The sequence below is a fragment of the Crossiella sp. NPDC003009 genome (assembly GCF_053591555.1).
The window spans coordinates 57,672-103,452 of sequence record NZ_JBSFUA010000032.1 but is presented as its reverse complement, the minus strand read 5'-3'; the positions used below and the strand labels follow the sequence as shown (position 1 = coordinate 103,452).

Here is a 45,781-nt window from a genome sequence, read left to right as displayed (position 1 = left end):
TGACCCGGGAGCGGATCCGCCAGATCGAGTCCAAGACCATGTCCAAGCTCCGGCACCCCTCGCGGTCCCAGGTGCTGCGCGACTACCTGGACTGAGTCCGGGCGAGAGTCGATGGGGCCCGTTCCGCGACCGCGGGGCGGGCCCCTGGCCTTCGGTCAGGACGGCGCGATCGTCCACTTCCCGGACGAGGTCACCTGCACCAGTGCCGAACCGGTGAACGGCACCGTGCCCTCGTAACCACCGATCTCGTTGATCAGCAGTTCCAGCCTCGCGGTGATCATCGAGGCATGGTGGACGGCGAAGTTGCCCTCACCGGTGTTCGTCACCTTCGCCACCTCGGACGTCCCACCGACGAGCAGCACGTCGTCGCCCCGGCCGCTGACCGCCTCCCCCGCCGGCACCACCCGGCCAAGCCCGATCCCGCCCACGGTGAGCTTCCAGGCACCCCTCGCCTTGACCGTCAGCGTGGTGGTCCGGCTGTTCTCCCTGATGTCGATCCAGCGCTTGCCGCTGTACGCGCCGATCTCGTTCACCAGCAGCGACTCGGCGCCGTCGGACTTCAGCACGGTGTTCCCGGTGCACTTCGGACACTCGAAGACCACCACTCCGATAGCCCTGCGCCGGTCGAGCTTGATCACGCTGTCGCCCCTGCCCTGGTGCACCTTGGGCTCCTCCGGCGGTGGCGGCGGAGTGGTCGGCTCAACCGTCGTCGGCGGCGGAGTCGGGGTGGCGGCGGACGTGCCGGCGGCGGTCGCGGCGGCCGGAGCCGCGCTCGACGCCGCGGCCGGGCTCTCCGCTTGCTGCCGGTCAGTGCCGCGGTTGGCCATCCCGATGATCAGCACCACCGCGGCGCCGACCACCCAAGGCCACTTCCGGCGTCCGCGCCGGGTCGGTTCCGGCGGTGTCACGGGCTCGAATGGTTGGCTCACGGTGCTCTCCTTCGCCTGCCCCGACCTCTGTGTCAGGTGCGTACGACGAACACCGGTTCTTGTTAGCCCTTTCGGCCTACCGTCATCTCCCCGAGCCGCAACCGTGGCCTGCCCGGCACAAGTGAGGAGGCCGCCGATCCCGCCCCACGGGATCGGCGGCCTTCGCCGTGCCGGTCTCAGTTCCCGGTTGCTCAGTCCTTGAACGAGCCGTCGGCACGGCGGCGGTGGTTGGCCAGGATGTGGCCGCACTGCGGGCAGTGGCGGCGCAGGAAGTGCTTGAGCAGGTAGAGCAGGCCGAGGGTGAGCAGGTAGGCGGCGGTGATGAACAGCCGCTTCACCAGCCAGACCAGGCCAGGGTCGGTGCAGGTGCGACAGTCACGGCAGGACACGGGCGCTCCTCGGCGGGGCTGGGTTGTTGCTTCCAGGCTGCCGATCGGCGGGCTCGGGTGGCTCGGGAGCGGGACCCGAGGCGTCCCGGATTTGTCCCCTAGGGAATGACTTGGGCGAACGGCGCAAGACGTACCCCCACTCGGCGGTGCACGAATGGTGACCGCTACCGTACTCCGCGTGACAAAGCGGAAGACGCAGACTCGGCGGAGTGACCGCCCCCTCGGTAGTTCGGTGTGGCTGCGGCCCGCGCGCCCCGGTGAGGGCCGCCAGGTCGAGCGGCTTCTGGTCTCGGATCCGGTGACCGGGAAGGCGCTGCGGGCCTCGGTGGACGCCGACCGCGCGGACGGCACCGACGGCTCGCACGGGCTGGTGCTGGTGGCGGCCGACCGGCGGCACGAGGAGAAGCTGGTCGGGATGGCCGCGGCGGGGGTGCCGCGCGCGCTGATCGGCGGGCTGGGGCTGCCCGCGGAGGCCAACCGGCTGCTGGTGCGCTCGATCATCGCGGTGAACGGGGTGGCGGTGCTGCAGGAGACCGTGCAGCACGGGCTGGTCGGGCGGCTGCTGTCCGGGATGGCCAAGCACTACCGGACCGCCGGGTTCCAGTGGGTGTTCGGGCAGTGCCGGATGGGCAACGCCGCCTGGCTGACCCACCTGCGCGGGCTCGGTTTCACCGTGGGCGCGGCGGGGGTGGACATCCGGCTGAACTCGGCGCTGTGGCCGCACAACTCGACCATCCGCACCCAGTCCGACCTGCACGCCTTCTACCAGCCGCTGACCGAGGAGCCCTCGGTGCGGATGGCCATGATGCCGGTGCCCAACGGCATCGCGCGCCAGCCCCTCACGGTCTGAGCGGCTCGCAGCCTGCCTTTCAGGCCAGGAAGCGGGTCAGGGCCTCAGCGAGCTCCGCCGGGGCCTCCTCGCTCATGTGGTGGCCGCTGTCGATGCCGTGGCCGCGCACGTCCCGCGCCCACTCGCGCCAGACGCCGAGCACGTCGCCGTCGTAGAGCGCGGGCAGGTCGTCCCGCTCCGCCCACAGCACCAGGGTCGGCGCGGTGATCCGGCGGCCGGCGGCGCGGTCGGCCTCGTCGTGCGCGCGGTCGATGCCCAGGCCGGCCCGGTAGTCCTCGCACATCGCGTGCACGGTCGCCGGGTCGTGGATGGCGCGCTGGTAGTCGGGCCAGGCCTCGCCGAGCTGGTCCCGGCCGTGCGCCGGGCCGTAGCGGCCGCCGTACCAGGCGTCCGGGTCGGCGTTGATCACCCGTTCCGGCAGCTCCGGCTGGGCCAGGAAGAACCAGTGCCACCAGGCCGCGGCGAACCGGGCGTCACAGCGGGCCAGTGCCGCGCCGATCGGCACCGCGTCCAGCACCGCCAGCGCGGAGACCGCTTCGGGGTGGTCCAGGGCCAGCCTGGTGGCCACGTACGCGCCCCGGTCGTGCCCGGCCACGGCGAAGCGGTCGTGGCCCAGCAGGCGCATCAGGCCCACCTGATCGAGGGCTTGAGCTCGCTTGCTGTACGGCTCGTGGTCCGGGGTGCTGGGCGGTTTGTCCGACTCGCCGTAGCCGCGCAGGTCCGGGCAGACCACGGTGAACCGCTCGGCCAGCAGCGGCGCGACCCGGTACCAGGTGGCGTGCGTCCGGGGATGGCCGTGCAGCAACAACAGCGGCGGGCCCGAACCGCCGTGCCGGACGCGCAACGACACGCCGCCGACCTGGAGCCGCTCCAACTCGAAACCGTCGAACATGCCGCGCACATACCCGAGAGAAATACAACAAAACAGACACACAACGGACTTCGAACCGCATCAGGGCAGGCGTTGCCCACTGGTTGCCCTAGCGCTGACCAGCACAGTTACCCACAGCGACGAGCACACCACCGCAGTTTCACAAGGTCAGCCCTAGCCTGGGCGCGAGTTGTCCCGATGTCACGGTTATTGAGGACCAACGGCGGCAACTTGATAAGGCATCTGGATGTCGATGAGCGATCTTCACAACGGGCCATGGACACTCGTAGTGTTCAACCCTGCGACAACCGGGTAGTTCGGACGTGACCGGCATCGCCACGAGGTCGGGAACACTGACGAACCGCCGGACGTCTGCATAGAGTGGAACCAGCGCGACACCGCGGCAGCAGCCACCGCCTCGGAGTTTCGCTGGCAACAACGGGCACCGGATGAGCCGGTGCCGGGACGGAGGGAGATTCACATGCCTGGAACACTCACCCGCCCCGAGCTGACCGCTGCCGACCGTTGCGACCGTTGCGGGGCCGCTGCTCGAGTTCGTGCCGTTCTGCAGTCCGGGGGCGAGCTCCTGTTCTGCGGTCACCACGCCAGGGAACACGAGACGAAGCTGAAGGAGCTGGCGGCGAACATCCAGGAAGGATGATCGGCGCACAGTCCCTGATCCGACGAGCCCCACGGGCGGAGATCCTTTGACCGGGATCTCCGCCCGTGACACATCTCGGAACTTTTTCAGCTCTCAGCGAACACGCAACGGGCCAACGGCGGCCGACAGCAGGGTTGCCGATGAACGAGCAGGTGTTGACGGACGGCGGTGCGCGGGACTGGCACCGGACCAGCGGAGGCCGCTGGTTCAGCCGTTGGCGAACACCTGCTCGAAGGCTAGTTCGGCCGCGCCGACGAGTGCGGCGTCCGCGCCCAGCGTGGACGTCACCATGCGCAGTCGTCCCGCGGCCCGTCCGACCAGGCTGCGCCGGGACACCGTCTCGGCCACCTCGGTCACCAGCACGGGCGGCAGCACGGCCAGCAGTCCACCCAGCACCACCAGCTCGGGCGCGACCACGTTCACCACGTTGGTCAGACCGAGGGTGAGCCAGCCGGCGAACCCCTCGAGCCGGTGCCTGGCGTCCTCGGGCCGCTCGGCCAGTGAGGCCAGCTCCGCCACGATCTCCGCGCGCGCGGTGCCCGCGGAGAGGTTCAGCGCGCGGCACAGCGCGTCCTCGCCGATCTCGGTCTCCCAGCAGCCCCGGCAGCCGCAGTAGCAGGACCGGCCCTGCGGGTTGACCACCATGTGCCCCAGCTCGCCGACGTAGCCGCCGGTGCCGCGCAGCGGCGCGCCGCCGACGATCACCCCGCCGCCGACGCCGACCTCCGCGGACAGGAACACCATGTCCGCGGCGCCCCTGGCCGCGCCGCGCACGTGCTCGGCCAGCCCGCCCAGATCGGCGTCGTTGCCCACCTGGACGGGCAGCCGCAGCTCCGCCGAGAGCATCCGGCCGAAGGGCACCGCGCTCCAGTGCAGGTTGGGCGCCTCGTGCACCAGGCCGTCCGACCGGCGCACCACGCCCGGCACGGAGACCCCGATGCGCACCGGCGGCCTGCCCAGCTCGGCGGCCAGCTCCCGGCAGGCGGCGGCCACCCTGGCCAGCACCTTCTCCGGCGTGCCACTGCCTCTGGCCTGGGCCCAGTGCCGGCCGCCGAGCACGGTGCCGCCGATGCCGACCGCGGCCACCGTGACCTGCTCCACGCCCACGTCCACCGCGAGCACCGGCACCGCCCGCGCCTGCGGCAGCACCAGCAGTGAGGGCCTGCCCGCGCCCTGGCGCTGGGTGGGCACCTGCTCGGTGACCAGGCCCAGCGCGGTCAGCTCGTCCACCAGCGCCTTGATCGTGCTGCGGTTGAGCCCGAGCTCAGTGGCCAGTTCGGCGCGGGTGCTCGGGCCGTCCACGTGCAGCCTGCGGAGCAGCGCGGCCCGGTTGTGCCTGCGGACCTCGTCCGGTCTGGTGCCCGCGGTGGGCGCGCTGCTCAACGTCACTCCCCTGCTCGACGCACGCGGGGGACGTCATCGGCCCCCGCCGAACCCGGTCCGATCAGCGTCGGCTCAGCGCACGCCCGCTGGCGCCCGCCGCCGGGACAGCGCGTCCACGCTGGCCGCCAGCAGCAGCACCAGACCGGTGACGATCGAGACCACCGCGGCGGGCTCGCCGAGCAGCCGCAGGCCGTTCTCGATGGTCGCGATCACCGCGCCACCCACGACCGCGTCGCGCACCCGGCCCTTGCCGCCGAACAGCGAGGTGCCACCGATGACCGCGGCGCCGACCGCGAACAGCAGGGTGTTGCCGCCACCGGCCTGCGGGTCGACCGAGCCGACCTTCGACGAGTAGATGATCGCACCGATCGCCGCGACGGTGGAGGCGATCACGAAGACCGACATCCTGACCTTGCGCACGTCGATGCCGGCCCGGCGGGCGGCCTCGGCGTTGCCGCCGACGGCGTAGACGTGCCTGCCGTAGCGAGTGCGGTCGAGCACAAAGGTTCCCAGGACCAGCAGGAACAGCACGATCGGGACCACGTACGGCACGCCGGAGATGGTGATCGAGTCGTTCAGGCTGCGGTTGAGGGTGAGCAGGTAGGTGCCGATCGCGCCGAAGACGACCACCGCGCCGACCTTGACCAGCACCAGCGAGGTGGGCTGGGCCACCAGCTTGCGCTTGAGCCTGCCGAAATGCCTGGTCAGCACGACCGCGGCGTAGCCACCGGCGACGAGCACCAGCAGCAGCCAGCTCAGCCCGGTGGACAGGTTGCCGTTGGCCACCTCGAACAGCACGCCGTCGCCGACGCCGAGGGTGCCGCCCTCGCCGATGTACTGCAGCACCACGCCCTGCCAGGCCAGGAACAGCGCCAGGGTCACCACGAAGGACGGGATGCCCACCCTGGCGACCAGGAAGCCGGTGAGGCAGCCGATCGCGGTGCCGAAGCAGATCGCGAGCAGGATCTCCACCCACGGGTTGGCCGGCACGCCGAGGACCATGATCCCGGCGGCCACCACCGCGGGGACCGCGGCCACCCACAGCCTGGTCAGCACCGCCATCACCGCGGCCAGCAGCAGCCCGGCGATGGTGATCAGGAAGACCGCCAGGCCCATCTTGCCGAGCAGGTTGCCGCCGGTGGACAGGTGCAGCGCGAAGATCGCCGCGGTGACCCCGGAGGCGGTGCCCGCGGAGAGGTCGATCTCGCCGAGCAGCAGCACGAACACCAGGCCCATGCCGATGACCACGGTGCCCGCGCCCTGGGCGAGCAGGTTGGAAAGGTTCCCCAGCGTCAGGAAGTCACTGGACTGGGTGGCGAAGAAGACGAAGAGCACGGCGAGGCCGCCGAGCGCGGGCAGCACGCCGAGCTGGCCCCCGCGCAGCCGGGCGCCGTAGTCGCCGACGGCCTGGCCGAAGCTGCGCTGGGTGTTGTCGATGCCGAAGTCGGCGACGGCGGTCGAGGTCGAGCCTGGCTCGGCCTGGGTCTCGGTCATCCGGAGTTCCTTGCAGGTCAAAAGGTGCGCGGGAAGGAGTCGGTGGCGGACTGGCCAGATCGCTAGATCGTGGCGGCTTCCGGCTTGGCGATGCCGAGGTCGCCGGTGCGACCGGAGGTGATCAGCTCCACGGCTTGGGCGTGGCTGAGGCTCTTGGTCGGCACCTGCGCGGCCAGCCGGCCCAGGTAGAGCGCGGCCACGGTGTCGGAGACCTCGAACACGTCGTTCATGTTGTGGCTGATCAGCACCACGCCGAGCCCGTTGTCGGCGAGCCTGCGCACCAGGTCAAGGACCTGGCGGGTCTGGGCGACGCCGAGCGCGGCGGTCGGCTCGTCGAGCAGCACCACCTTGCTGTCCCACAGCACGGACTTGGCGATCGCCACCGTCTGCCGCTGGCCGCCGGAGAGCGAGGCCACCGGGGTGCGCACCGACTTCACCGTGCGCACGGACAGGTCGGCGAGCACCTTGCGGGCCGCCTGCTCCATGGCCGCGTCGTCCAGGGTGAGCCCGTTGGTCTTCTCCCGGCCGAGGAACATGTTGTCCACGATGTCGAGGTTGTCGCACAGCGCGAGGTCCTGGTACACGACCTCGATGCCCAGCGCGGCAGCGTCCCTCGGGCTGCCGATGGTCACCGGCTCGCCGTTGAACAGGATCTCGCCTGACTCGGTCGGGTGGATCCCCGCGATGCACTTGACCAGCGTGGACTTGCCCGCGCCGTTGTCGCCGACCAGCGCGGTGACCTCGCCGGCCTTGACCGCCAGGTCCACGTCGTGCAGCACGTGCACCGGGCCGAAGCTCTTGTTCACGCCGCGCAGTTCGAGAATGTTGCTCACTGCTGGAACTCCAGATTCCGAGAATGTGCTTGGAAGGCATGAGCCGACGGCAGGGCGGGTCGGGGGGCACCGCCCTGCCGTTGGCGATCAGGTGCCGGAACTATCCGACGGTGATTCCCGCTTCCTTGCACTTCGCGACAAGATCGTCCTTGCAGAACTCGGACGCCTTGACGAAGCCGGAGTCCACCACGACCTTGACGTTGGCCTTGGTGATGGTCTGCGCGGACAGCAGCACCGACTTCACGTCGCGCTTGCCCTCCGGGTCCTTCTCCACGCCCGTGGCCAGGGCGTCGGCGGAAGCCTTGTCGTTCTTGGCCAGCGCGATCGCGATCTTGGCCGCGTTCGAGGCCTCCTCGGCGATCGGCTTGAACACGGTCATGCACTGGTCGCCGCGCAGGATGTTGGCCAGCGCGGCCGGGTCGGCGTCCTGGCCGGTGACCGGGACCTTGCCGTTGAGGCCGTTCTTCTTCAGCACGGTGATCACCGCGGAGGCCAGGCCGTCGTTGGCGGCGAGCACGCCGTCAACCTTGCCGCCGTTGCGGGTCAGCTCCTGCTCGAAGATGGTGTTGCCCAGCTGGTTGTCCCACTTCTGGACCCACTGGTCGCCGCCGAGCTTGGCCTTGCCGGACTCGTACGCCGGCTTGAGCACCTTCTCCGCGCCGTTCTTGAACAGCGTGGCGTTGTAGTCCTCGGGACCGCCGTTGATCTGCACGATGGTCGGGTTCGGCTTGTCCTTGAGGCAGTCCAGCAGACCCTGCCCCTGCAGCTCGCCGACCTTGGTGTTGTCGAAGGAGACGTAGTAGTCCGCGGACCCGTTCAGGGTGAGCCGGTCGTAGTCGATGGTCGGGATGCCCGCGGCCTTGGCCTTCTTCTGCACCGCGGCGCCGCCCTCGTTGCTCAGGCGGGCGATCATCAGGACCTTCACGCCCTGGCTGATGAACGAGTCGGCGATGGTGGAGAACTTGCCGGGGTCGTTCTCGGCGTTCTGGATCAGCGGGGTGACCCCCGCCTCCTTGAGGGCCTTCTCCAGCAGGGGCCGGTCGAAGCCCTCCCACCGGGCCGAGGACTTGGTGTCGGGGAGGATCACTCCGACCTTGGGGCCGCTGCCTTCGGACCCACTCGCGCCGGTGGTGCTACCGCCACCACCGGCACTGTTCGCGCCACACGCCGAGAGCGCCAGGGCAAGCCCCGAGCCGACGGCGATCAGGCCAAGCGTCTTGCTCCGCATCCGCCCGTTCCTCCTACTGCCGTGGCCGTGACACTCCGCGACGAGCGTCACAGCCCGGAAATGTTGTGGGTCACAACGTATGCCCCGGGTAGGCGAGACGGAAGGCTTCTGAATCCTTACAGAAGGCCAGAAGAGACACGATGGTGGCACGGCGAGGTAACCGCCCCGTAACCCTGGTGAGAGCGCATTCACACAGCTAGCAGGCCCTCGCGCCGAGTGTTGGCCGATATCGGACAAGCTATTGGCCGAAGTCGTACGCCCGGTTGGCCGCAGGGGTAGCCCGGATGGCGCAGTGGAACCCTCTGGCGAGCGTCCCGCGAAGGCCGGTCGGCCCACTGCGGGGTCACCAGGTTCGGAGGGTGACGATGCGTTCTTCGAGCTCTTCGATGCTGGCCATGGGGGTGGGCGGGCCACCGCACTGGCGGCGGAGCTCGTTGTGGATCACGCCGTGCGGCTTGCCCGTGCGGTGGTGGATCATCGCGACCAGGGTGTTCAGCTCTTTGCGCAGGCTGTGGATGCGTTCGGCGACCGAGACCGAGCGCGGCGGCGGGGGTGCCGCCACCGGCTGGCTGTTCTTGCGTTTGGTCGCGTTGGCCAGCTGCTGCTCCTGGCGCTGGCGGAGCAGGGTGCGCACCTGGTCGGGTTCGAGCAGGCCGGGCAGGCCGAGGTAGTCCTGCTCCTCCTCGGTGCCGGCCATCGCGGCGGTGCCGAAGGACGAGCCGTCGTAGATCACCTGGTCCAGCTCGGCGGAGGCGCCCAGCGAGGTGAAGGCCTTCTCGTCCTCGCCCAGCTCGTCCTGCTGCTGGTTGGCCTGCTGGAGCAGCTCGTCGTCCCAGCCGTCCTTCTCCCGGTGCGGCTTGCCCAGCACGTGGTCGCGCTGCGCCTCCAGCTCGCTGGCCAGGCCGAGCAGCACCGGCACGCTGGGCAGGAACACGCTCGCGGTCTCCCCCGGCCGCCGCGCCCGCACGAACCGGCCGATGGCCTGGGCGAAGAACAGCGGGGTGGAGTGGCTGGTGGCGTAGACGCCGACGGCCAGCCGGGGCACGTCCACGCCCTCGGAGACCATTCGCACCGCGACCAGCCAGCGGTCCTGGGACTCGGAGAACTCGCTGATCCGGCCGGAGGCCTTGGGGTCGTCGGAGAGGACCAGGGTCGGTTCCTGGCCGGTGACCTGGGTCAGGATGTTCGCGTACGCCTTGGCGGTGACGTGGTCGGTGGCGATGACCAGGCCACCGGCGTCGGGCACCACGGTGCGCTTCTGGCTGAGCCGGATGTCGGCGGCCTTGAGCACCGCGGGCATCCACTCGCCGTTGGGGTCCAGCGCGGTGCGCCAGGCCCGCGCGGTCTGCTCCTGGGTCAGCGGCTCGCCGAGCCGGGCGCTGAACTCCTCGCCCGCGTTGTTCCGCCAGCTCGCCTCGCCCGAGTAGGCCAGGAAGATCACCGGCCGGACCACGCCGTCGCGCAGCGCGTCGGCGTAGCCGTAGGAGTGATCGGCCTTGCTGCGCTGCAGGCCTTCGCCGTCCCGCTCGTAGGTGATGAACGGGATCGGCGAGTCGTCGCTGCGGAACGGCGTTCCGGTCAACGACAGCCGCCGCACCGCGGGGGTGAAGGCCTCGCGGACCGCGTCGCCCCAGGACTTGGCGTCGCCGCCGTGGTGGATCTCGTCCAGGATGACCAGCGTCTTGCGGTTCTCCGTGCGCACCCGGTGCAGCGTGGGGTGCGCGGCGATCTGGGCGTAGGTGACCGCGACACCCCGGTAGTCCCGCGAGGTGACGCCGGTGGTGTTGCGGAAGTTCGGGTCAATCGGGATGCCGACCTCGTTGGCCGCGGCCGCCCACTGGTGCTTGAGGTGCTCGGTGGGCGTGACGATGGTGACCGCCTCGACCGTGCGGTCGGCCAGCAGCTCCAGCGCCACCCGCAGCCCGAAGGTGGTCTTGCCCGCGCCGGGGGTCGCCACGGCCAGGAAGTCCTGCGGTTTCGCGGTCAGGTACTTGGTCAGCGCGCGCCGCTGCCAGGCCCGGAGCGGACGGGTGGCCACCGGCGGCACAGCCTCCAGTTGCTCTGTCACAGCCCGCGCGCTCCCCTCCCGCTCGAAGATCCACACCCATTGGGTCACATGCGAAAGCCCTCCGCGACAGTGGTCCCCGAGGGCTCTGCGAGCCTACCCCGCCGGAGGGGATGCTCCGTTCCACGACCCGGCCGGTGGGTAACCGATGAGGGTGACGACACACCCGTTTTGCGGGGTTCCGCATCGCGACGGAACGCCATGCAGCATGCTTGGCACTGCGATGACTTCGCCGCAAGCAGACCCCGACGAGCGCGGTACGAGCGCCGCGAAGCCGAAGCGTGCTCGACGCGGGCCGCTGCGGCTGTTGACGCGCACCTTGCAGAAGGCCTGGGACGACTCCATCTTCAGCGAGGCCGCCGAGGCCGCGTTCTGGCAGACGCTGTCCCTGCCGCCGCTGCTGCTCGGCCTGCTCGGCTCGCTGGGCTTCGTGGCGGAGTGGATCGGCCCGGACGTGATCAAGATCGTGCAGGGCCGGATCATGGAGCTGTCCGGGAAGGTCTTCACCTCCAATGTCGTGGACGGGGTGATCGGTGACACGGTCACCAACATCCTGACCAAGGGCCAGAGCGAGATCGTCTCCATCGGCTTCCTGATCTCGCTGTGGGCGGGTTCCTCGGCCACCGCCTCCTTCGTGGACGCGATCACCGTGGCGCACGGCCAGTACGGCGCGCGCAACCTGGTCTGGCAGCGCATCCTGTCCCTGCTGCTGTACCTGGTCACCCTGGTGCTGCTGATCATCGGCCTGCCGGTGCTGGCGCTGGGTCCGGAGCTGCTGCCGGAGGTGTTCCCGGAGAGCTGGAAGCCCACGGTGAGCCTGTGGGTGAGCCGGTTCTACTACCCCGGCACCGGTCTGCTGCTGGTGCTGGCGCTGGCCACGCTGTACAAGGTCGCGCTGCCGCGCAAGCTGCCCTGGCACCGCGGCCTGCCCGGCGCGGCGCTGGCCATGGTGTTCTTCCTGATCTCCAGCTACGGCCTGCGGGTCTACATCTCCTGGGTGACCGGCACCGGGTTCACCTACGGCGCGCTGGCCACGCCGATCGCGTTCCTGCTGTTCGCCTTCTTCATCGGCATCGCGATCGTGCTGGGCGCGCACTTCAACGCGGCGATCCAGGAGCTGTGGCCGGCCAACATGACCCGGCGGGAGCGGCGGCGCTGGCGGCGGCTGGAGATGGTGCGCACGGCGGAGAAGCTGCGCAGCCAGGCCGAGCAGGAGGCGTGGCGGCAGGTCGCCGAGGACGATGACCCGGCCGAGCGGCCGGCGCACACGGCCGCCGGACCGGGCGCGACGCCCGCGCCGGAACCAACGGAACCGCCGCCGGGGCCGGGCGTGTCGCCGCTGGGGCCGACCGCGGAGCTGCCGCCGGTGAGCTCGCCGGCGGACACCAACCCGACCGTGCGGGTGCCGCGCGGGCAGAACCCGCCGGGTGGCACGCCGGAGCAGTAGGCGGGGGGCGGCGGGCAGGCTGCGCAGGGCGGCACGCCGGAGCAGTAGGCGAGGCCGCGCCCGGTCAGCCCAGCGTCGCGCGCAACGCCAGCAGGTGGCCCAGGCGCGCCGCCCCGGCCATGGCCAGCTCGGTCAGCTCCGCCTGCCGTGGTGCGAACGCCGGCAGCGGCACCGAGAAGGCCAGCGCCCCGCCGATCCGCCCCTGGCAGTCGCGCACCGGCGCGGCCACGCAGGCCAGCTCCGGCCGGAACTCCTCCACCTCGGTCGCCACCCCGCTGCGCCGGACCTCGGCCAGCTGCTCCTCCAGCTCCGGCAGCGAGGTCAGCGTGCGCTCGGTGGCCCGCCGCATGCCCGCCCCGGCGAAGTACTCGCGCCGCCGCTGCGGGGTCATCGCGGCCAGCAGCACCTTGCCGAACGCGGTGCCCTGCGCCGCCTCGTGGAAGCCGACGTCCAGCGGCTCCACCCTGGGCGCGGCCACCGAGTCGGCCACCTCGGCGACCACGATGTCGTTGTCCCGCAGAACGGCGTAGTAGGCGGGCACGCCTGCCTGCTCGTGCACCTCGCGCAGCAGCCCCGAGGCCTCCGGCGAGACCTCCAGCTGGCTGCGCAGCGCTCTGTCCAAAGTGGTCAGTTTGTAGCCGAGGCCGTAGCCGCGCTGCTGGTTCAGCCGGACCAGATATCCCTCGTACACCAAGGTGTTCAGCAGGTGGTAGGTGGTGGACAGGTTCAGCCCGAGCCGCCTGGCGACCGCCTTGGCGGTGACGCCGTCGCCGAAGTCGGCCACCGCCTCCAGCACCTGCAGGGCCCGGCGGACCGAGCCGAGCAGTCCGGCCGGGGTGGCCAACGGTGGTTCCGGGTCGGGCATGCCCGACAGGGTCGCCGCCCGAAGGGGCCCGGCACAAGGACCTTCCGGGCAGTACCTGCTCACCCGATGGGCGCCCTGACCCGCAAAAGAGCCACGAACTCGCGCATCCAGGCCGGGTGGTCCGGCCAGGCGCGGGCGGTCACCATCGGACCGTCCACCACCACCTCGTCGTCGACGAACTCCCCGCCACCGGCCACCACGTCCGGCGCGCACTCCGGGTAGGCCGCGGTGCGCCGGGCGATGAGCAGACCGGCCGCGGCCGGCACCAGCGCGCCGTGGCACAGGTGGGCCACCGGCTTCCCGGTGTCGAAGAAGTGCGCCACGATCCGCCGCACGTGCTCGTCGTTGCGCAGGTACTCCGGGGCGCGCCCGCCGGGGATGACCAGCGCCACGTAGCCTGCCGGGTCCACCTCGCGGAAGGCGAGGTCGGCAGGCCAGGTGTAGCCGGGCTTCTCGGTGTAGGTGTCGTGGCCGTCGACGAAGTCGTGCACCACGAACTGCAAGCGCTTGGCCGAGGGCGCGGCGATGTCGACGTCGTAGCCCTCCTCCCGCAACCGCTGGTACGGGTAGAGGACCTCAAGCGACTCGGCGGCGTCGCCGGTGACGATCAGGACCTTCGGCATGGTCCTGATCGTGGGCACCGGCGGCGCCGACGGTCAACGAGCGAGTTTCCGCCCAGCGATAATCCGGACAAATCAGGCAGGAACCGGCACCGGCTCCGGCGCCACCGGCTGCCGCCTGGCCAGTCCCCGCACCAGGAACGCGACCCCGAGCCCGGCCAGCGCGGGCAGCGCGGCCACCGGGCCGACCAGGTCGAAGCCCAGGCCGTTGGCGATCACCGCGCCGCCGAGCACCGGGCCGAGCGCGGCGGCCACGTTGAAGGCGGAGATGTTCACCGAGGCGACCAGGCCGCCCGCCGGTTCGGCCTGCCGCATCAGCCAGGTGTGCAGCAGCGGGCCGGTGGCGAAGGCCGAGGCGCCGAGCAGGAACAGCGCCACCACGCTGGTCGCCTTGGTGTGCATGGCCAGGCCCTGCACCAGCAGCACCAGGCTCAGCGCGGTGATGGTCACCGGCAGCACCCTGGGGATCAGCTCGGGCCGGACCCGCCCGGCGATGTTGCTGCCCACCACCGTGCCCAGCCCGTAGACCAGCAGCACCGCGGTCGCCCAGCCCGGCGAGAAGCCGGTGACCTCGCGCAGCGCCGGGGTGACGTAGGTGAAGGTGGTGATCATGCCGGTGAAGGCCAGCACGGTGGTGCTCAGGCCGAGCAGGACGGAGCGGCGGCCGAAGACGTGCATGCTGGCCCGGAAACCGGCGTCCGGCTCGTGCGCGACCTTGGGGCAGGCCAGGATCACGCCCAGCATGCCGACGAATGCCAGCGCGGTCACCAGCACGAAGGAGGCCCGCCAGCCGTAGGCCTGGCCGACCAGGGTGCCGACCGGCACACCGGCCACAGTGGACAGTGCGACGCCGTTGACCACCTTGGCGATGGCCGCGGTCTGGCGTTCCGGTGGCACCGAGGCGGTGGCCACCTGGGAGGCGACCGCGAAGAACAGGCCCTGGGCCAGCGCGGCCACCATCCGGGCGCCCATCAGCACGGTGTAGTTCTCGGCCAGTGCGGAGAACAGGCTGCCGCCGACCCCCAGCGCCATCACGCCGATCAGCAGCGGCCGCCTGGGCAGGCGGCGGGTGAACACGGTCAGCACGGGGCCACCGACAGCGACGGCGATGGCGTAGCCCGTGACCAGCAACCCGGCCACGGACAGGGGGACGCCCAGGTCGGACGCGACCTCCGGCAGCACGCCGACCACGACGAACTCGGAGGTCCCCACAGCGAACGCGCACAACATCAGGACGAAAGCGATCACGGGAAAAGACGCTAAAGTCTGACATGAGTGTGAGGGTCAAGGTCGCCGTGACCCTTGGCTCTCTTGTGCTGAGCCGGGAATAACGGGAGGTCAGATGCGGATCGGGGAGCTGAGCAAGCGTACCGGGGTGAGCATCCGCATGCTCCGGTACTACGAGGAACAGGGACTGCTCCAGCCGAACCGCACCGAGACCGGGTACCGGATCTACGCCGAGGCCGACGTGGAGCGGGTCGGCAAGATCCGCTGCATGATCTCCTCGGCGCTGCCCTCGCACCTGGTCGGCCCGGTGCTGCAGGCGATGGACGGGCAGGAGTGCGCCTACCCGGTCAGCGCCGAGGACTGCCCGCCGCTGATGGAGATGCTGGACGCCCAGCTGGCCACCATCAACACCCGCATCGAGGACCTGGTGACCAGCCGGGACCAGCTGATCCGCTTCATGGCCGACCTGCGCGAACGGTTCGACTGCGTCAGCGGGTGAGCGCGGCCCCGGCGTGGCTCAGGCCGGTGCCGTAGAAGCTGGTGCGCTCGCCGTCGGCGACACAGGTGGCATCGGCCTTGCCGTCGCCGTTGGGGTCGTAGAACTCGGGGCAGGGCAACGGTTTCGCGCTCGCCAGCAGTTCGGCGCGCAGCCGGTCGCCGCGCCAGAACGGGTGCCGGGAGGCCAACAGCGCGGCCACCCCGCTGACGTGCGGGGCGGCCATCGAGGTGCCGCTGTAGGCCGCGTACTGCCCGTTCGGCACGGTGGACCAGACCCGCACGCCGGGCGCGGCCAGGCCGATCGGGCCGATGCCGTGGTTGGAGAAGCGCGCCTTGAGCAGCTGCTCGTCCACCGCGCCCGCGCCGAGCACGCCGGGCAGCTCGTGCGGCAGCCGCACGCAGTCGTTGCCGATCTCCCTGCGCACCGGGGTGCCGTCGGCCGGGCTCTCCGTGTCCACCGTGCGGTTGTGCAGGTCCAGCGCGCCGTTGCCGCCGGAGGCGACCACCAGCACGCCGCGGGACTGGGCGTGCGCGACCGCGCGGCCCACCGCGGCGCGGATCGCGGACTGGTCGGCCTGGTCCGGGCAGTGGTAGCGCCACGGGGTCGCGCGGTAGCTGTTGTTGGTGATCCGGAAGCCGTGCTCGGCGGCCCACATGAAGCCGCAGACCATGCTCTCCGCGGTCTCGGTGTCGTCCTTCTCGGCCAGCTTCACCGCGGCCAGCCGCACGCCCGGAGCGATGCCGAGCACGCCGGACCCGTTGCGGGCCGCGGCGATGGTGCCTGCCACGTGCGTGCCGTGGCCGTCCAGGGTCGGCCGCCAGCCGCCGGGGCTGCGGTCGGCCCAGCCGGAGACGCAGGAGACCGACCGCCGGGTGTCCACCGCCTCGGCGAGGTCGGGGTGGGTGTCGTCGACGCCGGTGTCCAGCACGCCGACCACCACCCGGCGGCTGCCGGTGGTCACCCGGTGCGCCTCGGCCAGGCCGAGCGCGGGGACGTCCCACGCGGTGCCCTCCGGCGGGACCTGCCCGCTGGCCGGCGAGCCGGGGCCGGTGTAGCGCAGGTCGCGGCGCGGCTTGAAGTGCTCGACCGGGAGCTTGGTGGTCCGGGTCGCGCCCACCTCCAGCACTCCCCTGGCCCCGCGCACGGTGGCGGCGAAGTCGTCCCGGGGCGAGTACGCCACCACGACGCCGATCCGCGGATAGCTGGCGACCACGGTGCCCCCGGCGGCGCGCACCGCCCGCTCGGCGAACCAGGCCCCTGCCGGGTTCGCCTTGCCCAGCACCACGTGCGGCAGCACCAGCTGGCCGGGCGCCGGGTCGGCCGCCGCCGCCTCCGGTGAGGCCAGCACGCTGCCCAGCCCGGCGAGCACGCCCGCGGTGATCCCGATCCGCCGTGTCCATCCACCCAGTCGCACGCGCTGAGCATAGGGGTCGGACGCGGCCGGACCGGAGCAGGAGCGGCTCAGTCCCCGTGCACGCCGGGACCCTGGTACGCGCCGATGTTGGGCACGCTGGGCATCGGGTTGCCGAAGACGTCCCGGTTGCCGGCCCCTGGCACCGGTTCCCCGGCGCGCAGTGCGGGCGAGCCCGCGCGCAGGCGGTAGCCGCCGAGGTCCAGCAGCCCGCTGGCCGAGCCGGGGTTCACCAGCCGGAGGTCCCCGGTCACCGCGCGGGCGTCCCGTTCCGGCACCGGAACGTTGAGGTAGGCGTTGGCCAAGTAGCGGCCGTGCTGGTCCTCGATGGCGGAGTTGCCGTCGGCGCGGGCGAAGACGTTGTTGGCCGCCAGCACCTGGGTGTCCTTGTAGTTGGCCACCATCCTGGTGTTGCGGGCGGTGAAGAAGGTGTTGTGGTGGATCCGCACGTTGGTCGCCTTCGCGCAGGAGATGTTGATCACCGCGACGTCCGGGTGCCCGTCGTGCTGGCTGATGTTGTGCCGGAAGACGCCGCCGTCGTTGACCGCGCCCTCGGCGTTGCACACCAGCAGCGCGCCGCCGTCGTTGTCGTGGCTGTAGTTGTACTGGTACAGCACGTTCCTGGACGCGCCGTCGAAGTCGAAGGCCATGCTGTCCTTGACGCCGAAACCGCCGGAGACCTCGTTGTACTGGATCACCGTGTCATCGGAGTTCCAGGCCCAGATCCCGGCGTTCCAGCCGCTGGAGCGCATGTTGAACTTGTGCACCCGGTTGCGCTCCACCAGCGCGCGCAGGGTGTTCTGCGGCACGATCCCGTCGCCGCCGACGTCGGTGACCACGTTGTCCCGCACCACCAGGTCGCGGATCGGCGCGAAGGAGCTGCCGGGGCCGCTCGGGTGCTCGGAGCGCTTGGCCCAGAGCGAGGTGGTGCCGATCCCGGTGCGGTCCACCCTGGTGACCTTGTTGCGCTCGATCAGGACGTCCTGGAACCGCGTCGGCCGCTGCGAGCCGAGCGCGCTGAACAGGATGCCGCCGCTGGGGTCGGGGTCCTTGTGGTCGGAGCCGTTGACGTCGTGCACCTCGACGTCGGCGACCACGTAGTGGTGGCCGACCCCGAAGTCGGTCAGCGTCACGTGGATGCCTGCGCGCCGCTCCTCGGGGCCGGGCTGCGGGCCGGAGTTGCTCACCCGCAGGTCCCTGATCTCCCAGTACTGCACGTTGTTCAGGTGCACCGCGGCCCGCGCGCCGCCACCGGCGATGTGCGGCTTGGCGCCCTCGCCGTAGGCGCCGAGCTGGATCGGGTTGGTCCGGGAGCCGGAACCGCGCGGGCGGAGCACGCCGCCGCACTCGGTGCCGCGGCGCAGCAGCAGCCGGTCACCGGGGGAGAAGGTGAACGCGTTCGCCTGTTCCAGGCGGTTCCACGGCGCCTCCGCGGTGCCTGTGCCGACACTTCGTGCTGAGCAGTCCAGGTGGAACTCCCGCGCCTGCGCGGCCGCCGACGGCGCGTTGAGCACCGAGGCGGCCAGCGCCACGGCGCCGAGTGAGGCGAGCACAGCACGACTGGCAGGCATCAGCGTCTCCTTCCGTGGACCGATGTTGATCACCATCGGCACCGGCGGGGAAACGATTGAGTCACCGATCGGGCAAAGATCGCGACCAGAGGAGCGGAATCCCTGATGTGATGACAGCGCAGCGTGTTCGGCGACTACCGTCAACCGGGTGGACGATCTGATCGGCGTGGCGCGCCGCCCGGCGCGCGCCTGGGGATGGTCGGTGGTCGTGCTCGGTGTGCTGCTCGTCATCGCCGCGGGCGTGACCGGACCGCTGGCCGCGACCCTCGCTGGCGCGAGCAGCGGTGTGGCCGCGTCCCTGTTCGGCTCGGCGGCGCTGCTGGACCCGGCACGCGGCCAGTGGTGGCTCGTGGTCGGCGGCACCCTGCTCGCCACCGGCACCGCGGCCTGCGTGCTGCTACGCGCCTAAGCGCCCGGGAGCGCGTCGAGGTAGTGCTCGACCACCGGGAACGGGTGGTAGAAGTGGTGCAGCAACTCGCGCCACCGCTGGTACTCCGGCGAGCGCCGGAAGCCCTCCTCGTGCGCGGCCACGCTGTCCCACTCCACGAGCAGCAGGAACTCGCTGGGCCGCTCCACACAGCGGGACAGCCGCAGCGAACGGAACCCGGGCTGGCCGGAGATCAGCGGCCGGGCCTGGGCGAAGGCGTCCAGGAAGGCCGCCTCCGCACCTGGCCGGACCGAGAGCTGAGCGTGTTCGAGAACCGCGCTCACGCACCGCCGCCGGGCGGCAGGCTCTCGTAGATCTTCTTGCAGTCCGGGCACACCGGCGAACCGGGCTTGGCCGACTTGGTCACCGGGAACACCTCGCCGCACAGCGCCACCACGTGCGTGCCCATGACCGCGCTCTCCGCGATCTTGGCCTTGCGCACGTAGTGGAACATCTTCGGCGCGTCGTCGCTGGTGCTGTCGGTGGCGTCCGGGGTGGTGTCGACCTCGGGAAGAGTCTGGGTACTCACGTGCACCATGATGCCTCACGGACAGACGGAGTTCAGCGAGAAGGAGGCAGCGGTGCTGCGGGTGAGTGACGAGGTGCGATCGGCGCTGGCAGACGGGGGCGCCGTGGTCGCGCTGGAGAGCACCATCCTCGCGCACGGACTGCCGCCCGGCCGCAACCTGAGCGTGGCCAGGGAGCTGGAGGACGTGGTGCGCGCCGCGGGCGCGGTGCCCGCGACCATCGCCGTGCTGGACGGCACACCGGTGGTCGGCCTCTCCCCCGCTGAACTGGAGCGGGTCTGCGATCCGGCCGCTGACCTGGCCAAACTCTCCCGCCGGGACCTGGGCGTGGCGATCGGCCTCGGCCGCAGCGGGGCGACCACGGTGGCCAGCACGGCCGCGCTGGCGCAGCGGGCAGGCATCGGCGTGTTCGCCACCGGCGGGCTGGGCGGGGTGCACCGCGGCGCGCGGGAGAGCTGGGACGTCTCCGCCGACCTGGCGGTGCTGGCCCAGACCCCGGTGCTGGTGGTGTGCTCCGGGGTGAAGTCGGTGCTGGACATCGCGGCCACCCTGGAGCTGCTGGAGACCTCTTCGGTGCCGGTGCTCGGCTACCGCACGGACCGCTTCCCCGCCTTCTACCTGCGCGAGTCCGAGCTGGACGTGCCCTGGCGGGTGGACACCCCAGCCGAGGCCGCCGCGGTGGTGGCCGCGCACCGCACCCAGGTGCCGGGTTCGGCCGGGGTGCTGCTGGCCAACCCGATCCCGGCCGAGGCGGAGATGGACCGCGCCCTGCACGACCGGCTGCTGGCCGAGGGCCTGGCCCTGCTGGCCGAGCGGAACGTGCACGGCAAGGACGTCACGCCGGTGCTGCTGACCCATTTCCACCAGGCCAGCGCGGGTGTGAGTCTGGACGCGAACGCGGCGCTGGTGCTGTCCAACGCGGACCTGGCGGCGCGGGTGGCGGTCGAGCTGAGCGGAGCGAACTGAGATGGCGCGGATCGTGGTGGTCGGGGACGCCGGCCTGGACGTGGTGGCCCGGCACGACGGACCCCTGGTCCACGGCGGCGACACCCGCTCGGCGGTGCGCATGGTGGTCGGCGGCGCGGGCGCGAACACCGCGGCCTGGCTCGCCCACTGCGGGGCCGAGGCGGTGCTGATCGGCCGGATCGGCGGCGACATCGCCGGTCACCGCGTCGGCGCGGAGCTCGACGCGGCGGGCGTGACCACCGCGCTGGTCGTCGATGAGAGCGCTCCGACGTGTTGCGTGGTGGTCCTGGTGGACGAGGCGGGCCAGCGCACCATGCTGCCCGACCGCGGCGCCAACGCCCGCCTGAGCCCCGCCGACATCGCCCCCGGCGCCCTGCTCGGCGCGGACCACCTACACCTGTCCGGCTACGTCCTGCTCGACGAGGGCTCGCGTCCCGCGGGCGTGGCGGCGCTGGCCGCGGCGCGGGCGGCGGGCCTGACCACCTCGGTGGACCCGCAGGCCGCCACGCTGATCACCCGGCTGGGCACGGCGAGGTTCCTGGAGCTGGTGGCCGGCGTCGACCTGCTGCTGCCGAACGCCGATGAGCTGGCGGTGCTGACCGGGTCCACGGATCCGGAGTCGGCGCGGGACCTGCTGCAGGTGGTCGGCGCGGTGGCGGTGACCTCGGGCGATGGCGGGGCGCACTGGGTGGCGGCCGGCGCGACGGTGAACGCGGACGCCCCGGTGGTGGACTGCGTGGACTCCACCGGCGCTGGCGATGCCTTCAACGCGGGCCTGCTGGCGGCCTGGCGCGGCGGAGCGGAGATCGCGGCGGCGCTGGCGGCCGGTGTGGCGGCCGGGGCGCGGGCGGTGCAGGTGGTGGGTGCGCAGCCGCCGAGCCCGTTGAACGTGCGGGGCTGAGCGGCAGGGTGCGGGGCTGGTGGCGCGGCCCGCTCGACCGGGCGGGTGGCGCGGCCCCGGCGCTGGCTGCCGAGCGTGCGGGCGGCGCGACTGCGGCGTGTCCGACCCGGCGCGGACTGGGCGGCGGGTGATGGCGGGGCGCTCGGTGCGGGCGGTGCATCGAGCGCGGCCGCGACGTCAGTGTGCGCTGGGTGCTACAGCGGATACCCGGGCGGAGAATCCGTGGTGCGTCAGCGCGAAACGGTGATCTTGCTGATCTCGGCCAGTTCGTGCGCCACGTCCCACAGCCAGGTGGTGAGGTAGAACGCGCGGCCGAGTTCGTCGCCGGCTTCGGGCTGGTCCCGGCGCAGGTCGTAGATCGCATCCGGCACCCGCCAGCTGATCGCGGCGGTGATCCGGTAGTCGAGCAGCACCCGGAACCAGGCGCGCATGTGGCGTTCCTCGCGCAGCACGACCATGCCACCACGCTCCGGCAGCGTCGCCCACACCAGGTTGATGTCCTTGTACAGACCGGCGAACAGGTCCGGCTCGTGCCAGAGGCGAACCTCTTCTGACTCTTCCTCGCAACAGTGCCAGTCCAGGATCGCGTTCAGCCTGCGGTCCTCGGTGGCCTCGGTCGGCAGCGGCAGGCCCAGCTCAGCACCGAGCGGGTAGTCCGTGTGGTACTGATCCATTCGCCACTGCACCAGTGAGGCGAACCCGGACAGGTGCCGCCGGAGCCAACTGGCCTGCGCCGCGGTGAAGTTCCCGACGACCAGGTCGTTGGTCCGGTCCCAATGGATCGCTCCGCACATCCCTGACCTCGGACTCTGACCAGTTTCCGTACCTACCACTACTGGGCGAGTTTCCGCACCGTCCACCTGAGCCCCCTGTGATTGAGCGGAACGTAACCATACCGCCACTCCGGGTGGAGATCAGCCCTCGATTACAGGATGTTGTTTCGATTCGATGGCGGTATCGTCACGCACCCGCCGGAACCGGTTCACCTTCTCCGCCTTTCGCGGCGGGCGGTCGTTGGCGATCAGCACCGCCATCCACGGCAGCGGCACCGACAACACCAGCAGACCGATCGCCAGCCACGGGATCTGGTAGCAGGCCGCGGCCGCCACCAGGCACGGGATACGCATCGACATCATCAGGAAGTACTTGCGCTTCCGAGCCGCGAACTGGTCCTCGTAGGACTGCTGCGCCTCAGTGATCAGGACCGGGGTGCCGTCCCGATGTGTGGTCATCCGACACCACCTCCTTTCGTCATCTTTCCACCAGGTCGGGCCGGGCGGGAGAGCCTTTCGGATCGACAGCTTCGAAGCCGAGATCCGACCGCATGAGATTGCGCAGTCGCGCATAGGCGTCCTGGGCTTCGGACCAGTACTTTTCGACCAGCTCCAGCCGGATGTCACCCTTGTCGGGCCGGGTCAGTTCACGGGAGAGCCGGGATCGAGAAATCATTGCGGTGCGCAACAAATCCCGAATCTCGCGGGTACCCACCAGATTGATCAGGCCAAGCACATTCTTGGCTTCGATCCAGGCCGTGCGCAGATCGACAAGTTCGAGTTCGCCGGTAACCAAGTCCACCCCGCGCGCCTTGTCCTTGTGTGGGTGCATCACCCAGTCCCAGGACTCCAGTGCGCCGATCACCTGGGCATAAGCCTCACGCCGGGCGTCAAATCGTTTGTTGTCCTCATCCCGGCGCTTCTCCCGGTTCCACCGGCGATCCTCCCGCCAGGCGGCGATGAACTGAGCGCCGAGCACACCGAGGAGCCCCAGCAGCCCCACGACCACCGGCACCCAGACCGGAACCTGTGTCATGTCCGCGACAGTAGGCCGGTGGCGCGGGGGCGGTTGCGGGTGGGGCGGGATCGGCAGGTTGGGGCGTTGCCGGGTGAGGGCGGGCGGGGGCTCAGGCGAACGGGGCGAACGGGGGGCGAGGGACGCTCAGGCGAGCGGGCAGAGCGGGGAGAGCGGGGCGAACTGGCGAACTGGACCAGCGGGGCCAGTGGGGCCAGCGGGGTGAACGGGACCAGCGGGACGAACGGGGGGGGCGAGCGGGCGGCGAGCGGGCGGCGGGCAGGCGGGCAGACCGAGGAGCCCGAGTGGACGGGCAGGCCGGGCTGCTTAGGTCGACGGGCGGGCGAGGTGGACGGGAGAGGCGGGCAGGTGAACACCGTTGGGAGCGCCGGAAGTGCCGGTTCAACCAGGGTGTTTCGGTTCAACCGGGCGTGCCGGTTAGACCGATACCCACCGGTTTAACCGGCTCACACCGGTTTAACCGGTGCGTCCAGGTCTAACTGGTGCCCGCTGGTTTAACTGGTGTCTGCCGGTTTAACCGGTGATTACCGCTTAAACCGGCGGGCACTGCTATGACCGGTGGCCACCGGAACGACCCGCGACCGAGCGTGCAAGCGGTGATCAACCGCGCGGGGTGGCGGCCAACATCGCGACCACTGACCAACCGCTCGAGGGCTGCCGGCCCCACCAGCGGCGACCGAGCGCACGAATGGCGGCCAACTGCGCGGTGGAGGCCAATCCCGCGAGTGGCGGCCAAGCCCGAGGTCGAGGCCGAAGGTGAAGGTCACCGTCGAGGGTGAAGGTCACCGTCGAGGGTGGAGGCCGCCGTCGAGGGTGGAAATCAACGCCGCGGGTGGAGGGCACCGTCGCGGGTGGAGGGCACCGTCGCGAGTGGAAATCAACGCCGGGGGCGGAAGTCGCCGTAGCGGGTGGAGGTCAACGTCGCGGGTGGCAGCCGGGCGCGCGACGGCTGACCGACCGCATGGGTGGTGGGCGACGCTCTGGGTGGCGGGCGGTCTCGGGAGTGGTGGTTGGGTGCACGAGTGGAGGTCGCCCTGGCAAGTGGTGTTCACCCGTATCGGCGGTGGTCGCCTGTACAACCGGTGGTCACCGGTTCAACCGGGGGCAACCGGTTTAAGTGGTGGGGGCCGGTATAAGGGGTGGGTACCGGTTATACCGGTTAGGCTGGCGGGTATGGGTGAGGAGGCGGCTGGGCTGCCGATGGTTGGGCATGACGGGCAGCGGTATCGGTTCAATCCTGGCGCGTTGTGTCTGGAGCTGTTGGTCAGCAGCGGGGAGGATGAGCGCGGCACGTGGGAGGTGCTCGGTGAGGTTGAGGACTTCCGGCGCTGGTTGACCGACACCCGGTTCGGCAAGGCTCGGATCGAGTTGAACGATGCGGAACTGGGTGAGCTGAAGAAGTTGCGGGAGTCCGTCTGGCAGTGTGCGGTTCGGGCCGCGCGGCGTGAGCCGATTCGGCGGGTGCACTTCTCCGACTGGAACCGGTTGGCCGCCGCGCCGCCGCCGGTGCCCAAGTTGACCAGCAATGGGCGGCAGTGGCAGGAGCCGGTTGCCGGATCCGCTGTGTTGTCCGCCTTTGCCAGGGATGCCATTGAGTTGTTCGGGGGGCCCTATGTGGACCGTGTTCGGCATTGTTCGGGCGGGGACTGCGAGCTGATCTTCGTGGACACCTCCCGGCCCGGTCAGCGGCGCTGGTGCTCGATGCAGCGGTGTGGCAACCGGGCCAAGCAGCGCGGACGGCAGGGAGCCGCGCATGGTCACGCTTGAGCGGTTGGTCGACGTGCTTGGCGGGCTGGGCACGCGGCTGGGGTGTGCGCCTCGGGGGCGGGAGGTCGAGCTGCGGGGACTGTCGCTGCATGATCCGACCGAGTCGCATCCGACCAGTCCGACCGATGTGTTGCTGGGCATCGGCACCGGGTCGGTGACCGCGGCTGCCCGGCTGGTGCGTGGGACCACCGCCGCGGCCGTGGTGTTGCACGGGCCGCCGGAGCTGGACGAGCGGGTGCTGGCCGCGGCTCGGAGTTCCGGGGCGGCGGTGTTGATGGTTGATCCGGCGGTGCCGTGGAGTCATCTGGCGGGGCTGATTCACACGTTGGTGCTCAGTGGGCAGGGGCCCAGCCGGGATGTGCCGGGGGATCTGTTCGCGGTGGCGGATGCGATCGCAGCGGTGGTGGGCGGGCCGGTCACCATCGAGGATCTCCAGTCCAGGGTGCTGGCCTACTCCAACCGGCAGGAGGACGTGGACGCGGCGCGGGTGCAGACCATCCTGGGGCGGCGGGTGCCGCCGGATGTGCTCAAGGCCTTGGCAGAACACGGCGTGTTCAAGCATCTGGCCAACTCTGACGAGCCGTTGCTGGTCCCGGCGCTGACGCCTGGGCTGTTGGGTCGCCTGATCGTGGCTATTCGGGCCGGGCGGGAACTTCTTGGGTCGGTGTGGGTCGAGGTGACGCCGCCGGTGCGGCCGCAGGCGCACTCGGCCATGGTGGACGGGGCGCGCACCGCCGCACTGCACCTGCTGCGCGCCCGCGCGGGGGCCGATCTGGAGCGGCGGGCCGAGGCGGACGCGGTGCTGAGTCTGTTGGACGGCACCGCGGACGCGCCGGGCACGTTGTCCCGGCTGGGGCTGGCCGCCGGGGCGTTGCGGGTGGTGGCGTTGCACGCGCACGCCGGGATGAACGAGCACGGGGCCGCGCTGCTCGCCTTCGAGCGGGCCACCTCCGGGTTCGGCTGGTCGCGGCCGGGCCGCAGCGCGTTGCTCGGCAACGTGCTCTACACCGTGCTGCCCGATGACAACCCGGCCCGCGACTGGCTGCGCTCGCTGCTGCGCGAGCTGCCCGCCGACGTGGCCGTGCACGCCGGTATCGGCGGCCGGGCCAACCCCGGCGACCTGCCGGCCAGCCGGTTGGAGGCCGAGGAGTGTCTGGCGGCGCGGGTGGCGGGGCTGGTCGAGGCGGACACCGTGGACTACGACGAGCACTGGGCGCAGGTGTTGCTGCTGCGGCTGCGCACCGCGGCCGAAGCCGGGCGGCTGCCCACGCGCGGGCCGGTGGCCGACCTGCTCCGGCAGGACACCGAGCACGGCACCGACTACCTGGCCACCCTGCGCGCCTGGCTGGCCGCGGGTGGGGACGGCAAAGCCGCCGCGCGCAGGCTCGCCGTGCATCCCAACACCCTGCGCTACCGGCTGCGCAAGATCGAGCAGCTGACCGCGCTGCGCCTGGACGAAGCCGACCAGCGGCTGGCCCTGACCGTCGCGCTGGCCGCGCTGCCGGCGCAAGGATCGCGTAAAGATCGCTGGTAGCGGCGTCAACGAGGCGTGAACGGGGTTCTCCGCGACCGGTCCGCGGCCCGACCATTCCGGTCGTGGCCAACCTGCCTTACACCCTCGCGCTGATCGGCGGCTTCGTCTTCCTCGCGCTGGCCATCCGCGCGGTCCAGTGGCGCGTCACGGTCCGGCCAGCGCGGCGGCCACCGAACAGGTGAAGCGCTTTCCGCTGCTGGGCACCACAGTCAGCTCCGCCGCGGCCAGGTCCACCACGCAGGTGGCCAGGGTGGCCGAGTCGCCTTCGGCCGGCTGACGGCAGACGCCGCGTGGGTGCGGGCTGGTCAGCACGTCCAGGAACCACTCCACATCCGGCTCGGCCGGCGGTTCCAGGGCGTCCAGGACCTTCGCCCGTTCCCGGCTGGACCGGGTGACCAGCTCGGGCAGGTCCAGGTGGCGCAGGTGGTTGGTGTGCCAGAACGGCCCCTCCCCCGCCTCCTCGACCGCGCTCGACCCGGCCGCGGCCTCCACGTGCGCGACCCGGCCGGTTCCCAGCTCGGCCAGGTTGTAGGCGAACCCACCGGCGGAAGGCAGTTCGGTGAGCAGCCGGACAGCCTCGTCCAGGTCGCGTGCCCGGTGCACCGCGCGGGCCACGAAGTGCCTGCCCGGCGCGATGGCCGGTTCGGTCACCGGCAGGTGGTCCAGGCCGAAGACCAGGCCGTGGCCGGTCAGCGTGAAGGCGTTGCTGGGCAGCATGCCCGGGTACCAGAGCGCGGTGACCGGGACCTCGCCCGCGCAGTCCAGGGTGACCAGCAGCAGGCGGCCGGACAGCTCGGCGCCGCCGTCCTCGTTGTGCGCGAACACCCGGCCCGGCCAGGCCAGGTCCGAGCAGCCCGCGCTGCCGGCCTGGGCCGGCAGGTCGCCGCGCAGGTTGACCAGCAGCAGGGTCCGCTCGGACTGGTTGGCGCCCTGGGCCATCGCCGCGAGCTCGGCATATTCCTGAGCGTGGTTCACCCTGGTCAGAGCACTGAGCCTGGACAGCCGGACCAGGCCGGTGTCGGTGCGGGCGTAGCGGTCCAGCGCGGGCCACTCCGGCAGCGAGTGCACCGCCTCGGCGATCTCGGCGCGGTACTCCTCGCCGAGCGCGCGGAACACCTCGAGGCGGGGTCCGGTCAGCCCGGCCCACCGCAGGCCGTCCAGCTCGCGGTGCGCGTGAGCCACGGACATGGGATCACCCCCCTCCTGCGTTTCAACATAGGGGGACGGGCGGAGAAGTGGGGATCGGCGAAACGTGTGAGGATCTTCGCGTGTTCGGCATTGGGATCGATGACCAGGTATCCGACCGGCTGCGGACGGCTTTCCTGTCCGCGGACTACCACGCGGACGGCGTGCTCGAACTGCTCGGCCCGGCCGCGCACGCCGCGCTGGGCCGCGGTGAGCTGGAACCGGCCGCGCGCGCCTGCGCCGACGGCGGTGCGCTGGGCGCGCTGGTCCGGCTGTTCCTGCTGAACGAGCCGGTGCGGGAGAGCGAGGCCGCGTCGGCGCTGCGGCCGCTGCCGGTGGCCGAGGCGATCACCGCCGGACTGCTGCGCGCCGACGGCGAGCAGGTGCGGGCCGCGCTGGACGTCCGGCCCTACGGCGACGACCAGGGCTCCTGGTGGGTGATCTCCGACCTGGACTCCGAGGCCATCGGCGGCCCGGTGCCCGCCGACCACGTGCTCGGTGTCGGGCACGCCTCGATCAGCCTGGCCAGGGCCACCGCGCGCCGCCCGGTCGGCACCCTGCTCGACCTGGGCACCGGCTGCGGGGTGCAGTCGCTGCACGCGAGCAGGCACGCCGAGCACGTCACCGCCACCGACCTCTCCGGCCGGGCGCTCGCGCTGGCCTCGGCCACCTTCCGGCTCAACCAGCTGGACGTGGAGCTGGCCCGCGGCGAGTGGTTCGCGCCGGTGGCCGGTCGACGGTTCCAGCAGGTGGTGTGCAACCCGCCGTTCGTGGTCGGCCCGCCGAGGGTGGACTACGTCTACCGCGACTCCGGGCTGTCCGGGGACTCGGCCAGCGAGCTGGTCATCCGGCAGCTGCCCGCGCACCTGGCCGACGGCGGGGTCGGGCAGCTGCTCGCCTCCTGGCTGCACGTCAAGGGCCAGGACTGGGCCGAGCGGGTCGCCTCCTGGCTGCCCGAGACCGGGCTGGACGCCTGGGTGGTGCAGCGCGATGTGGCCGATCCGGCGCTCTACGTCGGCACCTGGCTGCGCGACGCGGGCGTGGATCCGCGTTCGCCGGAGGGCCGGGAGCAGGCGGGGCGCTGGTTGGACTGGTTCGCCGAGAACCAGGTCGAGGGCATCGGGTTCGGCTTCGTGACGCTGCGGCACACCCAGTCCGGGCCCGCCGACATCGTCTGCGAGGACCTGCGCCAGGCCTACGACGACCCGCTGGGCCCGGAGACCGCGGGCTGGCTCGACCGGGTGGCCTGGCTGCGCCAGCACAGCGCTGACGAAGACCTGCTCGCCGCCCGGCTCACCGTGCCGGCCGCGGTGCTGCTGGAAGAGGTGTCCAGCCCGGCCGAGGACGGCTGGACCTCGGTGGTGCGCCGCCTGCACCGCCAGGACGGACCCGGCTGGCAGCACGACCTGGACGACCTGGCCGCCGCTTTGCTGGCCGGTTGCCGGGGCCACCTGGACCTGGCCGACCTGCTCGGCCTGCTGGCCGCCGCGCACGACCTGCCGCCGCAGGTGCTGGCCATGGGCGCGCTGCCGGCGGTGCGCAACCTGATCCGGCACGGGATGCTGGTGCCCGCCGACTGGGTCGTGACGTGAGGGCGGTCGTCTCCCGGGTGAGCCGGGCCAGCGTGACCGTGGACGGCGACGTGGTGGGCGCGATCGACGAGCCGGGCCTGCTGGTCCTGCTCGGCGTCACGCACACCGACACCGAGGCGACCGCGGCCACCATGGCCCGGAAGCTGCACGAGTTGCGCATCCTGCGGGACGAGCAGTCCTGTGCCGAAACCGGGGCCCCGCTGCTCGTAGTGAGCCAGTTCACTCTGTATGGCCAGACCCGCAAGGGCAGGCGGCCCTCCTGGACCGAGGCGGCCCGACCGGAAGCCGCCGAACCCTTGGTGGCCGCGGTGGTAGAAGCCCTGCGTAGCCGGGGTGCGCGGGTGGAGACAGGGCGGTTCCGGGCGGCCATGGCGGTGGAAAGCGTGAACGACGGCCCATTCACCGTGCTGGTCGATCTTTAAGGGTTCTCTTTACGCCTTCTCAGCGAATCCTCAGCCTGCGGAAGCAACCCCGCAGGAGCGCCTGACGTCTTGCAAATAGAGAGTGGGTACCGGGAACGAAACCGGGAACGGCTTCGTTATCCAAGTGTCCAGCCAGGACAGGACGGGGAATCCGAACAGGGACGGAACCCCGCACTGAAGGGGCCGCCGCGCAACGGGGCGTCGGCTTGGTGACGCATGCCCGCATGACGCCTGTTTGCCCGCGACCAGGGAGGGAGCTCCGATGACCGTCCCACTGAAGCTTACTGAGCAGGAGCCGCAGGAGACTGTTCTCGAGGCGCACGACCTCGACGCGCAGAGCCCCGCGGCTGACCTGGTTCGAGTCTACCTGAACGGAATCGGCCGCACCGCGCTGTTGACCGCGGCGCAAGAAGTCGATCTCGCCAAGCGGATCGAGGCAGGTGTATTCGCACGGCACATGCTGGATGAGGACAAGTCCCTATCCCCGCAGCGCCGCGCGGACCTAAGGACGCTGGTCCGGGACGGGCACACCGCGAAGAACCACCTGCTGGAGGCGAACCTCCGCCTGGTGGTCAGCCTCGCCAAGCGCTACACCGGCCGCGGCATGCCGCTGCTGGACCTGATCCAGGAAGGCAACCTGGGCCTGATCCGCGCGGTGGAGAAGTTCGACTACAGCAAGGGCTTCAAGTTCTCCACCTACGCGACCTGGTGGATCCGCCAGGCGATCACCCGCGGCATGGCCGACCAGGGCCGCACCATCCGGCTGCCCGTGCACCTGGTGGAACAGGTGAACAAGCTGGCCAGGATCAAGCGCGACCTGCACCAGCAGCTGGGCCGCGAGGCCACGCACGAGGAGCTGGCCGCCGAGTCCGGCCTGCCCGCTGACAAGATCGCCGACCTGCTCGACCACGCGCGGGACCCGGTGAGCCTGGACATGCCGGTGGGCGCCGAGGAAGACGCCCCGCTGGGCGACTTCATCGAGGACTCCGAGGCCACCGACGCCGAGAGCGCGGTCATCTCGGGCCTGCTCCAGGACGACCTGCGCCGGGTGCTGGCCACCCTGGACGACCGGGAGCAGCACGTGATCCGCCTGCGCTACGGCCTGGACGACGGCCAGCCCAGGACGCTGGACCAGATCGGCCGCCGGTTCGGCCTCTCGCGGGAGCGGGTGCGCCAGATCGAGCGGGAGGTCATGTCCAAGCTCCGCCAGGGTGACCGCGCCGAACGCCTGCGCGCCTACGCCAGCTGACGCTGAGTAGTCCCCCGCCTCACCCAGATAGCCGCGTTGACTTGTGACCTGCCTCACGGCACGGTTCTCAAGAACCAACACAGACTGCGCAGCCCGGACGTACCACTGCGGCCGGACTGCACACCCCGGGAGGTCGGACCCGTCGGGGGCGGGTCCGGCCTTCCGACATGTCCGGGGCCGGTCAGTCGGCCAGGATGCGGGCGACCCAGCGGTTGATCTCGTCCTCGGTCGCGCCGTGGGCGAGCAGCCAGCCCCGGGGGCCGCCTTCGTGGTTGTCCAGCACGTCCAGCACGCCCTCGATCGCCGGGGCGGGGGCGGCCAGCAGGTGCTTCATCGCGGCCAGCTGCTCCTCGGTGGGCTCGGGGCGGCCGAGGCTGAGCGCGACCCGGCGGATCACGCCGCTCATGTTGGCCTCGGTGCGCACGTAGTCGGCGATGACGGTGTCCCTCGGCACCCCGGCCACCCGCAGCAGCAGCGCGACCGACACCCCGGTGCGGTCCTTGCCGACCGAGCAGTGCACCAGCACCGCGCCCGGCGCCGACCCGGCCAGCCGCACCACCTCGACCAGCCCGGCCGCGGACTCCTCCAGCAGTTGCAGGTACAGCTTGCCCAGGTCCAGCGCGGCGGGATCGGTGGCCGCGGCGGCCATCACCAGGTCCAGCATCGGGATGCGGTGCACCTGCGCGCCGTCGAGCAGCAGCGGGTGCTCCGGGTTGCCCTCCTTGGCGCCGCGCAGGTCGAGCACGACCGCGGGCGGCCAGCCGGCCAGCTCCGGCACCGGGTCGCCGGCCAGCGGCGCCTCGCTGCGCAACAGCACGCCGGGGCGGGTCTGCCTGCCGTCCTCGGTGGGCAGTCCGCCCAGGTCCCTGCCGTTGGCCAAGCCGGTGGTCATCATGTCCCCCTCGACTAAGTTGAGTTGACACCCAAAACTACGCGGGAGATCAGCGGTGCTCGACCTGCCCCAGCTGCAAGCCCTGCACGCGGTGCACGCCCAGGGCTCGGTGCGGGCGGCCGCGCGGGTGCTGCACCTGACCACCTCGGCGGTGTCCCAGCGGCTGGCCAGGCTGGAGCGCGAGCTGGGGCGGCCGCTGCTGGAGCGCACCGGGCGCGGGGTGCGGCTGACCGAGGCCGCGCTGGTGCTGGTCGAGCACGCCGAACGCATCCTGGCCGCGGTCGCCGAGGCGGAGGCCGCGGTGGAGGACCACGCCGGGGCGGTGCTGGGCGGGGTGTCGGTGGCGGCCTTCTCCACCGCGGCCCGCGCCCTGCTGCCGCCCGCGCTGGCCCTGCTCCGCGCCCGGCACCCCAAGCTGCGGGTCCGGCTCGGCGAACTGGAACCGCACGAGTGCCTGCCGCTGGTCGCCCGTGCCGAGCTGGACCTGGCGATCCTGCAGGACTGGCCGGACGAACCCCTGGACCTGCCCGCCGGTCTGGACCGCGCGCCGCTGCTGGACGACGTGGTCGACCTCGCTGTGCCAGTGGGGCACAGGCTGACCGGCACCGTGTCCCTTGCCGAGCTGGCCACGGAGGGCTGGGTCAGCTGGCCGGACGGGACGGGCTGCCACGCCTGGCTGCACCGGGTCACCGGCGGCGCGGACGTGCTGCACACCGCCGGCGAGCACCACACCCAGCTGGCGCTGGTGGCGCGCGGGCTGGGTGTGGCGATGATGCCGAGGCTGGGCCGGGGCGAGCTGCCGCCGGGCGTGCGGGTGGTCGAGCTGGACCCCGCGCCGCACCGGCACGTGTACGCGGTGTGGCGGCCCGAGTCGGCGCGGCGACCGGCGATCAGGGCGGTGCTGGAGGCCGTCGACCTGGCCGCGCTGGAGCTGGCTGGTTGATCACCCGAGGCTGGCCAGCTGCACGGCGGTCAGCGTGATCTCCCGCGCGGCCACGTTCTCCGCCAGGTGCGCCCGCGAGCTGGTGCCGGGGATCGGCACCATCACCGGCGAGCGGTGCAGCAGCCAGGCCAGCGCCACCTGCGTCGGCGTCACGCCGAGCTCCCGCGCCACCTCGGCCACCGGTCGCGGCAGCGCGCCCTTGGCCACCGGCAGCCAGGGCACGAACGCGATCCCCGCCGCCTCGCAGTAGGCCAGCACGTCCTCGTGCCGCCGGTCGGCCAGGTTGTACCGGTTCTGCACGCTGGCGATCTCCACCTGTTCCCTGGCCAGCGCCAGCTGCTCCACGCTCACCTCGGACAGCCCGACCCTGGCCGCCTTGCCCTCGCGCACCAGGTCGGCCAGCACGCCGAACTGCTCTTCGGCCGGGACCTTCGGGTCGATCCGGTGCAGCTGGAACAGGTCCAGGCAGTCCACCCGCAGCCGCCGCAGGCTCAGCTCCACCTGTTGCCGCAGGTACTCCGGGCGGCCCAGCGGCACCCACGCCCCCGGTCCCGGTCGGCTCTGGCCTGCCTTGGTGCCGATCACCAGGTGCGCCGGGTAGGGGTGCAGGGCTTGGGCCAGCAGCTCCTCGTTCGCGCCGAGACCGTAGGCGTCGGCGGTGTCGATGAAGTCCACGCCGAGCTCCACCGCGTGGCGGGCCACCGCGATCGCCTCGGCGGGGTCGGCGGGCCGGTCCCAGCCGGTGAGCCGCATCGCGCCGAAGCCCAGCCGGAAGTCACTGATCGTCATGTCCGGAGACTCTGCCCAGCTCAGCCGGGCTGTGGGTGCACCGTCAGCGGACTGGCCCATCCAGCGCCGCTGCACGATCCGGACGTGGATCACACCCGGTCAGCGCGGGGCGGCCGAGCGCACGCGGTAGTTTCATGAGATACCCGAACCGCAGGCAAGGGAGCCGGCGTGACTGCCACCACCACGGCGTTTGAGTACACCGACGTCCTGCCGCTGGGCCCGGACCAGACCGAGTACCGCCTCGTCACCACCGAGGGCGTGCGGCTGGTCGAGGCGGCCGGACGGCGCTTCCTCGAGGTCGACCCCGAGGTGCTGACCCTGCTCGCCGGTGAGGCGATCAAGGACATCCAGCACCTGCTGCGGCCCTCGCACCTGGCTCAGCTGCGCGCGATCATCGACGACCCGGAGGCCAGCGGCAACGACCGGTTCGTGGCGATGGACCTGCTGCGCAACGCCTGCATCGCCGCGGGCGGGGTGCTGCCGATGTGCCAGGATACCGGCACCGCGATCGTGCTGGGCAAGCGCACCGAGACCGTGCTCACCGGCGGCGCGGACGAGCAGGCGCTGTCCAGGGGCATCTTCGACGCCTACCAGGAACTGAACCTGCGCTACTCGCAGATGGCCCCGGTGACCTTCTGGGACGAGAAGAACACCGGCTCCAACCTGCCGGCCCAGGTGGAGATCTTCACCAAGCCCGGCCAGGAACCCAAGTACGAGTTCCTGTTCATGGCCAAGGGCGGCGGCAGCGCGAACAAGACCTTCCTGTACCAGGAGACCAAGGCGCTGCTGAACCCGGCGCGGCTGGCCAAGTTCCTGGACGAGAAGCTGCGCAGCCTGGGCACCGCGGCCTGCCCGCCCTACCACCTCGCGGTGGTGGTCGGCGGCCTGTCCGCGGAGCAGAACCTCAAGGTGGCCAAGCTGGCCTCCGCGCGCTACCTGGACGAGCTGCCCACCGAGGGATCGCCGCTGGGGCACGCCTTCCGCGATGTCGGCCTGGAACAGCAGGTGCTGGAGCTGACCCGCCAGTTCGGCATCGGCGCGCAGTTCGGCGGCAAGTACTTCTGCCATGACGTGCGGGTGATCCGGCTGCCTCGGCACGGCGCCTCCTGCCCGGTCGGCGTGGCGGTGTCTTGCTCGGCGGACCGGCAGGCCAAGGCGAAGATCACCCCGGAGGGCGTGTTCATCGAGCAGCTGGAGCGGGACCCGGCGCGGTTCCTGCCCGAGATCGGCGACGGCGAGCTCTCCGACGAGGTGGTGCGGATCGACCTGACCCGCCCGATGGCGGAGATCCGGGAGACGCTGTCGCAGCTGCCGGTGAAGACCAGGGTGTCGCTGACCGGTCCGCTGGTGGTGGCCCGGGACATCGCGCACGCCAAGATCAAGGAGCGGCTGGACGCGGGCGAGGGCATGCCGCAGTACCTGCGCGACCACCCCGTCTACTACGCGGGCCCGGCCAAGACGCCGGAGGGCTACGCCTCCGGTTCGTTCGGGCCGACCACCGCGGGCCGGATGGACTCCTACGTCGAGCAGTTCCAGGCCGCCGGCGGCTCACTCGTCATGCTGGCCAAGGGAAACCGGTCCAAGCAGGTGACCGAAGCCTGCCAGAGCCACGGTGGGTTCTACCTTGGCTCGATCGGCGGCCCGGCCGCGCGGCTGGCCCAGGACTGCATCCGCAAGGTCGAGGTGCTGGAGTACGCCGAGCTGGGCATGGAGGCGGTGTGGAAGATCGAGGTCGAGGACTTCCCCGCGTTCGTGGTGGTCGACGACAAGGGCAACGACTTCTTCGCGGGCACCAGCCAGCCGACGCTGCAGGTGTCCTTCCGCCGCTGATTTTTATTGTCCCAGAACGATTGTGAGCACATGGCAAGGTACGCGCTGCTGATTCTGCCCGCGTTCAACCGGGTGTACGGGGAGTCGGCCGTCCGGCTGACCCGCACCGAGCTGGCGGTGTTCAGCGAGACCGCGTTGCACAGCGAGGTGGGGGAGGTCGCCGAGACGGAGATCGGCGGCGTTCCCTACGTCACTTTCGAGGTTCGGGCGAGCGGAGCGACGGGGCACAGTGATTCAGCTGAGCTGGATGAGTACGACATCTCGTTGCTGTCCAACCTGTCCTCGGTGTACGCGCTGTTCGCGGTGGAGGGCGAGCTGCTGCGGCCACTGCGAGTGTCCCCTGTGGACAAGTTCAGCAGCGACCTGCTGACCATCCAGAAGTACTCGGGCAAGACCAACGAGCACTTCACCAAGCTGCTGCTCAACGTCACCCTGCTGGCCCGCGCCGAACCCACCGAGCTGCTGGCGAAGCGGCTGGCCGTGTTCGACCCGATGTGCGGGCGCGGCACCACGCTCAACCAGGCGCTGATGTACGGCTACGACGCCTACGGCATGGACCTGGACGGCAAGGACTTCGACGCCTACGCGCACTTCCTGGCCACCTGGCTGAAGAACCACCGGGTCAAGCACCAGCACGAGGTCACCCCGATCCGCCGGGACAAGGCGCTGATCGGCAAGCGGCTCAGCGTGAAGCTGGGGCTGACCAAGGAGCTGTACAAGGCCGGCGAGGTCAACCAGCTCATGGTGGTCAACGCCGACACCGTGCGCAGCAGGGAGTTCTTCCGCGCGGAGACCGTGGACGCGATCGTCACCGACGCGCCCTACGGCGTGCAGCACGGGTCCCGGCCCACCCAGAAGCACCTGTCCCGCAGCCCGTTGGAGCTGCTGTTCAACGCGGTGCCCGGCTGGAGCAAGATCCTGCGACCGGGCGGCGCGATCGGCATCTCCTGGAACACGCACGTGGCCGGCCGGGAGGATCTGGTGAAGATCCTGGCGGACAACGGTTTGCAGCCGCTTGATGACGGTCCGTGGCGGGAGTTCGAGCACCGGGTGGACCAGTCGATCATCCGCGACCTGGTGGTGGCGCGCAAACCCGGCTGAGCCGATATCCGGCTGCCCGCGCTGGGGTGCTGACCGCATACTGTCGCGGTGAGCAAGTTCCCGAGCTACCGCTGGCTGCCCAAGGGCGCGATGCCGTTCAGCCATGGCGAACCCGAGGGCCGGCCGGTCGGCCGGTACCTCGGACTGGGCGTGGCCACCCTGGTGCTGATGGCGCAGCCGCTGGTGCTGCCGCGCTGGGCCTGGCTGCTGGTGGTGGCCGGCCTGGCCGTGCTCGCCACGGTGGCCTTCGCCTACGGGCGGCGGCCCGCCTACCCGACCACCTGGCTGGTCCACCAGCCCGAGCGGATCGGGCTGGTCCGCTCCGGCGACGAGGACGTCACCGGCCCGGCGCCGGCCACGGTGACCTGGTTGCACAGCGCGGAAACCCAGATCTGGCAGCGGTCCTGGGCGGTGGCGGTGGAAGGCGCGGCCGAGCGGGTCCTGGACGCGGCCGGGCTGGCCGACCCGGCGAACATCACGGCCTGGGACGAGGACGACGACGAACCCGGCCCGCTGCCCGGCTACGTGCTGCGCGACCGGCGGGGCGCGGTGGGCGTGCCGGGGTACCACCTGCCGCCGAGCGCCGAGGACCGGACCGGGACGCTGCCGTTCGAGTGGCTGGGCGTGCCGCGCGAGGAGCTGCCGGCGCAGCGGCACGCGCCCACGATCACCAGGGTCACCTTCGACGATGTCCGCGCGCTGGCCAGGGCCGGGGTCGCGCCCGCGCACCGGCTGGAGGCGGCCTTCGGCCGGTACGCGCAGCCGACCGAGGCGGATCTGGTGCTGGAGCTGGGTTTGCCGCGCGGCTGGGCGTCCATTCTGGACACGTTGCCGCCCGCGGAGGTGCGGGCGCTGCCGGTGGCCGAGCGGATCGCGGTGCTGCGCGCGGAGGTCCTGGCCCAGAGTGAGCGGGATCTGGCCTGGGAACGGGAACGCGGCGTAGCGGTGCCGGTCACTCCACAGTGGACCGACCGGTGGCTGCGGCGGCTGGACACGCTGGGCCCGGCGGCGGAAGCGGCGCCCCGGCTGGCGGCTGGCGCGTGGCCGGAGCTCTCCGGCACCGCGCGCACCGCGCTGCTGTTCGCCGCGACCGGGACCGACCTGTCCGACCGGCCACTCCGCCCGATGCTGGAAAGTTTCGGTGTGCCAACGGAGTCACCGGTGGAACGACTGTCCTGGGGCCCCGCCCACCGCTTCTGGCAGGTGATGGACCGGGTGACCCTGCTTGCCTGCTGGGCCGTGGTGATCGCCGCCAGCAGCTCGGTGGCGTTCTGGGCGCAGAGCTGACCCAACACGGCGCCCCGGCTGGGGTCCGCGCCTGCCGGGGCGCCGTGCATGTGGGTGGTCGGGTTACTTGGTCTCCTGCTTGGCCGTGACGCTGACCGTGCGCTCGCCCAACGGCTTGGCGAGCTTCACCGTGACCGGCGGGAAGCGCAGGTCCATCGTGCAGGCCTCGCTGTTGGCTGGAATGGTCTCCACCAGGGTGATCTTCACCGCGGTGTCGGTCTGCTCGGTCAGGTCGGCGCGCACCTTGCTGCAGCCGCCTTCCTTGCCGAACGTGCCGACCACGCTGCCGTCACCCTCGGTCCACACCCGCTTGGGGAAGTCCGCGGGCAGGGCTGACAGATCAGCCTTGTTCTTCGCCAACGGTTTTCCGCCCTGCGGCGGTTCGGGTTCGGGTCCGGCCTCTGACGTCGGCTGCTGGGCGGAGGAGGAGGGCGGCGGGGTCGGCTGTCCGCCGAATCCCGCCGTGGGCTCCGCACAGGCACTCAGTGCGAGCACCAGCGCCGCCCCGGCGCCGACCACGGTTGCTAGACGTCTCATGTGCACAGGACGGAACGGTAGCCACGGCGGGTTGCACGCGCGGGTTAAACAGAAAAACAGCCGTGGGATCGACCGCCCGGCAGGAGCGGTCGATCCCACGGCATCGCCGGGGCAGCCGTCAGGGCGCTACCTCAGCGAGTCCAGTGCTTCCCGGACCACGGCCAACCTGGCCCCGGAGGCGAGTCCGGCGTGGTAGAGGTGGAACTCCTCCACCCCGGCCGCGGCCAGTGCGGCCAGCTCCGCGCGCATGGCCGGGGCGTCGATCGGCTTGGGCGGCAGGGCGAGCACGTACCCGGCGATCCTGGTCCGCGGGGCCAGCTTCCGCAGCGCCTCGATACCGGGGATGCTCGCTTCCGGGCCGGGCCAGCACATGGCCACGACCGCGTCCACCTCCACGCCCAGCTCGGGTGCGGCGGTGGCGAACGGACCGGTGGCCCACGGGTCGGCGTTGGCGTGCAGGATGACCCTGGCTTCCGGCGCCAGCTTGCGGACCTCGCCGACCAGCAGCGCGCGCAACTGCGCGACCACACTGGTCCGTACGGCGACCAGCGCGCTGGCCAGTTCGGCGCCCAGCGCGGACTCCACACTGTCCGGCTCACCGGCATCCACCGCGGTGCGCACCTGGGCACGCAGCGTGTCCACCTCGATACCGACTTCGGTGTAGCGGGCGGCGCAGGCGGCGCAGAAGCAGATCGACAGCAGCGCCTGGCGGACCTTGCCCCAGTCACCGCCCTCGGTCTTCTCGTGGTGCCCGCCGTGGAAGAAGCCGAGCGGCCCGCAGGCCTCCAGCACCACGCCGTCCGGCCGCCCCTGCTCGACGATCTCGCGCACCAGGGTCAGCGCGTACTCCACCACCTCCGGCTGCGTGGTGCACAGCGCGTACGGGTAGCGGTCGCCGAAGGCGTTGCGCACCACCACCTCTGGCGCGAGGTCACCGAGGCGGCTGCTGTGCGTGAGCACGGTCCAGGCGTACACCGGCAGGCCTGCGGCCTTGAGCGCGTCCCGCGCCTGGCCGTAGGAGTCCGGACCGTCCACCCAGGACGGTTCGGCCGGGGTGAGCCTGCGCCCGCCCCAGGCCTGCTCGCGGACCGGCACGTACAGCGCGGCGTGCCGGGCGTCGACGAGGCGGTGCTCCGGGTGCAGCGGGGTGGCGGCCCGCACGGTGTGGTAGGAGGCGGCCAGCGCGACCGCGTCCACCCCGAGGTCGAGGATCCGTTGCACCGCACCGGGATCGCCGATGATGTCCCACGGGTAGACGTGGGCGACGGAGGTCACCACCGGGGCCGCTTCCTCTCGTAGCCGGGCTGGAACTTCTGCATGTAGCCGGTGTCGTCCCGCACCGTCTGGCCACAGCTCAGGTAGTTCTCGTGCAGTCGCGCCAGCTGGTCGCGGTCCAGGGTGACGCCCAGGCCCGGCGAGGTCGGCACCGGCATAGAACCGTCCACAAAGGACACCACGCCGGACTCGACCACGTCGTCCTGCGCGTTCCACGGGTAGTGCGTGTCGCAGGCGTAGGACAGGTTCGGCGTGGCCGCGGCCAGGTGGGTCATCGCGGTCAGGCTGATGCCCAGGTGCGAGTTGGAGTGCATGGACAGCCCGATGCCGAAGGTCTCGCAGATCGCGCCCAGGTGCCGGGAGCGGGTCAGGCCGCCCCAGTAGTGGTGGTCGGAGAGGATGACCTGCACCGCGTCCTTGGCCACCGCCTCGGGCAGCTGGTCGAAGGAGACCACGCACATGTTGGTGGCCAACGGCATCGTGGCCTGCTTGGCCACCTCGGCCATGCCGTCGATGCCGGGGGTCGGGTCCTCAAGGTACTCCAGGACGCCGTCGAGCTCCTTGGCCACCCGCAGCGAGGTCGGCACCGACCAGGCGCAGTTCGGGTCGATCCGCAAGGGGTGGTTCGGGAAGGCCTCGCGCAGCGCGTGCATGGCGGCGATCTCCTCCTCGGGCGGGAACACCCCGCCCTTGAGCTTGATCGAGCCGAAGCCGTACTCCGCGACCATCTTCCGGGTCTGCTCGACCATCCCGGCCGGGTCGAGTCCCGCGCCCCACTCGTCGTCCTCGGCGCCGGGGTGCCCCGCCCACTTGTAGAACAGGTAGGCGCTGTAGGGCACCGCGTCCCGGACCTTGCCGCCCAGCAGGTCGTGCACCGGGCGGCCCAGGATGTGGCCCTGGATGTCCAGGCAGGCCACCTCGAACGGCGAGAACACCCGGTCCACGGTGCCGCCGGAGGTGAAGTCACCGGTGAGGCCGTGGTGGTCCGAGCCGGTCGCGCCGCCGAGCCCCTCGGCCACCAGCGCGTGGATCCGGTTGAGCGCGTAGGCGTCCACGCCGATCAGGCGCGGCACCACCTTCTCCATCCTGGCCAGGTGCCCGGCGTCGCCGTAGCTCTCGCCGAGGCCCAGCACGCCGTCCTCGGTGACCACCTCGATGATCGAGCGCAGCGCCCACGGCTCGTGCACCCCCGCCGAGTTCAGCAGCGGCGGGTCGCGGAAGGCGATCGGGGTGATGGTGATCCGCTGGATCCGGGTGCCGGTGCTCATACCAGCTCCAGTCCGGCGGCCACGATCTGCGCCAGCTCGGCCAGGTGTTCCGGGGCCGGGTCGGTCAGCGGGGCGCGCACGCCGCCGCAGTCCAGGCCGCGCAGCTTGACCGCGGCCTTCACCAGCGACACCGCGTAGCCGGGGGACTTGTCCCGCAGCGCTACCAGCGGGCCGTAGAAGCCGTGCAGCAACGCGCCGACCTTCTCGGTGTCCCCGGCCTCGACCGCGCGGTAGAAGGCCAGCGAGATCTCCGGGGCGAAGCAGAACACCGCGGAGGAGTAGAGCTCCACGCCGATGCCGCGGTAGGCGGGCACGGTCATCTCCGCGGTGGGCAGGCCGTTGAAGAACTGGAACGGGGTGTCCACCTCGGCCCGGACCGCGAGCACGGTGCGCTGCATCAGGTCCAGGTCGCCGAGGCCGTCCTTGAAGCCGACCACGTTGGGCAGCTTGGCCACCTCGACCGCGGTCTCCGGGCTGAAGACCGCGTTGTTGCGCTGGTAGACGATCACCGGCAGGTCGGTGCTCGTGGCGATCTGGCGCACCCACTCGGCCAGGCCCTCCGGCCGGGAGCCCACCAGGTACGGCGGGAGCAGCAGCAGGCCGTCCGCGCCTGCCCGCTTGGCCGCGGCGGCGAACTGCTTGGCCAGCGGCAGCGAACCGCCCGCGCCGGCCAGCACCGGCACCCGGCCCGCGGTGGCCTCCACCGCCACCTGGACCACGCGCTCGTACTCACCCGGTTCCAGCGCGTGGAACTCGCCCGTGCCACAGGCCACGAAGACGCCACCTGGCCCGGCGTCCACCCCACGCTTGACGTGCTCGGCGAGCACGTCCTCGGCCACCTCGCCGGTCCCGGTGAACGGGGTCACCGGGAAGAACAGAACTCCATCCAGCTGCATGTCAGACCTCACGACGTCGAGACCGGCGATGGCGGAAACCCATACAGGATCTCCTATCCCTTCACAGCACCACTGGTGATGCCGCGCAGGAACGATTTCTGCAATGACAGGTACACGATCAGGCTCGGCACCAGGGCGAGCAGCGCACCGGCCAGCACCACGCCAGGCCCGACCATGTCGTCGGAGCGCAGGGTGGCCAGTGCGACGGTGAGCGTGTAGTCGCCGGGATCGGTGGCCACGATCAACGGCAGCAGGTACTGGTCCCAGATCATGGTGAAGCCGAACACCGCGACCACGCCGAGGGCGGGGCGGCACAGCGGCACCACGATCTGAGCGAAGATCCGGAGCTCGCCCGCGCCGTCGACGCGGGCGGCCTCCTCCAGCTCCAGCGGGATCTCCCGCATGAACTCGGTCATCACGAAGATGGAGAAACCCCAGGCGCCCAACGGCAGGATCACGCCGAGCAGAGTGCCCTTGAGGCTGAGGTTGAGCAGCGGGAGGTCGCCGATCACCATCGACAGCGGGATCGCGATGACCTCCTCCGGCAGCATCATGGTGGTCAGGATGGCCAGCATCACGATCGCCTGGCCGCGGAACTTCTTGCGCGCCAGCGCGTACGCGGCGAACACGCTGACGCTCACCTGGAGCAGCAGCCCGCCACCGGCGATGATCAGCGAGTTGAGCAGGTAGCCCCAGATGCCCTTCTCGGTGGCCACGTCGAAGTTCACCAGCGAGGGGCGGTTGGGCAGCAGGGACAGCTTGGTCGGGTCCGGGCTGAAGTCGAACGCGCCGGAGATCACCGTGATCAGCGGCCCGCAGAAGACCAGGAACACCGCCACGCACAACAGGATCCGGCCTACCCCGCCGCCGGGCGAGGCGCGCAGGCCCGCCCAGCCGAGCGCGGTCTCGCAGCGCTGGGCCACCCCGATCGGCTTGCGCGCTGACGCTGTTGAGTCCGAAGTGGACGGTGTGGCCGGACGGAGCTCGGTGGTGGTCATCACGCCTCCCGACGCCGGCGCAGCAGCTGCACGAACAAGGTGAGCAGCAGGGTCACCAGGAACAACACCACCGAACCGGCCGAGGCCACGCCCAGCTCGCTGGTCTCGAAGCCGAGGGAGAACACCCTGGTCATCCAGACGTCGGTGGAACCGGCGGGACCGCCGCCGGTGAGCACGTAGACCTCGGTGAACACGCGCAGGCCGCGGATCGAGGCCAGGGTAAGCAAAATCGTGATCGCCGGGCGCAGCGCGGGCAGCGTGATGTAGCGGATGCGCTGCCAGGTGGTGCAGCCGTCGATCGCGGCGGACTCGTAAAGCTGGCGGTCGATCCCGGCCAGTCCGGCCAGCATAATCACCATGTCATAGGGCGCGCCCTTCCAGATGCCCACCGCCATCACCGACCACAGCGAGGTGTCCGGGTGGTCCAGGAAGGTCGACGGGCCGAGGCCCACCCAGGACAGCAGCGAGTTGAGGAAGCCGCCCTCGGCCGGGTAGTACAGCAGCCGCCAGATCTCACCGACCACCGCGGTGGCCGCGACCACCGGCAGGAACACCGCCGAGCGCACGAACCACAGCGAGCGCGCGGTGCCCTCCAGCAGCAGGGCCAGGCCGAAGCCGATCAGCATCGCGCCCGCGGTCTGCCCGACGGCCAGGATCAGCGTGTTGTTCAGCGCGTTGTGGAAACGCTCGTCGCTGAGCACCCTGGCGTAGTTGTCCAGGCCCACCCACAGGTCACCGAGGAACGGGCGCACCTCGAACAGGCTGAGCCGGATGCCCTCGGCCATCGGGATGTACTTGAAGACCAGGAACAGCAGCAGCGCGGGCAGCAGGAACAGCCACGGGACGATGGTGACCGCGAGGCGGCGCCGAGGAGGGCGCCGCCTCGCGGTGTGGGACTCGACGGCACCGCCGCCACTAGCCGCCGAACCCACGTCTGTGATGGTCACTGAGCCGCCTTCTGCGACTTCAGTTCCTTGTCCAGGTTGCCCGCGAGCTTGTTCAGCTCACCGGCGACATCGTTGCCGCACTTGGCGAACAGGCTGTTCAGCGTCTCCGCGGTCTGCTGCCGGAAGGGCTGGAAGTTGGGCACGTTCGGGAACGGCCGGGCACTGTCGGCGTAGACCTTGGCCACGGTGGTCCAGCGCGGGTCCTGGTACACGGCGTTGATGTCCACGTTCTTGTTCACCGACAGCCGCACCACCGGGCGCTGGCCGGCGTCCGGCTTCATGCCCAGCTGCTGCGCCTCCGGGGAGACCAGGAACTCGGCCAGCTTCTTCTGCTCGGCGGTCTTCACCGAACCGGCCATCTGGTAGATGACCTCGCCCTCGCCCAGCACGGTGGAGCCGCTGGGTCCGGCCGGGGACGGGATGACCTCGTACTTGTCCTTGCCCGGCGACTTGTCGAAGCGGGTGAACATGTACGGCCCGGTCAGGTAGATGCCTGCCTTGCCCTGCTCGAAGTAGTTGTGCGCGTCGTTGGTGACCATGGTCAGCGCGTTGGGCAGGGTGACCTTGCTGTCGCAGAACAGGCCCTTGAGCCAGTTCACCGCCTGCACGGTCTGCGCGGAGTTCACCGCGACCTTGTACTCGCCACCGGACTCGCTGAGGATGTCGCCGCCGGCCTGCCAGATGTAGTTGGCCGCCCACCAGGCCAGGTAGCCGCGGTCGGTGGAGCCGGGCGCGACGATGCCGAAGGTGTCCTTGGCGTCGCCGTTGCCGTCGGGGTCCTTGGTGGTGAAGTCGCCGGCCAGCGCGGCCAGCTCGTCCCAGGTCTTCGGGACCGGCTTGCCCAGCTTCTCCCGCCAGTCCTTGCGCACCAGCAGCACCTGGGCCTGGGTGGAGAACGGGACACCGAAGTACTTGCCGTCGGCGGTCTTGCCGTTGTTCCAGGCCCGTTCGACCAGGTCGGCCTGACCGGCGAAGGCGTTGCGGTCGACCTCGACCAGGAAACCCTGCTTGCGGTACGGGCCAAGCGATCCGGTGTCGGTGATCACCAGGTCCGGCAGGTCCTTGGCCTGGGCCCGCTCCTGCACCCGCTTGTCGAAGTCGTTGTAGGGCGGCGGGTTGTAGTTGACCGGGATGCCGGTCTTCTCGGTGAACGCCTTGAAGATCTTCTCGTAGACCTTCTTGGTGTCGTCCTGGCTGCGCGTCCACACCTCGATCGGCGCGTTCGGATCGCCCTGCGGCGCGCCGCCCGAGCAGGCGGAGAGCACCAGCCCGACGGCCATCGCGCCGGCGGCGAACGCGACGCGTGTTCTGGCGGTGCGACGCTGCATGCCCGGCTCCATTCGACTTCGGCGGTGGGTTCACCCGAACTGCCCACTGGACAGATCCGTTCAGATATGTGAATCTGAGTCGTACTTGTGAACCTTGATGCCGGACTGTAAAAATCAAGCCGTGCGCCTGTCAAGAGGGCGGCACGGGAGAACCCGATCGGACCTGGAGGCCGAGATGACGGAAGCCGTCAAGGACGCCGCGGTTGCCCCCACCCGCCCGGCGGCGGTCAAGTCCGCCGACCGCACGGTGGAGCTGCTGGAGGTCCTGGCCTCCTTCGACCGCAGGCTGACGCTCACCGAGCTGCACCGGGAGCTGAACTACCCGAAGTCCAGCCTGTACATGCTGCTGCAGACCCTGGTCAACCGCGGCTGGGTCGAGGTCGAACCGGACCGGGGCACCTACGGCATCGGCGTGCGCGCGCTGCTGGTCGGCACCTCCTACCTGGACCACGATCCCGTGGTGCGCACCGCGATCCGGGTGATGGAGCAGGTCCGGCAGGAGATCAACGAGACCGTCCACCTCGCCCGGCTGGAGGGCGATGACGTGGTGTACCTGGCCAGCCGCGAGTCCGAGCACCACCTGCGCGTGGTCTCCCGCGTCGGCCGCCGCCTGCCCGCGCACAGCACCGCACTGGGCAAGGCGCTGCTCTCGGCCCGCCCGGCCGCCGACGCCGCGGTGCTGGTGCCGGAGTCGATCACCCCGCTGACCGCGAACACCATCACCGACCGGGACGCGCTGCTGGCCCAGCTGGAGGACTTCCGCCGGGTCGGCTACTCCTACGAGCGCGAGGAGAACACCCCTGGCCTGGGCTGTTTCGCGGTCGCGCTGCCCTACCGCAACCCGGTCACCGACGCGATGAGCTGCTCGGTGCCGGTCGCCCGGCTCACCCCCGAGCACGAGAAGCAGATCGTGGACGCGCTGCTCGGCGCGGCCCGCACGCTCACCGAGCTGCTCCGCCAGCCCGGCC

At 71.1% G+C, this 45,781-nt stretch carries 45 protein-coding genes (1 of these 45 running past the window's edge); 17 read left to right on the top strand and 28 right to left on the bottom strand.

Annotated elements, in window-relative coordinates; all coding sequences use genetic code 11:
- Positions 1–155: 155 nt before the first annotated feature.
- Positions 156–929, bottom strand: coding sequence for a hypothetical protein (locus ACWDY5_RS28235; RefSeq protein WP_449725184.1), 774 nt, complete (start codon positions 927–929; stop codon positions 156–158).
- A gap of 191 nt (positions 930–1,120) precedes the next feature.
- Positions 1,121–1,318, bottom strand: coding sequence for a hypothetical protein (locus ACWDY5_RS28230; protein ID WP_252479086.1), 198 nt, complete (start codon positions 1,316–1,318; stop codon positions 1,121–1,123).
- Positions 1,319–1,496: 178 nt separating this feature from the next.
- Here ACWDY5_RS28230 and ACWDY5_RS28225 point away from each other — a divergent pair, with 178 nt between their 5' ends.
- Positions 1,497–2,168: a hypothetical protein gene (locus tag ACWDY5_RS28225; protein WP_449725183.1), complete on the top strand. Its 672-nt coding sequence runs from the start codon at positions 1,497–1,499 to the stop codon at positions 2,166–2,168.
- Positions 2,169–2,187: 19 nt separating this feature from the next.
- Here the strand turns inward: ACWDY5_RS28225 and ACWDY5_RS28220 are convergent, their stop codons facing one another.
- Positions 2,188–3,060 carry an alpha/beta fold hydrolase gene (locus tag ACWDY5_RS28220; protein ID WP_449725185.1) on the bottom strand — a complete coding sequence of 291 codons (873 nt, stop codon included), beginning with the start codon at positions 3,058–3,060 and terminating at the stop codon, positions 2,188–2,190.
- A 460-nt stretch (positions 3,061–3,520) separates the two neighbouring features.
- Here ACWDY5_RS28220 and ACWDY5_RS28215 point away from each other — a divergent pair, with 460 nt between their 5' ends.
- Positions 3,521–3,700: a DUF7455 domain-containing protein gene (locus tag ACWDY5_RS28215; RefSeq protein WP_246492521.1), complete on the top strand. Its 180-nt coding sequence runs from the start codon at positions 3,521–3,523 to the stop codon at positions 3,698–3,700.
- A gap of 207 nt (positions 3,701–3,907) precedes the next feature.
- Here the strand turns inward: ACWDY5_RS28215 and ACWDY5_RS28210 are convergent, their stop codons facing one another.
- The 5 genes from ACWDY5_RS28210 to ACWDY5_RS28190 form a co-directional block, all read right to left on the bottom strand.
- Positions 3,908–5,083, bottom strand: a complete 1,176-nt coding sequence (locus ACWDY5_RS28210; protein ID WP_449725182.1) for an ROK family protein — start codon at positions 5,081–5,083, stop codon at positions 3,908–3,910.
- Between the two features lie 72 nt (positions 5,084–5,155).
- On the bottom strand, positions 5,156–6,577 hold the full coding sequence (locus tag ACWDY5_RS28205; protein ID WP_449725181.1) for a sugar ABC transporter permease: 1,422 nt from the start codon (positions 6,575–6,577) through the stop codon (positions 5,156–5,158).
- A 62-nt stretch (positions 6,578–6,639) separates the two neighbouring features.
- Positions 6,640–7,410, bottom strand: a complete 771-nt coding sequence (locus ACWDY5_RS28200) for an ATP-binding cassette domain-containing protein (protein WP_449725180.1) — start codon at positions 7,408–7,410, stop codon at positions 6,640–6,642.
- A gap of 100 nt (positions 7,411–7,510) precedes the next feature.
- The gene (locus ACWDY5_RS28195; RefSeq protein ID WP_449725179.1) at positions 7,511–8,638 is read right to left on the bottom strand and encodes a sugar ABC transporter substrate-binding protein; all 1,128 of its coding nucleotides are present in this window, start codon (positions 8,636–8,638) and stop codon (positions 7,511–7,513) included.
- A 343-nt stretch (positions 8,639–8,981) separates the two neighbouring features.
- A complete protein-coding gene (locus tag ACWDY5_RS28190; protein WP_449725178.1) occupies positions 8,982–10,706 on the bottom strand; it encodes a DEAD/DEAH box helicase family protein in 1,725 nt (574 codons plus the stop codon).
- A gap of 205 nt (positions 10,707–10,911) precedes the next feature.
- Between ACWDY5_RS28190 and ACWDY5_RS28185 the strand changes: the two genes are divergently transcribed.
- Positions 10,912–12,150 (top strand): YihY/virulence factor BrkB family protein, encoded by a 1,239-nt coding sequence (locus tag ACWDY5_RS28185; protein ID WP_449725177.1) that lies wholly within the window; start codon positions 10,912–10,914, stop codon positions 12,148–12,150.
- A gap of 64 nt (positions 12,151–12,214) precedes the next feature.
- On the opposite strand, the gene ACWDY5_RS28180 is transcribed toward ACWDY5_RS28185, so the two are convergent.
- From ACWDY5_RS28180 to ACWDY5_RS28170, 3 genes are all read right to left on the bottom strand, one after another.
- Complete coding sequence (locus ACWDY5_RS28180) at positions 12,215–13,015, bottom strand: IclR family transcriptional regulator (protein WP_449725176.1); 801 nt, start codon at positions 13,013–13,015, stop codon at positions 12,215–12,217.
- Between the two features lie 59 nt (positions 13,016–13,074).
- Positions 13,075–13,638 carry a DJ-1/PfpI family protein gene (locus ACWDY5_RS28175; RefSeq protein WP_252479096.1) on the bottom strand — a complete coding sequence of 188 codons (564 nt, stop codon included), beginning with the start codon at positions 13,636–13,638 and terminating at the stop codon, positions 13,075–13,077.
- A 72-nt stretch (positions 13,639–13,710) separates the two neighbouring features.
- Positions 13,711–14,883, bottom strand: a complete 1,173-nt coding sequence (locus ACWDY5_RS28170; RefSeq protein ID WP_449725175.1) for an MFS transporter — start codon at positions 14,881–14,883, stop codon at positions 13,711–13,713.
- Between the two features lie 94 nt (positions 14,884–14,977).
- Here ACWDY5_RS28170 and ACWDY5_RS28165 point away from each other — a divergent pair, with 94 nt between their 5' ends.
- Positions 14,978–15,361 (top strand): MerR family DNA-binding transcriptional regulator, encoded by a 384-nt coding sequence (locus ACWDY5_RS28165; RefSeq protein WP_449725174.1) that lies wholly within the window; start codon positions 14,978–14,980, stop codon positions 15,359–15,361.
- Here the strand turns inward: ACWDY5_RS28165 and ACWDY5_RS28160 are convergent.
- Positions 15,351–16,775, bottom strand: a complete 1,425-nt coding sequence (locus ACWDY5_RS28160; protein WP_449725173.1) for a S8 family peptidase — start codon at positions 16,773–16,775, stop codon at positions 15,351–15,353. The two genes, ACWDY5_RS28165 and ACWDY5_RS28160, sit on opposite strands and share 11 nt — an antisense overlap.
- A 47-nt stretch (positions 16,776–16,822) precedes the next feature.
- Positions 16,823–18,343, bottom strand: coding sequence for a right-handed parallel beta-helix repeat-containing protein (locus ACWDY5_RS28155; protein ID WP_449725172.1), 1,521 nt, complete (start codon positions 18,341–18,343; stop codon positions 16,823–16,825).
- A gap of 148 nt (positions 18,344–18,491) precedes the next feature.
- On the opposite strand from ACWDY5_RS28155, the gene ACWDY5_RS28150 reads away from it, so the two are divergent.
- Positions 18,492–18,752 carry a hypothetical protein gene (locus ACWDY5_RS28150; RefSeq protein WP_449725171.1) on the top strand — a complete coding sequence of 87 codons (261 nt, stop codon included), beginning with the start codon at positions 18,492–18,494 and terminating at the stop codon, positions 18,750–18,752.
- Here the strand turns inward: ACWDY5_RS28150 and ACWDY5_RS28145 are convergent.
- Together ACWDY5_RS28145 and ACWDY5_RS28140 are read right to left on the bottom strand one after the other, a co-directional pair.
- Positions 18,749–19,054: an antibiotic biosynthesis monooxygenase family protein gene (locus ACWDY5_RS28145; protein WP_449725170.1), complete on the bottom strand. Its 306-nt coding sequence runs from the start codon at positions 19,052–19,054 to the stop codon at positions 18,749–18,751. The two genes, ACWDY5_RS28150 and ACWDY5_RS28145, sit on opposite strands and share 4 nt — an antisense overlap.
- Positions 19,051–19,299, bottom strand: a complete 249-nt coding sequence (locus ACWDY5_RS28140) for a DUF3039 domain-containing protein (protein ID WP_449725169.1) — start codon at positions 19,297–19,299, stop codon at positions 19,051–19,053. Before ACWDY5_RS28140 ends, ACWDY5_RS28145 begins: the two co-directional genes overlap by 4 nt.
- 52 nt (positions 19,300–19,351) lie before the next feature.
- Between ACWDY5_RS28140 and ACWDY5_RS28135 the strand changes: the two genes are divergently transcribed.
- Both ACWDY5_RS28135 and ACWDY5_RS28130 read left to right on the top strand, forming a co-directional pair.
- Positions 19,352–20,263, top strand: a complete 912-nt coding sequence (locus ACWDY5_RS28135) for a pseudouridine-5'-phosphate glycosidase (protein ID WP_449725168.1) — start codon at positions 19,352–19,354, stop codon at positions 20,261–20,263.
- A 1-nt stretch (position 20,264) separates the two neighbouring features.
- On the top strand, positions 20,265–21,164 hold the full coding sequence (locus ACWDY5_RS28130; protein WP_449725167.1) for a carbohydrate kinase family protein: 900 nt from the start codon (positions 20,265–20,267) through the stop codon (positions 21,162–21,164).
- Between the two features lie 230 nt (positions 21,165–21,394).
- Here the strand turns inward: ACWDY5_RS28130 and ACWDY5_RS28125 are convergent, their stop codons facing one another.
- The 3 genes from ACWDY5_RS28125 to ACWDY5_RS28115 form a co-directional block, all read right to left on the bottom strand.
- Positions 21,395–21,958, bottom strand: coding sequence for a DUF2017 family protein (locus tag ACWDY5_RS28125; protein ID WP_449725166.1), 564 nt, complete (start codon positions 21,956–21,958; stop codon positions 21,395–21,397).
- A 120-nt stretch (positions 21,959–22,078) separates the two neighbouring features.
- On the bottom strand, positions 22,079–22,396 hold the full coding sequence (locus ACWDY5_RS28120) for a DUF3099 domain-containing protein (protein ID WP_252479107.1): 318 nt from the start codon (positions 22,394–22,396) through the stop codon (positions 22,079–22,081).
- A gap of 19 nt (positions 22,397–22,415) precedes the next feature.
- Positions 22,416–22,973 carry a hypothetical protein gene (locus ACWDY5_RS28115; RefSeq protein ID WP_449725165.1) on the bottom strand — a complete coding sequence of 186 codons (558 nt, stop codon included), beginning with the start codon at positions 22,971–22,973 and terminating at the stop codon, positions 22,416–22,418.
- A gap of 1,173 nt (positions 22,974–24,146) precedes the next feature.
- Here ACWDY5_RS28115 and ACWDY5_RS28110 point away from each other — a divergent pair.
- Together ACWDY5_RS28110 and ACWDY5_RS28105 are read left to right on the top strand one after the other, a co-directional pair.
- Complete coding sequence (locus ACWDY5_RS28110; RefSeq protein ID WP_449725164.1) at positions 24,147–24,740, top strand: CGNR zinc finger domain-containing protein; 594 nt, start codon at positions 24,147–24,149, stop codon at positions 24,738–24,740.
- On the top strand, positions 24,727–26,274 hold the full coding sequence (locus ACWDY5_RS28105; protein WP_449725163.1) for a PucR family transcriptional regulator: 1,548 nt from the start codon (positions 24,727–24,729) through the stop codon (positions 26,272–26,274). The genes ACWDY5_RS28110 and ACWDY5_RS28105 overlap by 14 nt, the downstream gene beginning before the upstream one ends.
- Before the next feature lie 144 nt (positions 26,275–26,418).
- On the opposite strand, the gene ACWDY5_RS28100 is transcribed toward ACWDY5_RS28105, so the two are convergent.
- Positions 26,419–27,462: a C45 family autoproteolytic acyltransferase/hydolase gene (locus ACWDY5_RS28100; RefSeq protein ID WP_449725162.1), complete on the bottom strand. Its 1,044-nt coding sequence runs from the start codon at positions 27,460–27,462 to the stop codon at positions 26,419–26,421.
- Positions 27,463–27,542: 80 nt separating this feature from the next.
- Here ACWDY5_RS28100 and ACWDY5_RS28095 point away from each other — a divergent pair, with 80 nt between their 5' ends.
- From ACWDY5_RS28095 to ACWDY5_RS28085, 3 genes are all read left to right on the top strand, one after another.
- A complete protein-coding gene (locus ACWDY5_RS28095) occupies positions 27,543–29,051 on the top strand; it encodes a DUF7782 domain-containing protein (RefSeq protein WP_449725161.1) in 1,509 nt (502 codons plus the stop codon).
- Positions 29,048–29,473 carry a D-aminoacyl-tRNA deacylase gene (gene dtd, locus ACWDY5_RS28090; protein WP_449725160.1) on the top strand — a complete coding sequence of 142 codons (426 nt, stop codon included), beginning with the start codon at positions 29,048–29,050 and terminating at the stop codon, positions 29,471–29,473. Before ACWDY5_RS28095 ends, dtd begins: the two co-directional genes overlap by 4 nt.
- A 262-nt stretch (positions 29,474–29,735) precedes the next feature.
- Positions 29,736–30,722, top strand: a complete 987-nt coding sequence (locus tag ACWDY5_RS28085) for a sigma-70 family RNA polymerase sigma factor (protein WP_449725159.1) — start codon at positions 29,736–29,738, stop codon at positions 30,720–30,722.
- A 181-nt stretch (positions 30,723–30,903) separates the two neighbouring features.
- Here ACWDY5_RS28085 and ACWDY5_RS28080 read toward each other — a convergent pair whose 3' ends face one another.
- Positions 30,904–31,614 carry a tyrosine-protein phosphatase gene (locus ACWDY5_RS28080; RefSeq protein WP_449725158.1) on the bottom strand — a complete coding sequence of 237 codons (711 nt, stop codon included), beginning with the start codon at positions 31,612–31,614 and terminating at the stop codon, positions 30,904–30,906.
- A 55-nt stretch (positions 31,615–31,669) separates the two neighbouring features.
- On the opposite strand from ACWDY5_RS28080, the gene ACWDY5_RS28075 reads away from it, so the two are divergent.
- Positions 31,670–32,557 (top strand): LysR family transcriptional regulator, encoded by an 888-nt coding sequence (locus ACWDY5_RS28075; RefSeq protein WP_449725157.1) that lies wholly within the window; start codon positions 31,670–31,672, stop codon positions 32,555–32,557.
- Here the strand turns inward: ACWDY5_RS28075 and ACWDY5_RS28070 are convergent, their stop codons facing one another.
- Positions 32,558–33,346 carry an aldo/keto reductase gene (locus tag ACWDY5_RS28070; RefSeq protein ID WP_449725156.1) on the bottom strand — a complete coding sequence of 263 codons (789 nt, stop codon included), beginning with the start codon at positions 33,344–33,346 and terminating at the stop codon, positions 32,558–32,560.
- Positions 33,347–33,514: 168 nt separating this feature from the next.
- Here ACWDY5_RS28070 and ACWDY5_RS28065 point away from each other — a divergent pair, with 168 nt between their 5' ends.
- Genes ACWDY5_RS28065 through ACWDY5_RS28055 form a run of 3 tightly spaced genes read left to right on the top strand, consistent with a single transcriptional unit; the run spans position 33,515 to position 37,564 of the window.
- The gene (locus ACWDY5_RS28065) at positions 33,515–35,176 is read left to right on the top strand and encodes a fumarate hydratase (protein ID WP_449725155.1); all 1,662 of its coding nucleotides are present in this window, start codon (positions 33,515–33,517) and stop codon (positions 35,174–35,176) included.
- Positions 35,177–35,206: 30 nt separating this feature from the next.
- Positions 35,207–36,277 carry a TRM11 family SAM-dependent methyltransferase gene (locus tag ACWDY5_RS28060; RefSeq protein ID WP_449725154.1) on the top strand — a complete coding sequence of 357 codons (1,071 nt, stop codon included), beginning with the start codon at positions 35,207–35,209 and terminating at the stop codon, positions 36,275–36,277.
- Between the two features lie 48 nt (positions 36,278–36,325).
- Positions 36,326–37,564: a hypothetical protein gene (locus ACWDY5_RS28055; RefSeq protein ID WP_449725153.1), complete on the top strand. Its 1,239-nt coding sequence runs from the start codon at positions 36,326–36,328 to the stop codon at positions 37,562–37,564.
- 63 nt (positions 37,565–37,627) lie between these two features.
- On the opposite strand, the gene ACWDY5_RS28050 is transcribed toward ACWDY5_RS28055, so the two are convergent.
- The 7 genes from ACWDY5_RS28050 to ACWDY5_RS28020 all read right to left on the bottom strand — a co-directional run bounded on the left by ACWDY5_RS28050 (position 37,628) and on the right by ACWDY5_RS28020 (position 44,813).
- Positions 37,628–38,101, bottom strand: coding sequence for a hypothetical protein (locus ACWDY5_RS28050; protein WP_449725152.1), 474 nt, complete (start codon positions 38,099–38,101; stop codon positions 37,628–37,630).
- Between the two features lie 126 nt (positions 38,102–38,227).
- Positions 38,228–39,376 carry a hypothetical protein gene (locus ACWDY5_RS28045; protein WP_449725151.1) on the bottom strand — a complete coding sequence of 383 codons (1,149 nt, stop codon included), beginning with the start codon at positions 39,374–39,376 and terminating at the stop codon, positions 38,228–38,230.
- The gene (locus tag ACWDY5_RS28040) at positions 39,373–40,644 is read right to left on the bottom strand and encodes a glucarate dehydratase family protein (RefSeq protein WP_449725150.1); all 1,272 of its coding nucleotides are present in this window, start codon (positions 40,642–40,644) and stop codon (positions 39,373–39,375) included. The genes ACWDY5_RS28045 and ACWDY5_RS28040 overlap by 4 nt, the downstream gene beginning before the upstream one ends.
- Complete coding sequence (locus tag ACWDY5_RS28035) at positions 40,641–41,540, bottom strand: 5-dehydro-4-deoxyglucarate dehydratase (protein WP_449725149.1); 900 nt, start codon at positions 41,538–41,540, stop codon at positions 40,641–40,643. Before ACWDY5_RS28035 ends, ACWDY5_RS28040 begins: the two co-directional genes overlap by 4 nt.
- 53 nt (positions 41,541–41,593) lie before the next feature.
- Entirely contained in the window at positions 41,594–42,538 is a 945-nt protein-coding gene (locus ACWDY5_RS28030; protein ID WP_449725148.1) for a carbohydrate ABC transporter permease, read from the bottom strand.
- The gene (locus ACWDY5_RS28025; RefSeq protein WP_449725147.1) at positions 42,538–43,485 is read right to left on the bottom strand and encodes a carbohydrate ABC transporter permease; all 948 of its coding nucleotides are present in this window, start codon (positions 43,483–43,485) and stop codon (positions 42,538–42,540) included. Before ACWDY5_RS28025 ends, ACWDY5_RS28030 begins: the two co-directional genes overlap by 1 nt.
- Complete coding sequence (locus tag ACWDY5_RS28020; RefSeq protein WP_449725146.1) at positions 43,482–44,813, bottom strand: ABC transporter substrate-binding protein; 1,332 nt, start codon at positions 44,811–44,813, stop codon at positions 43,482–43,484. The genes ACWDY5_RS28025 and ACWDY5_RS28020 overlap by 4 nt, the downstream gene beginning before the upstream one ends.
- A 175-nt stretch (positions 44,814–44,988) precedes the next feature.
- On the opposite strand from ACWDY5_RS28020, the gene ACWDY5_RS28015 reads away from it, so the two are divergent.
- A protein-coding gene (locus ACWDY5_RS28015; RefSeq protein WP_449725145.1) for an IclR family transcriptional regulator crosses the window boundary here: on the top strand, positions 44,989–45,781 show its 5' portion. It continues 14 nt past the right edge of the window; 793 of the gene's 807 nt are visible here — the first part of the coding sequence; the start codon lies at positions 44,989–44,991; its stop codon lies off the right edge, out of view.

What these genes read in the sequence shown, in the direction of transcription:
- ACWDY5_RS28220 (WP_449725185.1), bottom strand. Translation starts at nt 3,060, where the DNA reads ATGTTCGACGGTTTCGAGTTGGAGCGGCTCCAGGTCGGCGGCGTGTCG.
- ACWDY5_RS28215 (WP_246492521.1), top strand. Translation starts at nt 3,521, where the DNA reads ATGCCTGGAACACTCACCCGCCCCGAGCTGACCGCTGCCGACCGTTGC.
- ACWDY5_RS28205 (WP_449725181.1), bottom strand. Translation starts at nt 6,577, where the DNA reads ATGACCGAGACCCAGGCCGAGCCAGGCTCGACCTCGACCGCCGTCGCC.
- ACWDY5_RS28195 (WP_449725179.1), bottom strand. Translation starts at nt 8,638, where the DNA reads ATGCGGAGCAAGACGCTTGGCCTGATCGCCGTCGGCTCGGGGCTTGCC.
- ACWDY5_RS28185 (WP_449725177.1), top strand. Translation starts at nt 10,912, where the DNA reads ATGCTTGGCACTGCGATGACTTCGCCGCAAGCAGACCCCGACGAGCGC.
- ACWDY5_RS28180 (WP_449725176.1), bottom strand. Translation starts at nt 13,015, where the DNA reads ATGCCCGACCCGGAACCACCGTTGGCCACCCCGGCCGGACTGCTCGGC.
- ACWDY5_RS28175 (WP_252479096.1), bottom strand. Translation starts at nt 13,638, where the DNA reads ATGCCGAAGGTCCTGATCGTCACCGGCGACGCCGCCGAGTCGCTTGAG.
- ACWDY5_RS28165 (WP_449725174.1), top strand. Translation starts at nt 14,978, where the DNA reads ATGCGGATCGGGGAGCTGAGCAAGCGTACCGGGGTGAGCATCCGCATG.
- ACWDY5_RS28155 (WP_449725172.1), bottom strand. Translation starts at nt 18,343, where the DNA reads ATGCCTGCCAGTCGTGCTGTGCTCGCCTCACTCGGCGCCGTGGCGCTG.
- ACWDY5_RS28130 (WP_449725167.1), top strand. Translation starts at nt 20,265, where the DNA reads ATGGCGCGGATCGTGGTGGTCGGGGACGCCGGCCTGGACGTGGTGGCC.
- ACWDY5_RS28125 (WP_449725166.1), bottom strand. Translation starts at nt 21,958, where the DNA reads ATGTGCGGAGCGATCCATTGGGACCGGACCAACGACCTGGTCGTCGGG.
- ACWDY5_RS28120 (WP_252479107.1), bottom strand. Translation starts at nt 22,396, where the DNA reads ATGACCACACATCGGGACGGCACCCCGGTCCTGATCACTGAGGCGCAG.
- ACWDY5_RS28115 (WP_449725165.1), bottom strand. Translation starts at nt 22,973, where the DNA reads ATGACACAGGTTCCGGTCTGGGTGCCGGTGGTCGTGGGGCTGCTGGGG.
- ACWDY5_RS28110 (WP_449725164.1), top strand. Translation starts at nt 24,147, where the DNA reads ATGGGTGAGGAGGCGGCTGGGCTGCCGATGGTTGGGCATGACGGGCAG.
- ACWDY5_RS28105 (WP_449725163.1), top strand. Translation starts at nt 24,727, where the DNA reads ATGGTCACGCTTGAGCGGTTGGTCGACGTGCTTGGCGGGCTGGGCACG.
- ACWDY5_RS28100 (WP_449725162.1), bottom strand. Translation starts at nt 27,462, where the DNA reads ATGTCCGTGGCTCACGCGCACCGCGAGCTGGACGGCCTGCGGTGGGCC.
- ACWDY5_RS28085 (WP_449725159.1), top strand. Translation starts at nt 29,736, where the DNA reads ATGACCGTCCCACTGAAGCTTACTGAGCAGGAGCCGCAGGAGACTGTT.
- ACWDY5_RS28080 (WP_449725158.1), bottom strand. Translation starts at nt 31,614, where the DNA reads ATGACCACCGGCTTGGCCAACGGCAGGGACCTGGGCGGACTGCCCACC.
- ACWDY5_RS28070 (WP_449725156.1), bottom strand. Translation starts at nt 33,346, where the DNA reads ATGACGATCAGTGACTTCCGGCTGGGCTTCGGCGCGATGCGGCTCACC.
- ACWDY5_RS28060 (WP_449725154.1), top strand. Translation starts at nt 35,207, where the DNA reads ATGGCAAGGTACGCGCTGCTGATTCTGCCCGCGTTCAACCGGGTGTAC.
- ACWDY5_RS28050 (WP_449725152.1), bottom strand. Translation starts at nt 38,101, where the DNA reads ATGAGACGTCTAGCAACCGTGGTCGGCGCCGGGGCGGCGCTGGTGCTC.
- ACWDY5_RS28040 (WP_449725150.1), bottom strand. Translation starts at nt 40,644, where the DNA reads ATGAGCACCGGCACCCGGATCCAGCGGATCACCATCACCCCGATCGCC.
- ACWDY5_RS28035 (WP_449725149.1), bottom strand. Translation starts at nt 41,540, where the DNA reads ATGCAGCTGGATGGAGTTCTGTTCTTCCCGGTGACCCCGTTCACCGGG.
- ACWDY5_RS28030 (WP_449725148.1), bottom strand. Translation starts at nt 42,538, where the DNA reads ATGACCACCACCGAGCTCCGTCCGGCCACACCGTCCACTTCGGACTCA.
- ACWDY5_RS28020 (WP_449725146.1), bottom strand. Translation starts at nt 44,813, where the DNA reads ATGCAGCGTCGCACCGCCAGAACACGCGTCGCGTTCGCCGCCGGCGCG.